General features: G+C 50.1%; 42 protein-coding genes, 2 pseudogenes and 1 riboswitch (1 of these 45 running past the window's edge). Of the genes and pseudogenes, 38 read left to right on the top strand and 6 right to left on the bottom strand.

Going from position 1 to position 57,671, the window contains the following annotated elements; all coding sequences use genetic code 11:
• From ACH6EH_RS11145 to ACH6EH_RS11060, 18 genes are all read left to right on the top strand, one after another.
• A protein-coding gene (locus ACH6EH_RS11145; protein WP_397332374.1) for a sugar ABC transporter substrate-binding protein crosses the window boundary here: on the top strand, nucleotides 1-959 show its 3' portion. 310 nt of this gene lie to the left of the window's left edge; the window shows 959 of its 1,269 coding nt (coding positions 311-1,269); its start codon lies beyond the left edge, outside the window; it ends in the stop codon at nucleotides 957-959.
• 72 nt (nucleotides 960-1,031) lie between these two features.
• Nucleotides 1,032-1,964 carry a carbohydrate ABC transporter permease gene (locus ACH6EH_RS11140; RefSeq protein WP_397332373.1) on the top strand — a complete coding sequence of 311 codons (933 nt, stop codon included), beginning with the start codon at nucleotides 1,032-1,034 and terminating at the stop codon, nucleotides 1,962-1,964.
• Nucleotides 1,965-1,980: 16 nt separating this feature from the next.
• Nucleotides 1,981-2,832: a carbohydrate ABC transporter permease gene (locus tag ACH6EH_RS11135; RefSeq protein ID WP_397332372.1), complete on the top strand. Its 852-nt coding sequence runs from the start codon at nucleotides 1,981-1,983 to the stop codon at nucleotides 2,830-2,832.
• Nucleotides 2,833-2,911: 79 nt separating this feature from the next.
• Nucleotides 2,912-5,323 (top strand): glycoside hydrolase family 2 protein, encoded by a 2,412-nt coding sequence (locus ACH6EH_RS11130; protein WP_397332371.1) that lies wholly within the window; start codon nucleotides 2,912-2,914, stop codon nucleotides 5,321-5,323.
• Nucleotides 5,324-5,356: 33 nt separating this feature from the next.
• Nucleotides 5,357-10,888, top strand: a complete 5,532-nt coding sequence (locus tag ACH6EH_RS11125) for a carbohydrate-binding protein (protein WP_397332370.1) — start codon at nucleotides 5,357-5,359, stop codon at nucleotides 10,886-10,888.
• 259 nt (nucleotides 10,889-11,147) lie between these two features.
• Nucleotides 11,148-12,611 carry a glycoside hydrolase family 30 protein gene (locus ACH6EH_RS11120; protein ID WP_397332368.1) on the top strand — a complete coding sequence of 488 codons (1,464 nt, stop codon included), beginning with the start codon at nucleotides 11,148-11,150 and terminating at the stop codon, nucleotides 12,609-12,611.
• A 349-nt stretch (nucleotides 12,612-12,960) separates the two neighbouring features.
• Nucleotides 12,961-13,470 carry a hypothetical protein gene (locus ACH6EH_RS11115; protein WP_138224709.1) on the top strand — a complete coding sequence of 170 codons (510 nt, stop codon included), beginning with the start codon at nucleotides 12,961-12,963 and terminating at the stop codon, nucleotides 13,468-13,470.
• Nucleotides 13,427-14,455, top strand: coding sequence for a CehA/McbA family metallohydrolase (locus ACH6EH_RS11110; RefSeq protein WP_208204113.1), 1,029 nt, complete (start codon nucleotides 13,427-13,429; stop codon nucleotides 14,453-14,455). The genes ACH6EH_RS11115 and ACH6EH_RS11110 overlap by 44 nt, the downstream gene beginning before the upstream one ends.
• A complete protein-coding gene (locus ACH6EH_RS11105; RefSeq protein WP_397332367.1) occupies nucleotides 14,455-15,180 on the top strand; it encodes a glycerophosphodiester phosphodiesterase in 726 nt (241 codons plus the stop codon). The genes ACH6EH_RS11110 and ACH6EH_RS11105 overlap by 1 nt, the downstream gene beginning before the upstream one ends.
• A gap of 43 nt (nucleotides 15,181-15,223) precedes the next feature.
• A complete protein-coding gene (locus ACH6EH_RS11100; RefSeq protein WP_397332366.1) occupies nucleotides 15,224-16,138 on the top strand; it encodes a carbohydrate ABC transporter permease in 915 nt (304 codons plus the stop codon).
• 15 nt (nucleotides 16,139-16,153) lie between these two features.
• Nucleotides 16,154-16,999 (top strand): carbohydrate ABC transporter permease, encoded by an 846-nt coding sequence (locus ACH6EH_RS11095; RefSeq protein WP_397332365.1) that lies wholly within the window; start codon nucleotides 16,154-16,156, stop codon nucleotides 16,997-16,999.
• Between the two features lie 113 nt (nucleotides 17,000-17,112).
• A complete protein-coding gene (locus ACH6EH_RS11090) occupies nucleotides 17,113-18,528 on the top strand; it encodes an extracellular solute-binding protein (RefSeq protein WP_397332364.1) in 1,416 nt (471 codons plus the stop codon).
• A 26-nt stretch (nucleotides 18,529-18,554) separates the two neighbouring features.
• The gene (locus ACH6EH_RS11085; protein WP_397332363.1) at nucleotides 18,555-19,463 is read left to right on the top strand and encodes a phosphatidylinositol-specific phospholipase C; all 909 of its coding nucleotides are present in this window, start codon (nucleotides 18,555-18,557) and stop codon (nucleotides 19,461-19,463) included.
• A gap of 151 nt (nucleotides 19,464-19,614) precedes the next feature.
• A complete protein-coding gene (locus ACH6EH_RS11080) occupies nucleotides 19,615-20,364 on the top strand; it encodes a GntR family transcriptional regulator (protein ID WP_397332361.1) in 750 nt (249 codons plus the stop codon).
• 45 nt (nucleotides 20,365-20,409) lie between these two features.
• Complete coding sequence (locus ACH6EH_RS11075; protein WP_397332359.1) at nucleotides 20,410-21,558, top strand: hypothetical protein; 1,149 nt, start codon at nucleotides 20,410-20,412, stop codon at nucleotides 21,556-21,558.
• 142 nt (nucleotides 21,559-21,700) lie between these two features.
• Nucleotides 21,701-26,905 (top strand): 5'-nucleotidase C-terminal domain-containing protein, encoded by a 5,205-nt coding sequence (locus ACH6EH_RS11070; RefSeq protein WP_397332358.1) that lies wholly within the window; start codon nucleotides 21,701-21,703, stop codon nucleotides 26,903-26,905.
• 32 nt (nucleotides 26,906-26,937) lie between these two features.
• Nucleotides 26,938-28,632: an S-layer homology domain-containing protein gene (locus ACH6EH_RS11065; protein WP_397332356.1), complete on the top strand. Its 1,695-nt coding sequence runs from the start codon at nucleotides 26,938-26,940 to the stop codon at nucleotides 28,630-28,632.
• A 116-nt stretch (nucleotides 28,633-28,748) separates the two neighbouring features.
• Nucleotides 28,749-29,315: a YdeI/OmpD-associated family protein gene (locus tag ACH6EH_RS11060; RefSeq protein WP_397332355.1), complete on the top strand. Its 567-nt coding sequence runs from the start codon at nucleotides 28,749-28,751 to the stop codon at nucleotides 29,313-29,315.
• A gap of 197 nt (nucleotides 29,316-29,512) precedes the next feature.
• On the opposite strand, the gene ACH6EH_RS11055 is transcribed toward ACH6EH_RS11060, so the two are convergent.
• Nucleotides 29,513-30,466 carry a GGDEF domain-containing protein gene (locus ACH6EH_RS11055; protein WP_397332354.1) on the bottom strand — a complete coding sequence of 318 codons (954 nt, stop codon included), beginning with the start codon at nucleotides 30,464-30,466 and terminating at the stop codon, nucleotides 29,513-29,515.
• Nucleotides 30,467-30,530: 64 nt separating this feature from the next.
• Complete coding sequence (locus ACH6EH_RS11050) at nucleotides 30,531-31,352, bottom strand: EAL domain-containing protein (protein ID WP_397332352.1); 822 nt, start codon at nucleotides 31,350-31,352, stop codon at nucleotides 30,531-30,533.
• Nucleotides 31,353-31,688: 336 nt separating this feature from the next.
• Between ACH6EH_RS11050 and ACH6EH_RS11045 the strand changes: the two genes are divergently transcribed.
• Nucleotides 31,689-32,714, top strand: coding sequence for a Gfo/Idh/MocA family protein (locus ACH6EH_RS11045; RefSeq protein ID WP_397332351.1), 1,026 nt, complete (start codon nucleotides 31,689-31,691; stop codon nucleotides 32,712-32,714).
• 121 nt (nucleotides 32,715-32,835) lie between these two features.
• On the opposite strand, the gene ACH6EH_RS11040 is transcribed toward ACH6EH_RS11045, so the two are convergent.
• A complete protein-coding gene (locus ACH6EH_RS11040; protein ID WP_397332349.1) occupies nucleotides 32,836-34,170 on the bottom strand; it encodes an APC family permease in 1,335 nt (444 codons plus the stop codon).
• Between the two features lie 266 nt (nucleotides 34,171-34,436).
• Nucleotides 34,437-34,544: riboswitch (guanidine-I (ykkC/yxkD leader) on the top strand.
• 65 nt (nucleotides 34,545-34,609) lie between these two features.
• On the opposite strand from ACH6EH_RS11040, the gene ACH6EH_RS11035 reads away from it, so the two are divergent.
• From ACH6EH_RS11035 to ACH6EH_RS11020, 4 genes are read left to right on the top strand one after another with little or no spacing between them, the layout of a single operon-like run.
• Nucleotides 34,610-35,332: an urea amidolyase associated protein UAAP1 gene (locus ACH6EH_RS11035; RefSeq protein WP_397332348.1), complete on the top strand. Its 723-nt coding sequence runs from the start codon at nucleotides 34,610-34,612 to the stop codon at nucleotides 35,330-35,332.
• A 1-nt stretch (nucleotide 35,333) separates the two neighbouring features.
• Complete coding sequence (locus ACH6EH_RS11030; protein WP_397332346.1) at nucleotides 35,334-36,017, top strand: urea amidolyase associated protein UAAP2; 684 nt, start codon at nucleotides 35,334-35,336, stop codon at nucleotides 36,015-36,017.
• Complete coding sequence (uca, locus tag ACH6EH_RS11025; RefSeq protein ID WP_397332345.1) at nucleotides 36,010-39,633, top strand: urea carboxylase; 3,624 nt, start codon at nucleotides 36,010-36,012, stop codon at nucleotides 39,631-39,633. Before ACH6EH_RS11030 ends, uca begins: the two co-directional genes overlap by 8 nt.
• The gene (locus ACH6EH_RS11020) at nucleotides 39,633-41,369 is read left to right on the top strand and encodes an allophanate hydrolase (RefSeq protein ID WP_397332344.1); all 1,737 of its coding nucleotides are present in this window, start codon (nucleotides 39,633-39,635) and stop codon (nucleotides 41,367-41,369) included. The genes uca and ACH6EH_RS11020 overlap by 1 nt, the downstream gene beginning before the upstream one ends.
• 347 nt (nucleotides 41,370-41,716) lie before the next feature.
• Here the strand turns inward: ACH6EH_RS11020 and ACH6EH_RS11015 are convergent, their stop codons facing one another.
• Nucleotides 41,717-41,914 (bottom strand): hypothetical protein, encoded by a 198-nt coding sequence (locus ACH6EH_RS11015; protein WP_397332343.1) that lies wholly within the window; start codon nucleotides 41,912-41,914, stop codon nucleotides 41,717-41,719.
• A gap of 216 nt (nucleotides 41,915-42,130) precedes the next feature.
• On the opposite strand from ACH6EH_RS11015, the gene ACH6EH_RS11010 reads away from it, so the two are divergent.
• Together ACH6EH_RS11010 and pepF are read left to right on the top strand one after the other, a co-directional pair.
• Nucleotides 42,131-43,843, top strand: a complete 1,713-nt coding sequence (locus ACH6EH_RS11010) for a methyl-accepting chemotaxis protein (protein ID WP_397332342.1) — start codon at nucleotides 42,131-42,133, stop codon at nucleotides 43,841-43,843.
• Nucleotides 43,844-43,981: 138 nt separating this feature from the next.
• Nucleotides 43,982-45,781 carry an oligoendopeptidase F gene (gene pepF, locus ACH6EH_RS11005; RefSeq protein WP_397332341.1) on the top strand — a complete coding sequence of 600 codons (1,800 nt, stop codon included), beginning with the start codon at nucleotides 43,982-43,984 and terminating at the stop codon, nucleotides 45,779-45,781.
• 139 nt (nucleotides 45,782-45,920) lie between these two features.
• On the opposite strand, the gene ACH6EH_RS11000 is transcribed toward pepF, so the two are convergent.
• Nucleotides 45,921-46,115 (bottom strand): hypothetical protein, encoded by a 195-nt coding sequence (locus ACH6EH_RS11000; RefSeq protein ID WP_138224730.1) that lies wholly within the window; start codon nucleotides 46,113-46,115, stop codon nucleotides 45,921-45,923.
• 232 nt (nucleotides 46,116-46,347) lie between these two features.
• Here ACH6EH_RS11000 and ACH6EH_RS10995 point away from each other — a divergent pair, with 232 nt between their 5' ends.
• From ACH6EH_RS10995 to ACH6EH_RS10935, 13 genes and pseudogenes are all read left to right on the top strand, one after another.
• Nucleotides 46,348-47,199 carry a hypothetical protein gene (locus tag ACH6EH_RS10995; RefSeq protein ID WP_397332340.1) on the top strand — a complete coding sequence of 284 codons (852 nt, stop codon included), beginning with the start codon at nucleotides 46,348-46,350 and terminating at the stop codon, nucleotides 47,197-47,199.
• Complete coding sequence (locus ACH6EH_RS10990) at nucleotides 47,180-47,452, top strand: WXG100 family type VII secretion target (protein WP_138224732.1); 273 nt, start codon at nucleotides 47,180-47,182, stop codon at nucleotides 47,450-47,452. Before ACH6EH_RS10995 ends, ACH6EH_RS10990 begins: the two co-directional genes overlap by 20 nt.
• Nucleotides 47,453-47,481: 29 nt before the next feature.
• Nucleotides 47,482-47,772, top strand: a complete 291-nt coding sequence (locus tag ACH6EH_RS10985; protein WP_138224733.1) for a WXG100 family type VII secretion target — start codon at nucleotides 47,482-47,484, stop codon at nucleotides 47,770-47,772.
• Entirely contained in the window at nucleotides 47,735-52,471 is a 4,737-nt protein-coding gene (locus ACH6EH_RS10980) for an HNH/ENDO VII family nuclease (RefSeq protein ID WP_397332339.1), read from the top strand. The genes ACH6EH_RS10985 and ACH6EH_RS10980 overlap by 38 nt, the downstream gene beginning before the upstream one ends.
• Before the next feature lie 18 nt (nucleotides 52,472-52,489).
• Nucleotides 52,490-52,960, top strand: a complete 471-nt coding sequence (locus ACH6EH_RS10975; protein WP_208204751.1) for an SMI1/KNR4 family protein — start codon at nucleotides 52,490-52,492, stop codon at nucleotides 52,958-52,960.
• Nucleotides 52,961-53,378: 418 nt separating this feature from the next.
• Nucleotides 53,379-53,489: pseudogene (locus tag ACH6EH_RS10970) on the top strand (recombinase family protein); the annotation flags it as partial.
• Between the two features lie 90 nt (nucleotides 53,490-53,579).
• Entirely contained in the window at nucleotides 53,580-54,014 is a 435-nt protein-coding gene (locus ACH6EH_RS10965) for an HNH/ENDO VII family nuclease (RefSeq protein ID WP_397332338.1), read from the top strand.
• A gap of 14 nt (nucleotides 54,015-54,028) precedes the next feature.
• Nucleotides 54,029-54,478, top strand: a complete 450-nt coding sequence (locus ACH6EH_RS10960) for an SMI1/KNR4 family protein (RefSeq protein WP_397332337.1) — start codon at nucleotides 54,029-54,031, stop codon at nucleotides 54,476-54,478.
• A 422-nt stretch (nucleotides 54,479-54,900) separates the two neighbouring features.
• A pseudogene (locus ACH6EH_RS10955) lies at nucleotides 54,901-55,148 on the top strand (recombinase family protein); the annotation flags it as partial.
• 110 nt (nucleotides 55,149-55,258) lie between these two features.
• The gene (locus tag ACH6EH_RS10950; RefSeq protein WP_397332336.1) at nucleotides 55,259-56,245 is read left to right on the top strand and encodes an RHS repeat domain-containing protein; all 987 of its coding nucleotides are present in this window, start codon (nucleotides 55,259-55,261) and stop codon (nucleotides 56,243-56,245) included.
• Nucleotides 56,242-56,439, top strand: coding sequence for a hypothetical protein (locus tag ACH6EH_RS10945; protein WP_397332335.1), 198 nt, complete (start codon nucleotides 56,242-56,244; stop codon nucleotides 56,437-56,439). The genes ACH6EH_RS10950 and ACH6EH_RS10945 overlap by 4 nt, the downstream gene beginning before the upstream one ends.
• Before the next feature lie 22 nt (nucleotides 56,440-56,461).
• Nucleotides 56,462-56,833, top strand: coding sequence for a hypothetical protein (locus tag ACH6EH_RS10940; RefSeq protein WP_397332334.1), 372 nt, complete (start codon nucleotides 56,462-56,464; stop codon nucleotides 56,831-56,833).
• 12 nt (nucleotides 56,834-56,845) lie between these two features.
• Complete coding sequence (locus tag ACH6EH_RS10935) at nucleotides 56,846-57,388, top strand: hypothetical protein (RefSeq protein ID WP_397332333.1); 543 nt, start codon at nucleotides 56,846-56,848, stop codon at nucleotides 57,386-57,388.
• 41 nt (nucleotides 57,389-57,429) lie between these two features.
• On the opposite strand, the gene ACH6EH_RS10930 is transcribed toward ACH6EH_RS10935, so the two are convergent.
• On the bottom strand, nucleotides 57,430-57,671 hold a 242-nt coding region (locus ACH6EH_RS10930), incomplete at its 5' end, for a hypothetical protein (protein ID WP_397332332.1).

The following is a 57,671-nucleotide window of genomic DNA, read 5'->3' as shown; positions in this document are numbered from 1 at the left end:
TTTCATACCTTGATCAGCCGTTAGTTCCTAAATTTGCAGAAGATGGGGTTCTCCTTGAAATCGAGGAATTTGCTAACGGAGCTAATGGAATTAATAAAGAGGAGTACTATCAAGGTGCATTGGAAACTGCTACGGTTGGTGGTAAATTATTCGGTTTACCAATGAATCAAACAACGGTAGCCTTGTTCTACAACAAAGATTTAATGCCAAATCCTCCAAAGACCTGGGAAGAATGGGTTCAAATGTCTAAAGATTTGTACAAAGCGAATGAAATTGCCGCATTTGAAGGACTCGGTACAGGTGGTTGGGGCGCATGGTTGCTGCCAGCTCTAGTGCATAGCGGCGGAGGGACGATGGTTTCTGAGGATGAGAAAACAGCGACGTTCGGTGATGATAAAGGGATCGCTGCGGTTCAGTTAGTAAATGAGTTACTCCAGTATTCTGATAAGTCTATTAGAGAAAGCAATAACGCATTTGGCAATGGCTTGATTGCAACTAAAATCAGTGGTCCTTGGGAAATGGGTGGCTTCAAAACAAATTTCCCTAACTTAAACTATGGCGTAGCATTAATCCCACACAAAGAGGGAGAACAATCATACTCCAATATTGGTGGAGATGATCTGGTTATTTATGAAAACACCGATTCACCTGAAGCTGCTTGGGACTTTGTCAAATTCCTAACAAACGATGAAAATTCCATCACAATGGCTGACGTAACAGGGAACTTTCCAGTTCGTTTGAAAGCTGCACAAGATCCGAAATTTTCTAATGATCCGGATTTGAGTGTATTCCTGAAACAGATGGAAACTGCAGTAGCAAGACCAACAATTACAGAATGGCTTAAGATCAATGATGAAATTATTGGTAAAGCGTTGGAAGAAGTGTTTATCGGCGGCAGCGAGCCTTCCGAGGTCATGAAGAAAGCCTCTGACGATGCCACTAAAGTAATTAATAACTGATAGTATGTTGTGAGTTGAAGAGCGGAGGGACGTCCTGGTTCCTCCGCTATCTAATAAAGATTGGGTGATTTCATGCTAAATGCACAAAAGCAGAAGAAAAAAAGTCTCTTGGCTTGGATCAAAAGTGAATCGGGGGCTGGCGTTATATTTATAGTGCCACTAATCGTTTATTTTTTGATTTTTCAACTTCTTCCGATCGTACTTTCTTTTGGTGTAAGTTTTACAGAATGGAATTTAAGATCGTCACCTGAATGGGTGGGTTTAGACAATTATAAAAATTTGTTGTTTGATGATGTTCAATACCCGGATTTTTGGCCGTCTCTTCTCGTCACTCTGAAATATATTATTTATAGTGTGCCGTTAGGAATATTTATCGCTCTAGTTTTATCTGCAATGCTAAATTCAAATGTAAAAGGCGAGGGCTTTTTTAAAGTTGCATATTACATACCTAACGTTACTGCAGCGGTAGCCGTAGCAGCAATGTGGGTATTTCTCTTAGATCCCAGAATCGGCCTGGTAAATCAATTGCTTTCGTTAATCCCTGGCTTGGATCAATATTCTACAACCTCATGGCTGAACAATGAAAATACCGCGCTTCCTGCGTTAGGTGTCATGGCTATATGGGGTGGATTAGGATATAACGTATTAATTATTCTTGCGAGTATGAAGGGCATTCCTGAAGATTTATATGAAGCGGCCCGGATTGATGGAGCGAACGCATCACATAGGTTTTTTCGTATTACTTTACCGATGATACAGCCTACTATATTTTTCTTGATTGTAACAGGATTGATTGCATCATTTCAGGCGTTTGATCAAATGTATTTAATGACAAAAGGCGGTCCTAACGGTTCTACAACAACGTATCTCTTCAGCCTGTATAATCATGCGTTTAAGTATTTCGAGATGGGTACAGCCGCTGCGATGTCCTACTTGCTGCTCCTAGTGATTCTTATTGTTACTTGGCTAAACTTTAAATTCATACCTCAGCGTTTAGATGAATAGGGAGGAATCAAAGAAAATGGTTGGAAAGAAAACAGAACGTATCCTCACCTACTTTGTTTTATGTTTATTTGTCATCATCCTAGTGTTCCCGTTTATTTGGCTTCTGTCATCATCCTTTAAGGATAGCAGAGGCATTTTTTCTCCCGAATTTTCCTTGATTCCGAGGGACTTCGAAACGGGAGAAATTTCATTCACTCTTGATAATTATAAATCTGCTATTGAATATATGAACTTTCCTGTGTTGTTTTTTAACACATTTTTAGTAGCAATTATAAATACGGTTACAAATACTTTTTTAAATTCATTGGCAGGATATAGCTTTGCCAGATTGCGCTTTAAGGGAAGGGAATTATTATTTAGATTAATTCTGACCTCTATGATGATTCCGGGAACTGTATTGCTAGTCCCTAATATGATTATTATTAACAAGCTAGGTCTGTATGATCATTTAGGGGCGCTGGTTGTTCCTTTTGTGATATCCGTATATAACATTTTTCTTATGAGACAGCATTTTCTAACTTTGCCTAGAGAGTTGGAGGAGTCAGGGATTGTTGATGGTGCAAGCTGGTACAAAGTATTTCTGAAAATCGCGCTCCCGCTGGCCCGCCCCATTCTTGTTACGCTCGGAATTTTCACGTTTATGTGGAATTATAATAACTTCCTTTGGCCGCTTGTAGTTATCAACAGTCCTGAAAATTATACAATCGCGTTAGGACTAGGAGCACTCTTGTCTACTCTAAAACAAGCAGAGAATTATCCAATAATGATTGCTACTTCTGTCATCGTGGCTGTTCCTCTCATTGTCATCTTCATGTTCCTTCAGAAGCACATTATGAAGGGAATCAGTGCTGGTGGAGTAAAGGGATGATAACCAGATGAGAAGGATATTAATAAAAAAAGGGTACTTTTGGGCGGGACTAACGCTACTAGTAGTTGGAGGGATCTATTTGACAGCACAGATATTTACTAATGACAATACAGAAGGTAGTAATTTTGTCAATAAAAATTCGTTAGAAAATAAGGTTCAAGGCGCTTACCTTCAGACCACGCTCTCATTAAAGAAGGTTAACAATATGAATGTTCCATTTCAAAATGGTATTCCCGTGCCTACTTTTGAGCCTCAAGAAAGAGAAACTCATCTGTTAAACGGTGAATGGGAAAAAATCCGCTTCGAGGCTGATCATGATCTAACCATGTCGCCTAGAGATCAAAAGTGGCTAGACAAAATCAAGAATCTAGAAGGTAAGTATCTTGAAGGAAATTCTGAGGGTTGGGAAGAACACCATATTCCACTACCAGAAAACCGACTAAGTGGTTTGGAACAAGCCCACTCAGCGGAAACGTATGAAAATGGTGTCTGGTATAAACGAACATTTGAGCTTGCCAAGAAAGAAAATAAAGTCTACACGCTGAAGGCTCTAGGCATCAGTTACGTGGCTGACATTTGGTTGAATGGAAATTGGGTAGGCTTTCACGAGGGTGGATTTACGCCATTTGCATTAGACCTTTCTCCTTTTCTAAATGAAGGGGACAACGAAATTCGGATAAGGGTGGATAATCCGCCTTGGGGCAGCAGAAATGAAGTCATCCCCGCCTTGGCATCGACTGACTTTTTTAACTACACGGGCATTATTCATGATTTGTATATCGAAGAGACAGATTCAGTACATATATCTCGTGCAGATATTGTACCTCTTGACACAAAGGGTACCATTCAAATCAAGATTGTCTTAGAAAATCGTATTAGTGAAGGCCGCCATATACGATTAAAAAAACAGCTTTATGAAGCTGACCAGCAGTCACCTGATTTCCTCAATTCACCTCATGCATCAGACATTATAGGTCATAAGATACAAATCACTCCGGCAATTTCAGAGGAGTTCCGCCTAGAACCATTAGAAGTGAAGGCTATAATGTATGAAGTAAAGGTTGAGAATCCTAAGCTGTGGTCGATCGGTAACCCTAACCTATATGTGTCGAAGCTCGAACTAGAGGAAGTGGAGAACGATAACATTATAGATACCTATTACACACAGTTTGGGATTCGAACCGTGGATACAGAGAAAAATCAAATTACGATGAATGATAATGCTGTGTTTCTAGCAGGAATTGCAAGACATGAGGAATGGCCGGCGTATGGAAGAACCGCACAATGGGACCGGATTCGAAAGGATCTGGAACAAATCAAGCAGCTGAATGCGAATATGGTAAGAACCGGTCATTATCCGAATCATGTGTACACATATTTGTTATTAGACAGATTGGGACTGGCTGCAATGAGTGAAATTCCGTTATGGCAATTTGAAACGGTTCATTTCAAAGCACAAGAAGAAAGAAAATTTGCCGATCAGATGTGGAGAGAGATGGTATTTTCACAATATAATCGACCATCTGTTATTATGTGGAGCACTCAGAATGAATCAAAAGATGTGAATTTAAGATTGGAATACAATACGCGTGTAGTCGAAGATCTACACAAACACTATGATGACGGCAGATTAGTTACACAGAGTGCAGCTGCGGATCAACCCGGGTTTAATGATCCATCTATGGAACCTTTGGATGTGGCAGGGTGGACTATGTATTTTGGTATTTTCCACGGAAGCACTTATTATGAGGGCACTCGATTGTTCCTTGAAAAAGCCCACCGCGCCTATCCTGATAAACCTATTCTGAACACGGAATATGGGCATTGGACAGGGGAAACGAATGCAGAATCTGATAAGCAATTAGCGACGTATCACGCAACTTTACAAGCGTTGATGGAGAAATCTACGGTATCTAGAAATGGTAATATCAACCGGGATGGTTATGTAGCAGGGATTGATTTTTGGATTATGTATAACTGGTACGTAAACCATAATGACTGGATTGATACCTTTGGGATCTATCATATGGATCGCTTCACGAAGAAAGAAATTGCAGATTTAATCCAAGCTGATTACAAATCATATACAGGCGCTAACCATGGGTTTGTAACGCAAATGGATTCGCTGCAAGATCTAGTGTTATATACACAAGACGAAGATCTTGTAACTACAGAATTGACGGCAGACTTATCTGAATCTGCAGACTTGACTCCATTTGATTTCATTCAAATCACTGCACATAGCGATCAATTAATTGGCGGCTTAAATATAGTTATTGAAGACCACTCAGGTAGAGCGTGGGAATACTCTTCATACGATATTTTGGCCAAAACGGACTACCCTGTATATATTCCATTGTATAAAGCTGAGAATATCGACCTGCAAAATATAAAGTCCATTCGTATTCATAGCCGCAATGATATTGGTCTTCATCTTAAAGAAATAAAGGCGACCGTTTCAGGGGCAGAAACTTGGTCACCTAAGGAATAGGGTTATTTTGCCAAACTAACGTTAAGAGGTGATATGATGAGAAAACAATTAAAATGGATTAGCACGGTTCTGACCATCTCGATGATAATAACCATATTCCCTAACTTTGCAGTGAATACTGTATCCGCTGCAGGAGAAGAAGTCCAGGTATGGTTAACGACTGGTGATAGAAGTAAATTACTCAGTTCAGAGTCTGGGTTAACATTTACCCCGGAATCAGCACCAGAGCAGTATACAATTAATGTCGATGAAAGTGTTACTTATCAAGAAATGGACGGATTCGGGGCTTCAATGACGGATTCATCAGCCTGGGTTTTATTTAAACAGTTAGATGAAGCTCACCGAGCAGAAGTTATGGAGAACTTATTTGATCCAGTTCAGGGGATCGGACTCAGCTATATTCGAGTACCATTAGGGGCAAGCGACTTTGCGCTCGGTCATTATACATATAATGATCTGCCTCAAGGAGAAAGTGATCCGAACTTAGAGCGGTTTTCTATAGACCACGATAAGGAATATATTATTCCTTTACTAAAACAGGCCTTACAAATAAATCCAGATCTTAAGTTTATGGGAACTCCTTGGAGTGCTCCTGCTTGGATGAAAGACAATCAATCTTTATTCAAAGGCAAGTTAAAAGAAGAAAATTATGAGGTCTATGCACAATATTTTGTGAAATCAATTCAAGCTTATGAAGCAGAAGGTATTGTATTTGATGCGATTACGCTTCAGAATGAGCCCCATTATGAACCAAGCAATTATGCAGGAATGAGAATGGAGCCAGAAGACCAAGCAGCTTTCGTAAAATATTTGGGACCTGCCTTTAAAGCGGCGGACATTGATACTAAGATCATTATCTGGGATCATAATTGGGATGAACCGGACTATCCTATTGAAGTGTTAAATGATCCAGAGGCAAAGCAATACATTGCAGGTTCCGCGTTCCATGGTTATGCGGGCTCTGTTGAGAACCAATCTCTAGTTCATGACCAACATCCAGACAAAGATATTTATTTTACCGAAAGCTCGGGGGGAGCATTTGCACCGGTTTTTGCGGAAAATTTAGTCTGGGATATTCAGAATTTGATTATTGGCGCCACAAGAAATTGGGCCAAAACATCATTGAAATGGAATCTTGCATTAGATCAGAATCATGGTCCTTTCATTGGTGGCTGTGAGGATTGCAGAGGCATTGTAACTGTCAATACGGCTACCTACGATGTTACGTACAATGAAGAATATTATGCTTTTGGACATGCCAGTAAATTTGTAGTTCCTGGTGCTCAACGTATCAAGTCTAATACGTATAGTGGAAGCGTCGAGAATGTAGCTTTCAGGAATCCAGATGGCTCTAAAGTTCTGATCGTATTAAATTCATCCAAGGCTTCTAAATCATTCAAGGTGCGTTGGGGAGGACAAAGTTTCAATTATGAACTTCCTGCAGGTGCGGTTGTTACATTTAAATGGAGTGGTACGCCGGCGGAGCCTGCAATGATTTCGCCATACAGCATAGTTGAGGCTGAAGACTTTAACGAAATGAGCGGGATTACTACCGAGATAAGCAATGATACAGCCGGAGGTAAATTTGTTGGCCAGACTGATGACGGTGACTATATCGCATTCGACAATGTTGAATTTATAGGTGGAACCGCAAGTCTTAAGGTCAGGGCTGCAACGGAGAAGAATGCTCGCATCGAATTTAGATTGGATCGCGCTGATGGCCCACTGGTCGGTCGCGTTGATGTAACCAATACAGGCGGTTGGCAGGAATGGAAGACTAAAACTGCTCCAACTGAAGGTGTAAGCGGGAGACATAAATTGTACCTGGTTTTCAAAGGAAACGTAAATCTGAATTGGTTCCAATTTAGTACTGAATCTTTCCTTGATAGTCTGAATTATTTGTCTTATAATGGCGGATTTGAAGAAGGAAACTTGAATTCCTGGAATAGTTGGAATCCAGACGGACAAGCTGAAGTCCATAAAGTAGATACTAGTGACCCGAGAAGCGGGTACTACAAGCTTACACATTGGTCAGCTGAGGCTTATGAACAATATACTTATAGAACCGTTAAGGTTCCTAATGGAACATATAACGCATCCGTATGGTTGCGCAAGGGAAGCGGTATTCAAACCCGTTTAGATGTAAAAAATTATGGCGGACCTGATAAGTCCGCTGAGGCGAGTTCTGAATTCATCGGTTCGTGGACACCATTAAAAGTTGAACATATTCAGGTGACCAACGGACAAGTAGAGATTGGTATGTATTCTAATTCACCAGCAGGTGAATGGGCATCATTTGATGATTTTGGGCTGTATCCCGTTACTACGAAGGCCCCAACTGCAAAGGCTTCACCAGAATCGCCTGCAAGCCCACAAAATGTGGAGGCCATCGCAGATGACAATAGTAATATTCAATTGACATGGGATCCTGTTGTAAATGCTAGTGGCTACAAAATATATCGTTCAGTAAAAGATATTACGGAATCTACAGTAACAAACTCCGTTTATACAGAATTTTCAGAGCTGAGCTTGACAGCAGCTGACACCACAAATTTTCTGGATTACGGACTGCACAACAATAAAACCTACTACTATGTAGTCACAGCCTATAATAGCAATGGAGAATCTGAGATCTCCGCCTCCGTACACGCAACAACCGGAGCAATAGTTGATTTAACAGCGCCGGCTGTGCCTGTGGGATTGCAAGCAGAGGCAGGGAATGAGCAGGTTAAGCTGTATTGGGAGCATAATTTAGAAAAAGATTTTCTCAGATATAATGTTTATGTAGATGGAACTATGATTGCATCTGTAGATCCTGTTACGGAAACACAATACGTTGTGAACAATCTGCTTCCAGGAAAAAACTATGAATTTGCGATTAGCGCCTTGGATATATCTGGAAATGAGTCGGACTTTAGTGATTCGATACTCTTGTCTCCTAATGCTTCTGGAATTAAATTATCATTCTCTAATCTGGATTTTGAGTTGAATTCATTCGAGGGCTGGTCAGAATGGCATCCGGAAGGTCAGGATATTGCGAACTTTATTGATAATGACAGTCCGAGAGGAGCTTATAAGCTTACGCATTGGGGATCGACTGATTATAGGCAGTCCACTTACCGGACTTTAGATGTACCCAATGGGACCTATAAAGTGCAGGTATGGGTACGTACGGGAGGAGGACAAAATGCTTTCAGATTGGAAGCGAAAAATTTCGGCGGCGATCAGCTTACAAAGGATTTGAGAAGCGCTGAAGGAGGAACGTGGACTCCTTTTGCCATTGATAATATTCAAGTACTCAATGGTAAATTAGAGATAGGCATATTCTCTGATGCTAAAGCGGGAAATTGGGCTGCAATTGATGACTTTGAAATTTATAGCTATGCTCCTTCTATACCTGTGGGATTAAAAGGAATCGGTAGCGATCAAAGTGCAATTTTGCAGTGGTCTGAGAACAATGAGCATGATCTTGCATCATATAACGTGTATCAGAACGGGAATTTGCTGCAGAATGTCACCAGCCGAACTCAGACAATAAGTGGTCTTAATAACGGAGAGCTTTATCGGTACTCTATTAGTGCATTAGATGTTGATGGTAATGAGTCAATGAAGAGTACAGAAATTGAAATTATTCCCAATCGTCCTGTGACAGGTACAAATTTAGGCTTTGAGTTGGGTGATACAACAGGCTGGAACGGATGGGATCTGAGCGGCAATGCACAGTATGTTGATCAAGATGGACCGAGAACAGGGCTATACAAGCTTACACATTGGTCCGACAGCGATTATATGCAGACAACATATCAAACGCTTGAGTTAGACAACGGATTATATCAGGTTTCTGCTTGGGTAAGGTCTGGTGGCGGGCAAAATGCGCTCCGTATGGAAATGAAAAAATTTGGCGGAACAGAACAGTCTATCAACCTAATAGATGCACCTGCTTCAGATTGGAGTCTGTTCGTAAGTGAACCGATTGACGTCAAGACGAACGAACTTGAGATTGGATTGTTCTCAGACGGTAAAGCCGGAAACTGGGCAGCATTTGATGATGTGCAGATTATGAAGCTGCCAAAGAACGCTGCCCCAGTATGGCTGTCGACAGACTCTAAATCAGCATTATTGGGTCAAGAGCTAATATTTACTTTGTTAGCTGAGGACGCCGATGGTGATTTATTGACGTATACAGCAGAGAATTTGCCACAGGATGCAAGCTTTAATTCAGACAAGAGAGAATTCAGGTGGACAGCTACGACATTGGGAGAGTATGTTGTTACATTTATTGCAACAGATCCTTATGGTTTGAGCTCCGAGCTAAAAGTTAACATTACTGTAGATGCAGCTCCGGTAGTAGGCGATGAAAACAGCAACGAAAATATCGGAGGATCTATAGGAAATCACTACGGTGACAACAAAAACGATACCCCCCAACCAGAAGCTAACAAGGTCGTAGTGGATGAGAGCTTACTGCTCAGTCTAAGAGGTCAAGACAAAATAGCTATAGCAATGGGTGGAAAGAAAGGAAAGAAAGAAATTGTACTGCCAGTGCGCGCAGCGGAAATTATTGGAGTCCGTTCAATAACGATTCAGTCCGATGATATTGCTGTTGAAATTCCTAGCAGCCTTCTAAGCAGCCTGCAGCAATTATTGACGAACAAGGAAGCAGAAGGAGCGACGATTGGATTCACATTTGAACCTGTTGAAAAGGAGGAGGTACAGCAACTTCTCGCTCGTGCGGAAAATCAATACGATGCAAAACTTATGGCATTAGGTGACATCTACGATTTCGAATTATACGTAATCACAGCAGGTGGAGAGAAACGTGTGCTAACAACGTTTGTAGATCCGATTACACTAACATTCAGCATTGTTAATGCTGATACCAAATCTAATCTTTTAGGCGTGTATCACGTAAGTAAATATGATGATATGGAGTATGTTGGCGGCAATCTCATACAGGGTAAGATGGTTGCCAAGATCAAACATTTCAGCAAGTATGCTATGCTGGAGTTCACTAAATCATTCAGAGATTTAAGTGATACTCATTGGGCTGCAAATGTAGTCGATACACTTGCTGCTAAGCATATCGTAACCGGTAAAACAAGCGATGTGTTTGATCCTTCCGGCCATGTGACACGGGCTGAGTTTGCGGCCATGATTATCAGAACGTTGGGCATCGATTACAAAGGCAAATCCATAAATACTTTCAGCGATGTGGAGTTAAATGCTTGGTACAACCCCTATGTTGCTTCAGTATATGAAGCAGGAATCGCAATGGGTTCCAGTGCTGTTCATTTTAATCCTGAGGACTTGATAACGCGGGAAGAAATGGCCGCGATGCTGGTGAGAGCCATGGAATTCCATACTGGAACCAAGCTGAATACTACAATAACTGCATCATTTAAAGATCAAGCGGCAATTAGCAATTGGGCTTTATCCGCGGTAAATGCTGCTGCTGACCAAAAGCTTATGCAAGGAGATCAGCTAGGTTTCCGTCCTCATGCTCATGCAACACGTGCGGAGAGTGCACAGGCTGTTTATAACTTGTTTAAGAAAATGAAGTACTAGTGTTGAAGGACCTCCCGTTTTGTGTGGGAGGTTCTTTTATCCCAAATAATTCGTGCTGACAGTATAGTTAAAATTTACTTGTAACCGATTACATTCGATGCTACAATTCAACTAAGAATTATAAAAGATCTTAACGCACAATATTTTGTAATCGATTACATATTATTTTGAAAAGGAGGTGATAGAGATGTGACGCGGAATAAATCAGGCTGCAAGCTGGTTAGATGTACATTATATATTAAGATGAAAGGATCGTGAAATGATGATCAAGAAAAAAATGGTTGCATGTATTACTGCGTTAACCATGTTGGTTCCGATTTGGAGCTCGTCTTTTTCCACACCAACTTATGCGGCAGGAGAAGCTGTTCAAGTGTGGCTCAGCAATCCTAATACGAATAGTTGGTTGACCAAGAAAACAGATCTTAATTTCTCAAGTACCAGTGCAAATGCAGATTATACGTTCACGGTGAATGGTAATACAACGTATCAAACCATGGACGGATTTGGGGCTTCTCTGACGGATGCATCTGCTTGGCTGCTTAAAAATAAACTGAGCACTACGAAACGCTCAGAGGTTATGAATAAATTGTTCGGACCATCCGGGATCAATATCAGTGCACTACGTCAACCGATGGGGGCCAGCGATTTTAACTGGGAGGCATGGACGTATAATGATACGACTAACAATGTAGATGATATGAGTTTATCAGGCTTCTCTTTGTGGAGGGAAGATGCTTACATTCGTCCAATGCTAGATCAGGCATATAATGTGAACAAAGGTAGGATTAAAATTTTTGCAACGCCTTGGAGCCCTCCTGCTTGGATGAAGACAGGCAAGACCTTGTACGGTGATACAGGGGGGACATTACGCACCGATGCTTATAATGCATATGCTGATTATTTCGTGAAATACTTGAAGCAGTACAGTGCAAAAGGCACTCCAGTGTATGCAATATCGGTGCAAAATGAGCCGAAGTTTGCCCCTCACTGGCCTGGGATGTTAATGTCTACAACGGAACAAATTAATTTTATTAACGTGCTTGGACCTAAGCTGGTACAGAACAATCTGAGCACCAAAATCTTAGCTTATGACCACAATTATGATGATATTAATTATCCGAGTACTATTTTAGGATCTAGTGCTTCAACCTATGTAAGTGGCAGTGCTTTTCATTATTACTCAGCACTCACTCACTCGAATCTAACCACACTTCATAATCAATATCCGAATAAAGACATTTGGTTTACAGAAGGAGGAAGCGGTACTTGGATTGGTGGGGGCACGGATAAAGGAATGTTTCAAGATTTAATGATGCATACGATCCGTTTCCCAAGAAACTGGGCGAAGTCGTATATTATGTGGAATATTGCTTTGGACCAGAATAGTGGTCCTGCCCTATCTGGAATAGACGGTGCAAACCGTGGCCTGATTACAATTCGTTCCGACGCTACGGATAATGTGACGTATAATCCCCAGTATTATGGTCTTGGACATAGCAGCAAGTTTGTTAATCCGGGCGCACAGCGCATCCAATCGAATACGTTCCAGGATCAGATGGAGAGTGTGGCATACCGCAATACGGATGGTTCTATGGTAATGATTGTATCCAATCGCCTGGCAAGCGCCAAAACGGTCAAAATTAAATGGGGTACTCAATCCTTCACTTATCAAATGCCAGCCGAAGGAGCAGTAACATTTAAATGGACATCGGGCACTAATTGAAAGACGGTTATTTTTATACAATAACTGTTAATAGAGACAAAGGTCCTTTTATTCGAAATAATCTGACTCAATCGGCTGTGTGAACAACAGCATATCTTAAGTTCATAAAGATGACTCCTGAAAGGCGGGGTCGTCTTTTTTTTGTTGCTTATTTACATAAACGCTACATTCTTTTCATATTGCGCTGACATAGGCTTGGTATTGTATAAACAACAGAGATGTCTATACCTCTTTGGGTTATTTTTTAGATTATATTATTTTTACCATTGGATTTATTGAAGAAATCTAGACAAATGAAGGGGAAATCATGAATGACGCCTGAGCAAGAGACAGAAAGAGAAGTGAAGCTATGAAGAAGCAGCTGCTGGCTGTAGAGGGGACCTTGACCCCGCTCAGCTCCAAAAGTCATATTACATATTCATGCCTGGTAGACGAAGACCCCGCCTCCCTGGACATGGAGTTCAGGTATACGCCCAAGGTGATGGAGGACCCGGAAGCCTCGCGGCTGCTCATTTGGGAAGCAATCGAGAAGTATGAAGCTGCTGAGCTTGTAGAGCTGCGGAAAGCGGAGTGGGAGAGGTACATGCCGCTGCAAAATCTGTTAACCTTGTCGGTCGATGATCCTCATGGCTTTCGGGGGTCCGCTCACCGTCATCCCTCAGAGCAGCGACATATGCTATGTGAGCAGGAAGCCTCTCCCGGATTCCTGGCAGGACCGCTGCCCTCGGGCATCTGGAAAATTACGATCAGCGTGCACTGTGTAGTGACACCGGAGTGCACATATCAGCTTATTGTTCACAAAGGAGGGCAAAGCCGTGATCTGGGTTCCGTTCGAGCTGCACACGCATACACCACATAGTGATGGAAGGCACTCACTGGCGGAGATGTGCAGGGAAGCCGGCAGACTGGGGCTGCAGGGTATTGCATTGACCGATCATAACACGGCGGCAGGGTTAGCGGAGGCCGAGCACATTCAGCAGACAACCGGTGTGGCTGTCATTCCGGGTATGGAGTGGACGACCTTTTACGGCCATATGCTGACGCTGGGGGCACCGTATACCGAGTGGCGGGATCTGGGACCGCGCGATATTCATAAAGGGATACGTCGCGTACATGAGGCTGGAGGCATTGTCGGGATCGCTCATCCGTACACCATGGGAAGTCCGATTTGTACAGGCTGCCACTGGGAGTACGACATTACAGACTGGTCTGACCTGGACTACATCGAGGTATGGCACGGCATGATGCCCGCACTGCGGCCTTATAATCGGCCCGCGCTGCAGCTGTGGGACCAGCTGTTAAATGAAGGCCATCGCATTACAGCCACGGCCGGGCGGGATTGGCATCATTCGGATCTCCTGGGAGGTGCCCCGGCGTTTACGTATATCGGTCTTGAGCATGAAGAGGACCGCTTCTCCCGGGAGAAGGTGGTACAGGCGATCTCTCACGGACGCTGCTACTTAAGCGTCGGGCCACGGCTGCATGTGGAAGCGAGACTCGGCGGGAGGGCCTACTTCCTTGGTGATTGTGTGGACAGCTCAAGTAATATCGGCGGGGAGATGAGCCTGCGGCTTCAGCTGGACTCATCCACGGCTTCCGGTAATTTGGGAGAGCGGGTGGTGGTTACGAAGCTGATTCTTGAATCCAATCTTGGCGAGATCACCGAGATTCCATGGCGCGAGGATCAGAGTGAAGCCGAGCACCTGGTCTCTATAGAAGGTCTGAGGTGGCTGAGAGTGAAAGCGGAGGGACTTATGGAGAGCAGCCCGATCCCTTTGGCGATGACGAACCCGATTTATGTATCGTCCCCTCCCGTGCCTGAACCAGAAAGGGCGGCAGTCTGATGAAGCCATGCCGAATTATTGCACATACCGGCTGTGAGGCTACTCCTTATAATTCAGCAGCTTCCTGTGAAAAAGGCTATAAGGCAGGAGCCGATGTCCTGGAAGTGGATGTCCGGGCGACGAAGGATGGCATTCCGGTGCTTTATCACGATGACGAGCCGGATCTCTCCCGTTATAGCTATGACGAACTGCCTGCAGCCGGTCTTGGTTCCGTTGAAACATTGGAGACGGTGCTGCGTCTCCTACGAGGAAAGAAGGCGGCATTCAATCTGGATCTGAAGACACTGCCGGCTTATGAAGCCGCGACTAGGGTCATTACGGAGCTGCAGGTCTGGGATCAGATTTATTTCACAGGACTGACGGATGCTCTCGCGGGCAGCGATGCCGCCCGGCATGTGATCTGGAATGCACCGGCTGCAGCGCCTCACCTGACGGATGCTGCCTATGAAGAGCAGACACTATCATGGTGTCAATACGCCAGACAGTCCGGCTTCGCCGGCATTAATGTTCAGTACGCCTCCTGTCGGACTTCGCTGGTACGCTGTGCCCGGCAGCATGGATTGGCGGTGTGGGTGTTCACGCTTCCGGCTGATCAAGCCGTGATTACGAAATATATGGACATGGGCGTTGATGCGGTGTCTGTTATGGATGTGACCTACTGCAGCCTGCTTCGGAGGGAATGGCTCCATGACCGTCTGGAGGGCAGGTTAAGCGAGAAAATATGAACCTAGTAAAGGAGGGAGGACGGCGGCTGCGCCGTCCGACAAGATGTCCTTAGTGAATGCAGAAAGACAACGAGCCCTGGTTCGTTCAGAGCGACAGCCGGCTTCCCGGCTGGAATCACGCGCTGTATGGTATGTATTCTTGATCCCGTCACTGCTCGGCATCCTGCTGTTCACGGTATACCCCTTGATCGAATCCTTGCGGCTCAGCTTTACCAAGGGCGTTGAGGAACGCTACGTGGGCGGTGCCAATTATGCAGAGGTGCTTGCCTCGGAAACGTTCTGGTATGCCGTCTACAACACGGTGTATATAACCACCTTTCAGCTGCTGATCGCGATCCCGATCGGCTTCCTGATTGCCTGCTTGATCAATGGTCTGCGGCGGGGATCGAATTTCTTCAAAGTGCTGTTCTACATTCCCAATGCCACCTCCATGATTGCGGCCGCGACGGTGTTTCTGGCTATTCTTCATCCGGATGGGCCGCTGAATTATATCGTGCAAATGCTCGGCTTTGAAAAAATTGTCTGGCTGTCCCAGCCGGTTTCGGCAAAATGGGGCGCTGTAGTGCTCTCGGTGTGGCACTGGTTGGGCTTCGTCATTATTATCAACCTGGCGAATCTGCAGGCGATCCCGATTGAGTACTATGAAGCCTCCTCCATGGACGGAGCCACCCGCCTGCAGCAGTGGTGGTGGATTACGGTGCCGAATATGCTCGGCAGCCTGACGCTGCTTCTGGTCCTGGGCTGGATCGGAGGACTGCAGCGATTTGCAGATGCCTTTATGCTTGGCGGATTACAGGGAAGTCCTGCCCGCTCCCTGCACACCGTAGTAGGCTTCATTTTCGAGCGCGGCTTTGGCGGCAATGAGTATGGTATCGCATCTGCGGCCTCGTACATCCTGTTCTTCTTCATCCTGCTGTTCACGTACCTAAATACCAAGCTGCTGAAGATGAAAATTTAAAAGAGGTGAACCATCATGCATGACAGGCAGCACAAATGGAAGACCATAGATGCCGTAACGACCATCCTGCTTGCTGCGGTGGGCTTGATTATGATTTATCCGTTCATCTGGATGATCAGCGTCAGTCTGGAGCAAACCGCGAATCTGGCCCTGCCGTTTCCGCCGCGCCTGATCCCGGAGCAATTCGCGTGGTTTAATTACAAGCTCGTGTTTGAGAACAACGCTTTATTTCTGGCCTATTGGAACTCTGCCGTGGTCGCCTTTTTCAGTGTCATGCTGGGTGTAGCATCGGCGCTGCTGGGGGGATACGCCTTTTCCCGCGGAAGCTTTAAGGGCAAGAGGCTGCTGTATTTCATCGTGCTGGCGACGATGATGATTCCATTCGAAACCCGGCTGATTCCCATGTTTACGATGTTTAATGATCTTGGAATGATCAATACCAAATATCCGCTCATTCTTCCTTCGTTAATCAATGCTCTGGGCCTGGTGCTGGCGAAGCAATTTTTTGACCAGCTGCCGGAAGGCTTGAGGGAGTCCGCCAAGATTGACGGGGCGGGGGAGTTCAAAACGTTCTTTTACATTTTTGTACCGCTGACAGGTCCTATCACAGCTACTGTGGCGATTCTGGCCTTCCAGGACAGCTGGAATTCCTTCATCTGGCCGCTGGTGGTGATCAATGATCAGGATTTGCGGACCGTTCCGCTGTTCTTATCTAATTTCTCGGCCGAGAACGGAGGCCGCCTGGCAGGGATTACGATGGCGCTGGCCGCTATGAGCATTCTGCCGATCCTGCTCGTGTTTCTATTTTTCCAAAAATATATTATTCGCAGCGTTGCTTTAAGCGGCCTGAAGGGAGAGTGATGGACAAGGCGGTTAACGCAGCCGCAGGTGTCACCGCATCCGAGAGCTGTAGCGCAAAGTTACAAATCATGCAGGTCTAAAGAGAAAAAGATTACATTTGTGGAGGGAAACCAATGTTTATGTTTAAAGGAAAATTTCAAGCTTTACGAAGTCCGCTGATGCTGCTTCTGCTGTTTAGTCTTCTGCTGAGCGCGTGTACCGGCAAGGAGAGCAGCGTTTCATCCTCCGACTCGAATGGAGAAGCGGAGACGGCTGCCAGCGGCACCGCAGCAGGTGCTGCTGGTGAGGGCCCGTCGGGGAAGCTGAAGGTGCAGATGATTGGTGATTTTGCGATTGAGGAAAAAACCGATGCGATCACTGGGATCACCTCCAAGGGCGTAAACGTGCTGAAGGAAGAGTTCGAAAGAATGTACCCTGGCGCGGAGGTCGAATTTGTATTAATGGGCTGGGACAATTATAACGAAAAGACACAAACCATGCTTCAGTCCGGCGCAGCCGATGTGTATCAGGTGCCGGGGCTGGCTACCTTTGTCGAGCAGGGCCTGCTGGAGCCGCTCCAGACTTATATTGATAAAGACAGCTTTGATACGAGCATTTACTTGAACGGTCAGGTGGACGGCTGGAGAGCGATGGGTCCAGAGGATCAGCAGCCGGAAATTTACAGTCTGCCGTACATCGGTGACGCCCGGCTCATCGTGTATGACAAGCAGCTTTTTGATGACTGGGGTGTAGAGTATTTGTCAGAGAAGCCTTCCATCGAGGAAGTGCTGGAAAAGGCCGCCAAGATGACAGGCAAGAATCCAAAAACCGGCGAGCAAAATTACGGGCTTACCTATAATGGAACCGATGCGGCCGACACCGTGATGAATATCAGTGAGTCGAAGGGCGGCCAATGGGGCACTGGATTTCTGTGGAAGGACATGTCGCTGGAATTCAATAGTGACACTATGATTGAAGCGGCGGAGCTGCTGAAGGAAGCGAATCAATATGCGCCGGAAGGTGTTCTTGTCAATCAGGGCTCGGAGAATTTCCTGACGGATAAAAATAACATTGCCATTCATTTGCGCGCCGCTCCAGGCTTCATCAACATCATTGAAACCTTTGGTACACAGGACCGCTACCAGGCTGCGCTGCTCTTCACCAACCCAGAGCTGGGCATGGGCGGCATGTTCGCCGGAAGTCCGTTTGCGATTGGGCAGAACAGCAAGAACAAGGATCTGGCGTGGGAGTGGCTGAAGTTTAGCAGCAGTGAGTTTTTCCAGAAATATATGTGGGAAGAGCAGCGTTCGCAGAGCATGCCGGTCATCAAGGCCGCTGCGGATTGGGACAGTGTGAAGGCATTGCCGCAAATGGATATTATTTTGAAGCAGATGAGTCAGCTGTGGGCGCCGCGTTACCCGTACCGTTCCGGTCAGCCGCGCTATATTTTGTCGGAGAATGTACAGCGTATTCTGCTGGGCGAGCTGACGGCGGAAGAAGCACTCCAGAAGGCACAGTCCGAGTCGGAGAGCTGGCTGAAGAGTCAATAACACTCTAAGAAAAGGTGGTATGCTCCATGCTGAAGAAAACCTGGTTATGCCTGATGCTGTTGACGATGCTGGTAGTGCCATTAGCGGGCGCGGCGTCTGCTTACACGAGTAACAATTGGATGGGGGAAGTGAACGGCTCGCTCTCGCTGTCCTCCCTCACGATCCCGGGAACGCATGATTCCGGTGCTTTGTACGAGCCGGTCTACGGCACAGCCAAGAATCAGGATCTGACCATTGCGCAGCAGCTGTCCATCGGGGTCAGGTATCTCGATATTCGTACAAGACATTTTAAAAATGCGTTTGAAATCCATCACGGTGCCGTGTATCAGCAGCAAAATTTCGACGCAGTCTTAAACACCGTCATTTCCTTTCTGAACAGCAACCCGACAGAAACGGTCATCATGAGTGTAAAGGAGGAGCACACGGCGGCAGAGAATACGCGTTCTTTTGAAGCCACGTTTAATGCCTATACGAGCAAAAACCCGGGAAAATGGCTGCTGACTGACCGCGTTCCGACACTGGATCAAGCTCGCGGGAAAATCGTGCTGCTGCGAAGATTCTCTGCGACTCAGCTGCCTAAAGGTCTGGATGCAACGGCTTGGAAGGAGAACACCACCTTCACTATCTCAAACACAGCTGCCAATATGAAAATCCAGGACTATTACAAGGTATCTGACAAGGTGAAGAAGTGGAATGATATTCAAAGCATGTACAATGAGGCCAAGAATAGCAACCCTTCATGGTTGTATATCAACTATACCAGCGGGTACAAGCCAGGCATTTTCGGTATTCCGGACATCCGGGATACGAAGGATTACGTCAATCCCAAGGTGCTGGACTTTTTTACGGCAAATACGCGCGGGCGGTTCGGGATCTCGGCGATGGACTTCATCACCAGCGAGCATGCCTCCAAAATGATTGCCACCAATTTCTAGAAAAGAATATTCTCACAGGAACGTTCCGGTACGCCGTGAGGTGCCGGAGCGTTTGTGCTCCTGCCCGGGCCGAGCCGACCCGGCTTGGCTCGGCCCGGGTGGGGGAATGTTGACAAGGCAGAGAGAACATATGACAATAAGCTCACAGAAGATGATGTCTAGAGGTGTTAATACAAATCACATGAATGCCAACTCGAAGTCGATGCAGGTCAAGCAGCAGCTGATGGAGCTTATTGATCAGGGCGTTTACCGCGTAGGAGAGCAGCTCCCTTCTGAAATTCAGATGTCCAAGCAGTTTCAGGTGAGCCGCGAAACCTTCCGGGGCGCACTGAAAATGCTGGAGGAGGAAGGGCGAATCCTGGTCAAGCATGGTGTCGGTACCTTTGTTATTCGTCCCTTGCCGCCGATCAAGAGCACTTTGGAGCGGCTGTACAGCTCTGGAGAAATGATCCGATCCGCGAACTTAACCGAGAGTGAAAGTATGATTTCCTTGACGAAATCACCTTGTCCTGAAGAGGCCGCCGAGCGTCTCGGCATTGCAGTGGGCGATGCGGTATACATCCTGAAGCGGATTCGTAAAGCGAATGATGAGCCGGTGATGCTGTCCGTCAATTACTTGCCGGCGGCGCGTTTCGGGGAGGGATTTGAGCAGCATACCTTTTCCGGCTCCCTGCTGAAGTTCGTCGAGGATACCTTAGGAGTCACCATTAATCGCGCCGATACCGAAATTGCGGTGCCGCTGCACATTGACCGAAATTGTCAGCAGCTGCTGCAGCATCCGCACACGACGGTACTGCTGCTGAAGCAGCTGCACTATGATGAAGGAAACCAGCCTGTGTTTTATTCCCAGGATTATATGCGCAACGATGTATTTACGTTTCATCTAAGACGTACGCGGTAAATAAGATCACCCTTGGCCTGAGATGCGGGCTGAGGGTGATTTTTTGTGTTGGGCTGGGGATGCGGGATCGCGCCCAATGAACGCGAAAAACCGAACTCGATGCGCGCGCAGCCCACCCTCGCGCCCAATGAACACCAAAAACCGAACACGATGCGCCCGCAGTCCGCTCTCGCGCCCAACGAACGCGAAAAACCGAACTCGATGATCCACAGCGGCGGGTTTGGAGTAAATGAACGCGAAAAACCGAACTCGATGCGCCCGCAGCCCGCCCCCGCGCCGAACGAACGCGAAAAACCGAACCCGTTGCGCCCGCGGTCCGCCCTCGCGCCCAATGAACGCGAAAAACCGAACTCGGTGCGCCCGCAGCCCGCCCTCGCGCCCAACGAACGCGAAAAACCGAACTCGATACGCTCGCAGCCCGCCCTCGCGCCCAATGAACATCAAAAACCGAACTCGATGTGCGTGCAGTCCGCCCTCGCGCCCAACGAACACCAAAAACCGAACTCGATACTCGCGCAGTCCGGTTTAGCGCCCAACGAACATCAAAAACCGAATACGATGATCCACGGCGGTAGGTTTGGAGTAACTGAACACCAAAAACCGAACTCGATGCGCGCGCAGCCCGCTTTCGGGTCGAACGAGTGCGAAAAACCGAACTCGATGATCCACAGCGGCGGGTTTGGAGTAAATGAACGCGAAAAACCGAACCCGATGCGCCCGCAGCCCGCCCTCGCTTCCAACGAACGCGAAAAACCGAACCCGATGCGCCCACAGCCCACCCCCGCGCCCAATGAACACCAAAAACCGAACTCGATGCGCCCGCAGCCCGCCCTCGCGCCCAATGAACACCAAAAACCGAACACGATAAGCTCGCAGTCCGCCCTCGCGCCGAACGAACACCAAAAACCGAACTCGATGATCCACAGCGGCGGGTTTGGAGTAAATGAACGCGAAAAACCGAACCCGATGCGCCCGCAGCCCGCCCTCGCGCCCAATGAACACCAAAAACCGAACTCGATGCGCTCGCAGTCCGGTTTAGCGCCCAACGAACGCGAAAAACCGAACTCGATGCGCCCGCAGTCCGCCCTCGCGCCCAACGAGTGCGAAAAACCGAACCCGATGCGCCCACAGCCCACCCCCGCGCCCAACGAACACCAAAAACCGAACCCGATGATCCACAGCGGCGAGTTTTGAGTAAATGCGACCATTCTTGTAAATCTGACAAATAATTAACAAATAAAGGAACATATTTTACATAGAGTGAAATCTTTGTAAATTATACGAATCTATAATCGGGTAGATGTCATTAAAGCATAGGAAGGATGAAAGTAGAATCATGAAGCTTTTTCACAGAAAGTGGCTGGCTTTGTTGTTAAGTGGTGTCCTCATGCTCTCGAATCTATGGATTGTGGCACCGCAGCAGGTGGAGGCGGCACCGGGCAGCGCGCTGACGGTTGCGCAGGCGATCGCTGGGAACAGTGGCACTGCGACGGTAGAGGGGTACATTGTCGGACATGCCACGGGCTCCAAGACGTCTAACTTTACAGCTCCATTCGGCAATGATTTCAATGTTCATCTGGCAGATGCGGCAGGAGAAAGGGATCCCGGCAAGCTGTTGAATGTACAGGTTTCGTCAGGGTACCGCAGCGAATTTGGTCTTCAGAGCAACCAGGGGCTGATCGGTAAGAAAATCAAGGTGACTGGACAGCTTGCGTTATACAACAATTTTCCAGGCTTGAAGAGCCCGACGGAGATGGTGTTCGCGGAAGCACCCGGCGATCCTGGCGATCCCGGCAATCCCGGCACAATGTCGTCCATTGCAGCAGCACGGGCACTGCATGACGGCGAAGCCGCCATCATTACAGGGGTTGCTATAACAAAGTCGGGCGCTTTTGGCTCCAAAGGCTTCTATGTGCAGGATGATACCGCAGGCATCTACGTTCAGCAACAAAGCGTAGAGGCGGAGGCCGGCAGCAAGGTGACGGTCAGCGGCATCAAGTCGGTGGACAGCGCCAGCGGCGAGGTGCAGCTTCAAGCGACAACGGTACAGATTACAGGGACAAGCCCGATACCGGCCCCGGTGGGAGTAACGCCGGCGACGGTCAGTGCAGATACCTACGGACAGCTGGTAAAGCTGACGGGAGTCACTGCCCAGCAGGTCAGTGATGAGGGCACATCCGGCTCGTTTTCTTTCTATGCAGCAGCAGATGGGGAGCAGGTTCGGGTGTTTGTAGACTTCCATACCGGCCTTGCCAAAAACACAGTGCAAAACGGACAGGAGGTCCATGTTACCGGAGTCGTGACTCCTTTTGAAGGCGGACTGCAGATCAAGCCATCGAAGGCTGGTGATATCCGTCCGGCTCTGACGAACGTTTCCGGCAAAAAAATCCTTTTTGACAATACCCATGGACAGACTGCCGGCGCGGCAGATTGGGTTATTGACGGAGCCTTTTCGGATTTTGCGGATGGGCTGAAGGATCTCGGCTTCACCGTTGACCAGCTGGAGCGCACGGCTCCATTTAACTTCAGTGAGCAGGCCATTACGCTGGAGAAGCTTCAGGAATATGATGTGTTTATTATCGGGGAAGCGAACATTCCCTTTAAAGCGTCGGAGCAAGATGCATTGCTGCAATATGCTCAAAGCGGAGGCAGCATCTTCTTCATCGGCGATCATTATAATGCAGACCGAAATTATAACCGCTGGGATTCCACCGAGGTGTTTAACGGTTATCGGCGCGGGGCTTTCGGTAATCCGACCAAAGGCATGACAGCAGAGGAAGCAGCTTCTAGCGCCATGGCAGGCGTAACGAGCACAGACTGGCTGGGCACGAACTTCGGCATCCGGTTCCGGTTTAATGCCTTGGGAACGATCGAAAGTGGTCAGACGGTGGTACCTCCGAGCGATGCTTTTGGCATCACAGAGGGAGTAAGCGTCGTTGAATCCCACGCCGGCGGTACGCTGGCCATTTTGAATCCGAAGATTGCCAAGGGTCTGATCTATATGCCTAAAAATGCACCGAAGTGGGGACCTGCGGTAGACCAGGGGGTCTACAACGGAGGCGGCATCGACGAAGGTCCGTATGCGGCCATTGCCAAGGTGGGGGCCGGCAAAGCCGCATTCATTGGCGACTCCTCTCCGGTAGAGGATATCACGCCAAAATACCGCCGGGAGGACAGCGGCGCTGTCAAGACCACCTATAACGGCTTCCTGGAAGAAGGCGATAACAGCGAATTTCTGCTTCAAACAGTAGAGTGGCTGGCTGTACAGGAGGACTACACGACCTTTGAAGGACGGGTGGAGCTGAGTCCGGTGACACCGCTGCTCAGCTTTGAGACTCCGGCTGCATCGACAGAGCCGCAACAGGAGCCGTGGAGCAATCCGACGGGGGGCTACAAATGGTATAATCCCGCTACCTTTGCCCCGGGCTCGTATGGATCAGGTCAAGCGCCGCCCGAGAAGGTGGAGGTGCCCGGCATTACCTCGATCGCTGAGGCGAGAAAGTATCCGGTAAGCACGACGCTTACGGTCGAAGGGGTCATTACGACGACTCCGGGCTCTTGGGGTGCCAAAGGTTTTTATATCCAGGACGCTACCGGCGGCATTTACATGTATCAAAATGCGGGCAGCTACGCTCTGGGTCAGAAAGTGCAGGTGACCGGAGATGTCAATGTGTTTAGCAGCGAGCTCCAGCTATCCAATATATCCCAAATAACCGTAACCGGTAACGGCACCCTTCCCCAGCCGAAGGTGGTTTCAACTGTAGATGAGAGCCATCAGGGACAGGTAGTGAAGCTGAACGGCGTCAGTATCCAAAATATCGTAAAAGCAGACAATTACGGCACTCTTCAATTCAATGCTGTAAAAGGAAGCAGCAGCACGCTGGTGCGAATCGATAACCGCACTGGAGTCAACTACAATACCTTTACCGCCCAGTACAAAGAAGGGGATGTGCTGGATCTGACGGGAATTGCAAGTGTTTTTAACGGGACCTATCAGCTCAAGCCGCGCTCGGCAGAGGATGTTGTGTATACAGATAACGCATCGGAGGAGCCGGTTGCGGTAGAGCTGATCGGCCTGAACGATCTTCACGGCAAAATCGATCAGCATTACGAGCTGGATATTAATGGAGATGACATTATGGACGGAACCTACGGCGGGGCTGAGTATATGGCAGCGTATATCCGTCAGCGTCAGCAAGCACAACCTAACACCTTGTTTGTCGGAGTCGGTGATCTGATTGGCGGCAGTTCACCAGTATCGGCTCTGTTTCAGGACGAGCCGACCGTAGAAATTCTGGATGCTCTGGATCTGGCCGTAAATACCGCCGGCAATCATGAATTCGACGAGGGGACTACGGAGCTCTTACGGATGGTAAACGGCGGAGATTACCCGCATGATGACGTGAACCGGGCGTACGGCGGTATGGAGCATGCACTGCTGGCGGCGAATGTGGTCTGGAGATCCGGAGAGTCGGCAGGCGAAAGTATTCTCCCGGCTTATCACATTGAAGAGGTAGAGGGTCAGCGGATCGGATTTATCGGGGTTGTCACGGAAGGCGCAGCAGAGATGGTGATGCCCTCAGGCATCCAGGATATCGAGTTTACGAATCCGGTCAACGCCATCAATAAAGCGGCAGCCGAGCTGAAGGAGCAAGGCGTCCGTGCCATCATCGTGCTGGCTCACAGCGCTGCCTCGCAGGATGCTGCAGGTCGCATTACCGGCGAGGCTGCAGATTATGTGAATGGGATTGATGCGGAGGTTGATGTTATTTTTGCCGCGCATAATCATGCGGTCGTGAATGGCCTTCTCGGCAGCACCTTAATCGTGCAGGCATCGGAATATGGCAAGGCTCTGAGCCGGGTGAAGCTGAGCCTGGATCCGGTGACCGGAGATATTGCAGAGAAGAGTGCGGATATTCTGTGGGTGGATCATGCCGGTGTTGAGCCGGACCCGGAAGTAAGTGCCATTCTGGACAAATATGAGCAGCAGGTTGCTCCCCTCTTGAATGAGGTCGTTGGCACAGCGGCGATCGATATGGAGGGCGGCTATGCCGTTAAAGGCGAGGTTGGGGACAATGCGCTCGGCAACCTGATCGCAGACAGTATGGCTTGGGCGATGGATAGTGATTTCGCCATGATGAACGGCGGCGGCATCCGCGACCAGCTGAATGCAGGAGAGATTACGTTTGGCGAGTTGTTTAATATTTTGCCGTTTAATAACGTGCTCGTGAAGCTGGAGATTCAGGGAAGCGATCTGGTGAAGATGGTGAATGCCCAGATGACCAGCCTGTACGGGCCGGATTTCAGCATCAGCGGATTCAAATATACCTGGGATGGCAGCACGGCTAAAGTAGTGGACATCACGCTGCCGGACGGAAGTGCTATTGATGCAGATCGGGTGTACACCCTCACGGTGAACAACTACATGTCCACATCCACAGGCGCTAAATACAAGCTGTTCGGTGAGCTGGGCAACAATCCAGTCATGGGACCGGAGGATCTGGAGGCGCTTGTAAGCTTCATCGAGAGCTTTAAGGAGCCGATCCGTTATGAAGCGGAGGGACGAATCTCTGAAGTAGGCAGCGGAGGCAGTGAGTTCGGACCTGTCGTGACCATTGGAGAAGCCAAGCTGCTGGAGGACGGAGCTGAAGTGACGGTGGAAGGCGTCGTCAGCAGCAAGCCGGGAGCTTTCGGTTCGAACCACAGCTTTTACCTTCAGGATGACAGCGGCGGCATTCAGGTATACACCTACGAGAACCCGGGTGTGAGCGTCGGAGACCGGCTGAAGCTGAAGTCGCAAAAAAGCACATACCGCGGGGCTTATCAGCTGAACGGCATTGCGGAATTGCAAGTGCTGGGACAGGTGCAGCTGCAGCCGCAGGCGGTAAGCACCCTGACCGGAGCGCAGGAGTATGAGCTGGTAACGCTTCAGGAGGTCAAGGTCGAGCAGCTATCCGCCAAGGACGGATACGGCAATTTCAGCTTTAAGGCGGTACGCGACGGCCGCAGCGAGAGCATTTATGTAGACAGCCGCACTGGCATCACTTATGAAGCCTTTAAGGCCGAGGTGACGGCAGGGGATGTGCTGCATATCACGGGGATCGTTGTCCCTTACAATGGCAGCTTTCAGCTGAAGCCCCGGAGCATGGAGGATTTTGCAGATGCTGACGCTACGGCTCCAGATGCATTCCTGGTGGGTTCACCGGTCTTTACCGACCTTTCAGGCAAGCCGGTAACGGCGCTGCAGCGGGATCAATTTATTCAAGTCGGGAGTGTGATGACGAACCAGAGTGGTGCAGAGCAGCAGGCCGCTTTGATTATTGCGCTTTACGACAGTAAGAACCGGCTGAAGAATGTGTCGTACGTGGAGAAAAAAGTGGCCGCCGGCCAAACGGAATCCTTGAAAGCCGGCTTTAGCCTGCCAAACAATGTTAAAGGCTACGTGATCAAGGTGATGGTATGGGACAGCTTCAATGGCATGAAGCCGTTGTCGGAGGCGGTTCAGTTCCCGAATGAAGAGCAGGATACGGTGAAGCAGTAACGGGATACGAGGCACAGAACAGGGAGGATTTTATGAACAGACCCATAACACGGCTTCAAGCCCGCATATGTATGGCGATGATGGTGGTGCCTGTAGCGCTGTCAGGCGGAGGGAGTGCAGCGGCTGAGGGTGCTGCAGCAGGTTCAACGTCTCAGGGAGTCATGATGAATACAGGATACAGCAGCGCCCGGTCTGGTGTTTTTGCGGCGGCAGATCTGTCCCCGAACGCCTTGTCCGCAGTCGCCCAGGTGGATGCTGCATCCGGCACAGTGAGAATTACGGGGACGGTCTCCAAAGGGGCAGGTCAGCCGGTTACGGTCATGGTCATCCGGCCGTCCGGCGGTATAGATTATGTGGATCAGACCTCTAGCAGCAGTGACGGACAATATGAGTTTCAATATGTGCTGGAGGAAATGAGTCCGAGGGGGACCTATCTAGTCAAAGTGGGAGGCAGCGGAGGAGACACATTGGTAACGACGGAGTTTACGTATTCAGCGATCTCCCAGCCCACTCCGCCGCCAGTGAGTGTACCGGAAGCGCCTGGCGCGCAGCCCACTCAGCCGTCACAGCCGCCTGCTGTTCAGCCGGGCCCAGTCCCGTTATATGTCGTTGATGCTTCCAGCCTCAGCGCAGTCAATACTGCGGGGCCGGGGCCGGTCACCATAAAGGTGCCAGCAGGGAATGAGGGAGTTAAGCTGCCGTACAATGCAGGGGAGCTCTTGGGCAGCCGCAGCCTGATTATCCACAGCGGCGCGGTCAGCGTCGAGATCCAGCCGAAGGTGCTCTCTGATCTGGTCAAGCTCAAGGCGGGTGAGAGTCTGGAGGGGGCAGCCATATCGTTTATCGTTCAGGAGTTGAATGTATCAGAGGCGGAGAAGCAGCTGCCGCAGCGCACGGCCGGAACCTGGATGACAACAGCCGGACAGGTGCTGGATCTGGATCTGGCGCTGCACACGCAGTCCGGCACCGCGGTCAGGCTGTCATCCTTCTCCGAACCTATTGAGGTGTCTTTCGGCTTGGATGAGAATCGTGAGAAGCGTCTGATGGGTGTCTACTACTGGAATGAACAGCAAGGAGCATGGGAGTATATGGGCGGAGCTCTGGACACAACAGAGACGCGCCTGATCGCGAAGCTTCCCCACTTCAGCACCTTTGCAGTTCTGGAATACCATAAAGCGTTTGCGGATGTACCAGCCGGGCACTGGGCTCAGGAGACGATTACTACGCTCGCGGCCCGGCACATCGTCTCCGGGGTATCGGACACCATGTTCGCTCCAAGCCGGCAGGTGTCCCGGGCTGAGTTTGCAGCGCTGCTCGTTCGCACGCTTTCACTTCAGACTTCAGGTAGAGTCACCCATTCCTTTCAGGATGTGCCGACTTCATCATGGTTTGCTTCTGAAGTAGCAGCGGCCTATGATGCCGGACTCATCCAGGGCAAGTCGGCCAAGGCGTTTGAGCCGCATGCCGGGATGACCCGTGAGGAGATGGCGGTCATGCTGGTTCGGGCATACGAGCTTTCCCGTGGCGCGTCTGCAATGTCTTCCTCCACCACCAGGTACGAGGATCAGAACGAGATTGCATCGTGGGCCCAAGCACATATTAGCCGTGGAACCGCAGCCGGGCTGCTGAACGGAGCCGGTGGAAGCCGCTTTCTGCCGAAAGCCTCCGCCAGCCGCGCAGAGGCCACGCAGGCTGTTGCGAACATGCTGATGGCTCTAGAAGGTTAAGAACGAAGCAATGAGGAGAGGATTTAGAAAGGAGCCGCGGGGTTGAAGCGGCTCCTTTGTTTAGGTTAGTGTATAGTTGATTTAGAGAACGAAGATTTAAGGCAGGAGAGATGGATATGGCCAAAACAATTATAGAAAAGCTGAACCTGCATAAATACGAGCACACCGCCGTGCTGTTTACCCCGGAGGGGGAGGACAGCCTGGCGTCCTTGACAGCCGCGGACCGGGCATTGAAGCCTCAGGTGTATGATATGATTTTTGCGTTCTGTCTGGATCTGAGAGCCTTGCAGGAGCTTGTCGCAACGGTTATTGACCGGGACTGTATCCGAAAGGGAGGGTATTTATACGCCGCTTATCCCAAGAAAGGCAATCGCGTATACGACTCTTATATTCACCGGGACACGCTGTTTGAGGGACTGGGAGCAGATCCGGAAGGGTATATCGGGTCAAGCACTATGAAATTTAGCCGGATGGTGGGCATGAATGACGTCTTTACCGTGGTCGGCTTCAAAAATGAAGGCACGAAGAAGGCCCGATCCTCCTCAAAGCCCAGCCAGTCCGTCGCCGATTACATTGCGATGATACCGAATATAGAGCAGGATTTGATCGGGGAGCCGGAGGCGCTGGCCTTCTATCGATCGCTGACTCCCGGCTACCAGCGAGACTGGGCGCGTTATGTCTAAAGTGCCGTGCAGGAGGGAACAAGAGCCAAGCGGCGGGAAGAGATGAAGTCGGTATTAATCCAAGGCTTCAAGAGCATAGAGCTCTATCGGCAAAATAGCAGATGATCCTGCTGCTGCCAAAGGCAACAAGCATGTCTTATTTAGGGCATACGCAAAGCCCGGCAGCAGCACTTGGTCTTTGCAGACCTGCGCGTGGATTACCGGCAGCATTCGTTCGCAATACTGGTGCTGCCGGAGCGGGATTTACATAATTTTTTGATTCGTGTCGCTTCTTCAATGATGTCATCCACGCTGTGGAAGCTTTCGCTTTGATTGGTGACGACGGCAATGGATATGGACACCAGCGGGATCTGGCCGTAGACGCCAGAGCGCCCATCACCCATCACGTAATTGTTCTGGAGGTCTTCTTGCTTGTACAGGCTGCTCTTGAGTGCTTCAAACTGTTCGATGACCTGACTGCAGGAGTTGGCGTAGCTGTGATGGTTCAAAATGACGATGAAATCATCCCCGCCGATATGTCCCAGGTAAGAGTGGGGTCCTTGAAACGCCTCCCGCAGCAGATTGGCCGTCGCCTGGATCAGAACGTCGCCCATCTTGAAGCCGTAGCTGTCATTGTACGATTTGAAGTAGTCGAGATCAATGTACAGCACACTGAACTGTTCCAGCAATACGGTCTTCTGAAGCTGCTCATCAATCATATGATTGCCCGGCAGTCCGGTCAGTGAATTGAGATAGGCTGCTTTCTCCGCCCGGATGTCGGCGACCTCCAGGAGCAGCCTGCGAATGCTTACAGCACCTAACAGCTGGTCTTCCCGAAGGACCAGTACGACATCATACAGTTCCTCCTCTGCCCGGTTCATCGCCTGAAGGCTGACATCAATGATGGATTCGCTCGCATCCACGACAAGTGGACTGCGATTCATAATCAGTTTGACCGGGCGCTGAATGTAGATGTTATAGCCATATTGGGTTCCCACATGCTGATAAAACCGGTTGCGTGTCAGCAGAGCAGGCTTGCCGGTCTCCCCGACAACAGCGATGCCTTCCAGCCTATGGCTCTGCTTGAACCATTCGTCTGCAACCCGGCAATTGGTGTCCGGGGAGACGACGGGAATGGTTTCGGCAATGTCGCCGATTTGTGCCAGCGTCAAGTCGACTCTCCTCCTCGTCAAGCCTTTCATTACGAACGGGCATCCGGGCACGGCTCTGCTCTGCTCACATTGATGTCTTCTCACAGACAGGCAGCGAAGCGGTCTGCAGCTCGGTAGCCGGTCGTCCAATGGCATAGCCCTGCCCGTATTCAATCCCTTCCTTTTGTAAAAAAACAAATTCCTCCCGCGCCTCAATGCCTTCCGCAATGATATGCGTCCCGGATTCCGCAGCAAACTCCTGCAGCAGCTTGACGATCCGCTGTTGATTTGGGCACAGGTGGACGTTTCGGATCAGCGATTTATCCAGCTTGATGAATTCAGGCTTCAGGCTCACAATCGCCTTCAGGCTGTTATAGCCAGAGCCTGCATCGTCAATAGCCACGCGAAAGCCTTGGGCGCGGTAATGGTACAGGATGCGTTCGAATTCTACGTAATCATGGACCGCCTGCTTCTCGGTCAGCTCGAAGACAACCTGCTTCGGTGACAGCCCGTATCTGGACAGCAGCTGCAATGTTTCACCACTGCGATAGTTGGTGTCCAGCAGCACTTGAGGATGGATATTAATGAAAATCACAGTATCTCGAGGCTTGTCCGAGCGCGTTAACGCAGCGCAGAAGCGATTAAAGGACAAATCCCGGCTGGCACGCTCAAAGGCAAATACCTGATCGGTATGTCCAATGAAATCATAAAAAGCTTCTGTATTCGGAAACAGAGAAGAAGCCGGCGGACGGTTCAGCACCTCATAGCCGAGAGGGCTGCCCTCCTGCAGGCTGATGACCGGCTGGAAATACGTCGTCAGCGATTGGTCCCGGATCATCCCCCGCAGAGCATGATAACGTTTCAGAGAGACCATGTACTGCCGGATGACGTCAAACAGGTAAGTCATAGGTTTATTAACACCTGGAGAATTCTGTGAAGAAAAGAGATGTGTTTTCATAATCCATCCGTCCTTTTATGCCTGAAGAAGCGAGGCGAGGTTCATGTTGTTTTGCCGCTATAGCCTTATACTATCACTATGCTTCTCACACCGTGTTAACAGAATGTTAAATTCAAAAAAAGCGTAATGAATAAAAATATAGCTCCATTCGCAGCAACGCGAACGGCGTTCGGACTGCAAAATGGAGGACTCTTTTGAAAGACGGGACTCTTGCTCTATAATAGAAAAGCTGGCTCCATAAAGCTGCACAGGAACAAGCAACAACAGAACAGGAGAACGTTCAACATGAATACCATTCGAAAAATGGCCGTGATTGGCCTCGGACACATGGGCAAGCATATGATTCACCGGCTATTGCCTCAATTTAAAGGCCAAATCGAGCTGAGCGCCATTTGCGACAGCCATGAGGAAAGCCTGCGTAGAGAAGCCGCCGAGATCGCAGACAGCCCGCGCCTATACACAGATTACCGCCAGCTGCTGGATGAAACAGAGCTGGATATGGTATACATTGCGGTTCCGCCCTCCCTGCATGAGAACGTGGCGAAGATCGCGTTCGAGAAGGGGCTCCACGTATTCTGTGAGAAGCCGCTTGCGAACAGTCTGGAAGAAGCGAGAGTCATGACCGCCCTCGCGGAGCGAAGCGGAAAGATTCATGCCGTTCATTTCTCACTTCCGCTGGACCCGGCCGTGCTGAAGATGAAAGCGCTGCTGAAGGAGAGAGCCATCGGCGCGATTGCGGGCATGAATTTGTTCCTGGAATTCCCGCAGTGGCCCAGAGCCTGGCAGCATAATGCGTGGATTACATCCAGGCAGCAGGGTGGGTATTTGCTGGAGGTAGGAATTCACTGGATTCAAATGATTCAGCAGGTGTTCGGACCCATCACTCATGTCCAGAGTCAAGTGACGTTTCCCGAAGATGCCTCCCAGTGCGAAAGCCTTGTGCGCGCTGTGCTGCGCCTGGAGGACGGCACGGACATTCAGTTGTCAGGAACCGACCGCCGGGAAGGTGATGAGCGAGTCTCGCTCGTCATCCATGGCGAAGAGGGGAGAATCGCCTTGGAGAACTGGCGGGACCTGCAGCTTGGCGGCCCGGCCGAAGCGGAGATGCAGCCGGTGCCATTGGATGATGTCTCTAGCCCGCTGCCAATGCTCAAGCAGTTTCTGCAGTGCATCCAGGGTGAACCCGGTGTCATCTTTAACTTCCACGACGGCTATAACGCTCAGGTGATCCTGGAGGCTCTGCGTCATCCCGGTGAGGGCTGGGTGGATGTACGGGATCAGCTGCTGGGTTATTCCTCTGCCGAGATGTAAACGGATCATCAGCAGGCATTCCGCCTTCTTGGCCTATGCCCACAATACTTTATCCAAAAAAGCTGACGTCATGGCTCGACGTCAGCTTCTTGGCGTTCTTCGGACCAAGACCATGCCCCGGTTACGATACTCCCTCGGCATCGGCAATGGAGACGGCAAGCACTCTGCGCTTGATCCGTACGGCGCCGTAGTACAGCGAGCCAAGCAGCAGCCAGCTGAAGCCAAGCAGGAGCGAATCAAGGTCCAGCAGGGTAATCAGATACAGAATAAATCCGGCGCCCAGAAGCGGACAGAAGAACCGAAGAAGCAGGTTTCTCGCGCCCCGCTGCTTCTCCCGGAGGATATAGTGGGAAATGACCGAAAGGTTGACGAATAAGAACGCAGTCAGAGCACCGAAGCTCACGAATTTGATCGCGGTGTCCAAACTCATAAACAACGCAGATAGCGAGATGATGCTGACCAGCACGATGTTGAATACGGGCGTGCGGAATTTGGGGTGAATGGAGCCGAACGTCTTGGCAGGCAGAATGGCGCTCCGGCCCATCACGAACAGCAGGCGGGAGACAGTGGTCATGGAGGACATGCCCTGAGACAACACAGCGAAGATGACGACAAAGGTATAGATGGAGGCCAGGCCGCTTCCGCCGATCGCCTGCATGAGTTCGAAGCCCGCCGACTCCGCATTAGCGAAGGTGAAGGACGGGTACATTTGCTGAATCAAATACGCCGTTACAAAATAAATCGCGCCCGCGATCAGAACGATGGCCATAATGGCGCGGGGGATCGTTTTCTTGGGGTCCTTGGTTTCTTCCGCCATCGTGGTGACCGAGTCGAAACCGAGGAACGAGAAGCAGACGAGGGAAGCACCGGCAAGAATGGTGGAGAAGGATACGCCGTCCGTCGAAGGCAGCGGATTCCAGCCTGCACTCAGGCCATATTCCGTTGCATTGTATACAATCAGTCCGCAGAAGCCGGCAATGAACAGAATCTGCATCGTCACGAACACCTTGTTCAGGTTGGCGGAGGATTTAATTCCGATGATATTCACGACCATAATGACAAGCGTTAACGCCAGAATCCAGACAAAGGAAGGCACTGTGGTGAACTGGGCATTCAGGTTAATGCCGAACATAAGCACAGCCACGATACAGGAGAACAGATAATCCAGCAGAATGACCCAGCCGACCAGAAAGCCGGTAAAGGAGTTCATGGATTTCGTGACATAGGTATAGGCGGAGCCCGATACCGGGAACGCCTTTGCCATCTGCGCATAGCTGGCCGCTGTAAAGATAATTGCGATAAAAGCCAGTACATAGGCGGCCAGCATCATCCCTCCGGAGCCTTCAGAGAGTACCCCGAAGCTGGTAAAAAAAATCATGGGAGACATCCAGGCCAGCCCCATCGTCACCACATGTGTCATGGAAAGATTGCGTTTTAAAGTGATCTCTTTTGGCATCTTTCATTCCTCCTTGTTATTGTCGTTCGTCGGCGGCAATGATTTTCTCGTGTTATATAATTTAACATTGTTGCAGGTAACGGTTCAAAAGACAACAACATTTTTTTCATAAAAATTAAAATACAGCCTTCGAATTTCAGAAAACTCATGCAAACCACCCCTTTTTTCGCCTGAAAAAACATTTTTATCACGATATTTACTCTTTTTGATTGTTGGTTGCCTGCAATATATGTTAGGATAGTTAACACAAGGACAAAAAATGAATATAAAAGGTTTTCTAGGGTTCCGGGCTGCCAGGTGCAGCCGTCTGGTCCGAGAGAGAACGCATCGGGTGCCAGTGCCGGTGTACACGGCGGGACAAAAGCCCGGGAGAATGCATCAAAAGTTATCTTTTGACGTTCTTCCGGGCTTTTATATTTGAATAAGGGAGGCCATTTTCATGACAGCAGTGTTCAAGATGATGATTCCAGCGGGCGGTAAATGGTCCGCACAGGTAGGTCGGGGCAAGCAGATCCGAATCACGGCACAAGGAGAGCGGGCTAATCTGGCCTGCATGCTGTACAACGCCAAATCTCCTGCCGAACGCTACAATATGCCGGATACCCTGAAGGCACAGCATACTGCGATGCTGACTGCCGGTCATGTGCTGATGAGTGATCAGGGAAAGGTACTGGCATCGATGATCCAGGACGAGGTGGGCTGGCATGATTCTCTTTCGGGCTACACGACGAGACGGGGTACGGATGAGAAGTACGGGTGGACTCGTTACCAGACGGAAGGGAATAAGTGGTACCGCAGCGGAGAAGAGAATTTCAAGGTGGAGCTCTTCCGCCACGGCCTGACAGGCAGGGACATGGTAGCGCCGGTTAATTTTTTTACAAAAATCGTATGTCAAAAGGATGGGGCCATGCGCTATGTAGAGCAGGCGGTGGCTCAGCAGACCGTGATCCTTCGAACAGAGATGGAGGTGCTGGTTGTATTCTCGAATACGCCAAGCCCGCTGGATCCCTCCGAGCACTATCTTAACGCTCCCGTTGAGATCGAGATTTTGGACGCAGAGCCTGTGAAGGAAGATGATATTTGCGTGAATCGATGCGGGGAGAACCGCCGGGCATTTGAAAATACATGGCATGACAATGCGCTGTTGAAGGGGGCTTATTGAGATGGAGAACCTAAGAGCGATGGAGTACAGACGGAGCGTGGAGGCTGCCGTGTATGATCAGACGATTTTGGCAGGAGACGGGTGGATGCATGATCTGCTGCCGGGTCAGGTGCTTCGGATCGTCGATGTGGAAGGCAATCAGGCCGTAGATACGCTGTTCTATTCAACAGAAGATCCTGCGGATCACTATAGTGCAGTGGGGACGATCACAAGACAAGGCAGTCTGTATCTTACGACCGGCTCGGTGCTGGTTGCTGAATCCGGGCGGGAGCTGCTGAAGATTACGGCCGATACCTGCGGACGCCACGATACAATCGGGGGCGCTTGCTCAGCGCAGAGCAATACGGTCCGGTATGCCCATGACACACTGCCGATGCACAATTGCCGGGACACCTTCATGCTCATGCTGTCAGAGCGGAGTGCGTTTAGCAAGCGGGATTTGGCACCTAACGTGAATTTTTTTATGAATGTACCTGTGACGCCGGAGGGAGGCCTGACCTTTGAGGATGGCATTTCGGGACCGGGCCGGTATGTCGAGCTCACCGCTTTGGCTCCGGTAACCGTGCTGATCAGTAACTGCCCGCAGCTGAATAACCCGTGTAACGGCTACAACCCGACCCCTGCAAGAGTGCTGATCTGGGATGGAAATGGAGAAACAGGCGAAGGAGGCGAGGTCCATGTTTAAGAAGGTTCTGATTGCTAACCGGGGCGCAATTGCGGTTCGGATCGAGCGTACCCTGCGTCAAATGGGAATTCCATCGGTGGCCGTGTACACCAAGGCGGACCAGGACAGCCTGCACGTCTATCAGGGGGATGAGGCGGTGCAGATCGGGGAAGGCCCGGCCAAAGAAAGCTATGTCAATGCTGAGCTGATTCTGCGTACCGCACTGGAGGTAGGTGCTGATGCGATTCACCCGGGTTATGGATTTTTGAGTGAGAATGCTGAATTCGCCAGGTCTTGTGCCAGAAACGGCATTACATTTATCGGTCCGTCTCCGGAGCATCTTGAGATGTTCGGACTGAAGCATACGGCGCGCTCCATGGCGCAGGCGGCAGGTGTGCCTCTGCTCCCCGGCACTGCATTGATTACAGATGTGGAAGCAGCGGTTCGTGCTGCGGAAGAGATTACTTATCCTGTGATCCTAAAAAGCACAGCCGGCGGCGGCGGCATCGGGATGCGAATTTGTGATCATGCCGAGGCTCTGCGCGAGGCGTTCGATGCGGTAACCCGGCTCGCGATGACGAACTTTAACGATGGCGGTGTGTTTTTGGAAAAATATGTGGAGCGCGCGCGGCACGTGGAGGTGCAGATCTTTGGTAACGAGTATGGGGAGGCGGTGGCTCTCGGTGAGCGTGACTGCTCTGTGCAGCGAAGAAATCAGAAGATTATTGAGGAAACCCCGGCCCCCTGCTTCCCGGATCGGCTGCGCCATCGCATGCATGAGGATGCGCGCCAGCTGGCGCTTACGGCAGGCTACCGCAGCGCGGGAACGGTGGAGTTCCTGTATGACCCTGAAGAGGAAAAATATTATTTCCTCGAGGTAAACACCCGACTGCAGGTGGAGCATGGCGTGACCGAGGAGGTGCTCGGCATTGATCTGGTGGAATGGATGATCCGGGAAGCCGCCGGGGATCTGCAGCAATTAAGTGCGAAAGCAGGGAGGCCGCAGGGTCACAGCCTTCAGGTCCGGCTCTATGCCGAGGACGCGGTGAACAGCTTCCGTCCCAGCGATGGCATGATTGATCAGATTGTATGGCCGCGCAATACGCGTGTGGAAACCTGGATTCAGAACGGCGTGCAGGTTACGACGCTGTATGATCCTATGCTTGCGAAGCTCATTGTGCATGCTCCTGCCCGGGATGAAGCTATTCAGGCGATGATGACCGCCCTTGGAGAGCTGCGGGTGTACGGGGTGACAACCAATAAGGCTTATATTGAAGGATTTTTGCAAACCCCGGCTTTTCAGGAGGGGAAAGTATATACACATATTCTGGATGGCTTCATGCCCACCGAGCTTGCGATTGAGGTGCTGGACGGCGGTGTTCAGACCACGGTGCAGGATGATCCCGGCCGGGTCGGATACTGGGATATCGGGGTTCCACCGTCTGGTCCAATGGACCGCCTGGCCTTCCGGACCGGGAACCGGCTGCTTGGCAATGACGATCAGGCTGCAGGCCTTGAAATGACGCTGCGCGGCGGGGCGTACCGATTCCGTGCAGATTTCAGAATCTGTCTCACCGGTGCTGACATGCAGGCGACCATAGACGGGGGCAAAATCCCGATGTATACGCCGATACCTGTGAAGGCGGGGTCCACGCTCACTCTTGGCGAGGCGCAATACGGTATGCGAGCCTATCTGCTCGTGGGCGGGGGCCTGGATATGCCGTTGACCCTTGGCAGTGCGGCTACCTTTACACTTGGCGGCTTCGGGGGACATTCCGGCAGTGCATTGCGAGCGGGTGCGGTGCTTGGCGTCCATCCCGGCCCGCCTGAAGATAGCGCGCCGCTCCTTGCCGGGCTGCCACCAGCCTCGGTACCTCAGCTCGGCCGGGAGTGGAATATTGGCGTCATTCCGGGCCCGCATTGTACCGCGGAGTATGTGCTCCCGGAGTACTTGGAGCAGCTGACGACAACTTCGTGGGAGGTTCACTTCAACAGCTCACGCACCGGCGTCCGGCTCGTAGGTCCCGCACCGCTGTGGGCCCGGGAGGACGGCGGGGATGCCGGACTGCACCCCTCCAACATTCATGACAATGCCTATGCGATAGGTGCTCTGGATTTGACCGGCGACCTGCCGATTCTGCTCGGTCCGGACGGACCGAGTCTCGGCGGCTTTGTCTGTCCGGTGACCACAGCCACAGCCGAGCTATGGAAGCTCGGACAGCTGCATCCTGGCGATCGTGTTTCCTTCAAGCTCATCACCGTGGAAGAAGCAGAGCAGCTGCGCCGTGAGCAGGAAAGCTATCTCAGCACGCTTGCGAATCATCCGGCCTTGCCAGCGCTTCCGGCACAATCCAGCGGAAACTACATGCCGCTCCTTGCTTACGAAGAAGAGGGTCGCCGCTTTCCGATGGCCATCCGCTGCTCCGGAGATGAGAATTTGCTGATTGAGTATGGGGAGCGCGAGCTGGATCTGCTATACCGTTTTCAAGTGTATGTGCTGATGCAGGCTATTGAAGACAGCGGCCAGATTCCATATATCGAGATGACCCCGGGCATCCGTTCCTTGCAGATTCATCTGGATGCATCCAAGATGACGGTCAAGGAAGCGGCAGTCATGATTCTGGGACTGGATCAAGCTCTGCCTCCGCTGGATTCGATTGAAGTACCATCCCGGATCGTTAAGCTGCCCTTGTCGTGGGATGATCCAGCAACCCAGCTTGCGATTGAGCGTTATCAGCAGAACGTGCGCCCGGATGCGCCTTGGTGTCCGAGCAATCTGGAGTTTATCCGCCGGATGAACGGTCTCGGCTCGCATGATGAAGTTGCAGAGGTCGTGTTTAATGCCTCCTATCTTGTGATGGGGCTTGGAGATGTGTATCTGGGTGCGCCGGTAGCTGTCCCGCTGGATCCCCGGCATCGCCTCGTAACAACAAAGTATAACCCAGCGAGAACCTGGACGCCGGAAAATGCCGTTGGCATCGGCGGAGCCTATCTGTGCATCTACGGGATGGAAGGACCGGGAGGCTATCAGTTTGTTGGCCGGACGGTACAGATGTGGAACAAGCATCGCGAAACCGTTAATTTTGAAAAAGGGAAGCCTTGGCTGCTGCGGTTTTTTGACCAGATTCAGTTCTATCCGGTGACTCAGGAGGAGCTGCTGCAATACCGGGAGGATTTCCCGCGCGGGCGCTTTGAGGTTGAAGTGGAGGAGACGACGTTCCGTCTAGGCGATTATCTGAAATGGCTGACGGACATTCAGGAGGAATCCTCGGTCTTTCGGAATCGGCAGCAGGCGTCATTCCAGCAGGAGCGGGAGCGGTGGAGAGAGCTGGGAATTGCGGAATATGTGTCGGAGGCTGAATCGGCTGGATCCGAGGAGCAGGAGCAGCTGCCTGAAGGCAGTGTCGGCATTAACAGCTCCATGTCCGGCAGTGTTTGGAAGGTGCTCGTCAGTCCGGGGGATGAGGTGCGAAAGGGAGACACTCTTTTAATAGAAGAAAGTATGAAAATGGAGTTCCATCAGGTGGCCCCGTTTGACGGAATTGTGGCTGCCGTATACGCCAATGCCGGGGCCGAGGTTAAAGCTGGCGACTGCATTGTCGCATTATTTCCGGTCGAGAAGGAGGCGATGGTCTAATGTCTGTGCAAGCTGTGCCTCATGAATTGACGATTGACTCTCTGCAGCAGGGATATCGAGCCCGTGCCTTTACACCGCAGGAGGTCATGGAAGCTGTAATCCTGCGGGCAGAGCGGGACCGCGAGATGAACATCTGGATCACACCGCCTTCTCTGGAGAACCTTGCACCTTATCTGGAAAGGCTGCAGGAGCTGGAGCCGGCGGAGCATCCCTTGTGGGGGATTCCTTTTGCCGTGAAGGATAATATCGCGGTAGCCGGGTGGCCGGTTACCGCAGCCTGTCCGGCATATGCCTTTACGCCGCAAGAGCATGCCGGGGTAGTAGCGCGGCTGGTGTCTGCCGGAGCTATACCTGTAGGCAAAACCAACCTGGACCAGTTCGCGACTGGTCTCGTGGGCACGCGCAGCCCATACGGCGATACGCATAACGCCTTGCTGCCCGAGCTGATCAGCGGCGGATCAAGCTCCGGCTCGGCCGTTGCCGTTGCCCGGGGTCAAGCCGCTTTTGCTCTTGGAACCGATACCGCCGGATCGGGACGTGTACCGGCAGCGCTTAATCGGCTTGTGGGCTACAAGCCAGCCGTCGGGGCCTGGCCGCTGAGCGGTGTAGTGCCGGCATGCCGCAGCATCGACTGTGTGAATGTGTTCGCACACCATATACAGGATGCCGCGGTGGCAGACAGCATATTGCGCGGACGGGACCCGGACGATCCTTTCTCCGTGGACCGGCCGCTGGGACGCGCTGCTTCTCCCCAGGTATGGCTGCTGCCAAAGGGTCCGCTGTCATTCTATGGTCCCTTCGCCCACGAGTATGAACAGGCATGGGAACGCACTCGGGACCTTCTGCAGCTTCATTTCGCTGTGGAGGAAATGGATATCAGCTTGCTGCAGGAGGCAGCAGCGCTGTTGTATGAAGGACCGCTTGTGGCAGAGCGCTGGTCTGATCTCGGTGATTTTGTTGAGGGACAAAGCGGGGAGGTGTTCCCGGTAACCGAGAAGATTCTGCGCACCGGGGCCAAAGCAGAGTTCAGTGCAGCAGACCTTTTTCAAGCGCAGCATCGTTTGGCGGAAATCAAGCATATTATTGCGAAAGCGCTGAGTGGAGCTGTTCTGCTGCTGCCTACCTGCGGCGGTACGTGGAGCCGGGCACAAGTGCAGCAGGATCCGATAGGCACCAACAATCAGATGGGGCTGTACACGAATCACTGTAACCTGCTGGATTTAAGTGCCGTTGCCGTGCCGTCTGTCGATGCCGGTCCGCAGCTGCCGTTTGGAGTCACTTTATTTAGTGTACCGGAGGAGGAAGGGCAATTGACAGCCGCGGCGGCTCAGTTCCGCAGCCTGGTCGAGGTCGTAACCGTGGCTGTCTGTGGACTGCATATGAGAGGCTTTGCGCTGGAGCCGCAAATGACCGGACTGGGTGCAGTGTTCCTGGAGGAAAGCAGAACTTCCCCGACGTATGAGCTGTATAGGCTGCCTACTGTTCCTCCGAAGCCGGGGCTGGTTCGGGTCGCAGAAGGGGGTGCCTCAATAGCGGTTGAGCTGTGGAGTATGCCGCAATCCTCTCTAGGAGCGTTCACCGCCGGCATCCCCGGTCCGCTGGGGATCGGAAAGATTGAGCTTGACGATGGCCGCGTTGTATCAGGATTTATTTGCGAAGCTTATGGGACGGAAGGAGCCGTGAACCTCACCGAATACGGTGGATGGCGAAAGGCGATGGACATGGCGAAAGCCTGATCAGATGTGAAGCGCCCGTGGTGCAGCTGTGCTGCATGACGGGCGCTTTTTATAGGGGGATGACTGTATGATGTGCCAACTTGTCTGCTCCACACTGTGCGGGGGACGCGCTCTGGCTTGGAGCGCGCGCTGTAGACTGTGCGGCGAGCACGCCCTAGCTCATGCTCTAACGGTTGCCACAGCGCTTATTGATGGCTATTCGGGAGCTAACTAATTCTAACGGTTGTGAGCGTGCTTATATGGTGGAATAAGCCGCTGAAAGGCATCAAATTACCCAAATAACTCGTCTAGCAACCGTTAGATTTACAGTAACCGTGGATTGGACCAATTAACGCTCGTGGCAACCGTTAGAAGCCTTGTACCACCCGCACCACGGTCCCGCCTCGCCTGAATCGCATGCTGCTCCACACTGTGCGGCGGCCCCACACTGTGCCGCGGTCCCGCCTCGCCTGAACCGCACGCTCTCCACGCTGTGCCGCAGCCGGCCTGGCCTGAATCGCACGCTCTCCACGCTGTGCGGCAGCCCCGCCTCGCTTGAACCGCACGCTGCCCCATCCCTTTCCAGCCAGCTCAGAGCTAAACAGGGTAAAAAAAGAAACCTTACATTCTCTTCAAATCTACAATTTTAATATCAACAATTAATCCTTGTCATCCGATATACATAGTTGTCCTTTCTCATCTCAGGAACTGGATTCACTTGCTTTAAGTGGGAAGAGAGAGGCACTGGATTGGATATCTATAGACAAAAAGGGGAAAGAGCCATGAAGCTACTGCGAAACTTATCCATCACCAAAAAACTGATGATCCTGATCCTGATCAGCGCCTTATCGTTAATCTCTGTTGGCATGACGGGATTGGCGTATATTACAAAAATGGCGGGGGACTCGGAAGCGATGTACAAAGACAGCCTCCTTCCGCTGAGTACGATCATGCAAATCCAAATTCAGGCCAAATCCAGTGACGCGGTGCTGCTTGAAATGCTAATGTCCAGCAGTACCAGAAAACATAAGGAGCTGCAGGAGGATCTGTCGGGATTACAGCAGGACGTCAGAGCAAAGCTGGCCGAGCTGCAGCAGAACAACCTGCGCAAAGAAGAGGCCGGGCTGATGCGGGAGCTGATGAATTACATCCAGGCCCTGGAGGAGAGTAGGGAGCAGGTTATGGCCTTGATAGCGGATGACAAGAAAAGCGACGCCTATCTGCAGTACCAGGCTCTTGTCGAGTATCGGGGAGACCGGGTCAATGCTGCGCTTGAAGAGCTGCAGCGCCTGAAGGTGGATTATTCCAGCGCGATCAATGATCGCAATCAGGACAATGTGAACCAGGCGATAACGAGAGTAATCTTGGCAAATATCATTACGCTGACGCTGCTCATCGTCATTGGATACACGATAGCACGGATGATCGTTAGACCGCTGAAGGAGGTTAGGCGGATGCTGACCATTGCCGAAACCGGAGATTTCACGGTAAAAGGACAATATCAATCCCGAGATGAGCTGGGGGAGCTCACTGCCTCCTTCAATCAGATGAGTGCCAAGCTTCAATCGGTGTTCGCTGCCGTTCAGGATTCCTCGATGCTGGTCGCTTCCTCTTCGGAGCAGCTTAGTGCAAGCGCAGAGCAAAGCTCTCAGGCTAGTGAGCAGGTCACCCTTACGATCCAGGAGTTGGCGGCGGGCACAGACCGGCAGGTGGAGATGATCGAAGATGCGTCCCATGAAATGAACACCATGACAGCGTACACCCGGTCCATTGCGGATCAGACGCAGCATGTGAAGAACGACGCATTGCACGCTTCTCAAATGTCTCACGAAGGAACTGCGGCCATTCAGGATGTCAGCGTCCAGATGGGGTCCATCTCGAGCAATGTGAACGGATTGTTTGAGGCAGTCCAAAGCTTGAGTACGCGGTCACTGGAAATCGGACAGCTGGTAGATATCATTTCTGATATTTCTTCCCAGACGAATCTGCTCGCCTTGAATGCATCCATTGAAGCCGCTCGCGCCGGAGAGCAGGGTAAAGGCTTTGCTGTCGTTGCCAGTGAGGTAGGCAAGCTGGCCGAACAGTCGGGCAAGTCGACAAAGCAGATTACAGACATGATCCGCCAGATCCAGCGAGATACGGAGCATACGATCGACACGATGAGAGTTACGTCCGGAGAGGTTCAGCAGGGCCTGCATGTTGTACACCAGGCGGGACGGACCTTCCATAATATAGAAAACGCCGTCGGCAATGTCGTTGGCCGTATTGAGGAGATCGCGAGCACCCTTTTGAAGGTTGCCGAAGGAATCCAACAGGTAAATACCCAGTTCACGGATGTAAGAGCCGTGTCCCTGAATTCGGCAGATCACAGTCAGGGAATCTCTGCCGCCGCCGAAGAGCAGCTGGCCTCCATGGAAGAGATTACCTCCTCATCCCAGGCGCTGGCCGCCTTGGCCGAGAATCTGCAGAAGCTTATTCAGCAGTTTAAGATTTAAGGCTGCAGCTGTCTTTGTCATCCTGTGGTCACCATGGCCCGAGCTCAAGCTTTCACTACAGTTCCAAAAAAGTGGTACAATCATGCTAGTGATGAAAACATCATACACCTTGAAAAACGTATGAAAGGGAGATGCTGCATGGCTGGCCAATTAGCACGAGCTCAAGTGGATGAAAAGACGACTTGGAATCTGCAAGATATTTATGAAACGAAGGAAGCCTGGACCCTTGAATTGAACGCTGTTCAACAAGAGGTATCGCGAGTAACCCAATACGAAGGGAAGCTGCATACAGGGGCAGCGGTGCTCTTGGCATGTCTGATTGAGCAGGAGCAGCTGCTGGCCCGAGTAAGCCGCCTCAACGCATACTCGGATCTGCATCTGGCGGGCGATAGTACGTGTACTGAGTATCAGATGGATGCCGCAAGGGCACGGGAAGTCGTCGCCAGCATACAGTCGGCGCTTTCCTTTGTAAACTCGGAAATTCTTGCGATGGATGAGGGCGTGCTGGACCGGTTCATCGAGGATGAGCCCGGTCTGCAGGAATTTGAGCGCAGCCTGAGGCTGCTGCTGCACAACAAGGCCTACCGGTTATCGCCGGACACCGAGAAGGCGTTATCGTCATTTCGGGAGGTGCTGACAGCCCCATACCAGATCTATGAGCGCGGCAAGCTGGCAGATATGAGGTTTTCTGATATAGAGAATGGACAAGGCGAGCAGGTACCGCTGTCGTTTGCCCTGTATGAGAATAAATATGCAGAGTCACCGGATACGGCGCTGAGGCGACATGCTTTTCGCAGCTTTAGCCAGACCTTGTATCAGTACCGGAATACCTTCGCCGAGACCTATGCAACCGAAGTGAAGCGACAAGTCATTGAAGCCCGGCTTCGGGGGTATCCATCAGTGACCGAGATGCTGTTAATGCCGCAGCAGGTAACCAAAGATATGTATAATCAGGTACTGGATGTTTTGCAGCAGGAGCTGGCCCCTCATATGCGGAGGTACGCGGCATTGAAGCAGCGGGTGCTGGGACTTCATGAAATGACGTTTGCAGATCTCAAGGCGCCCCTGGATCCGGATTTCAGCCCGGGTATGACGTATGAGGAAGCGGGTGAGCTGATTAAGGAGGCTTTGTTCATTCTAGGACCGGAATACGGCGAGATTGTGGAGGCTGCGTTTCGGGATCGCTGGGTCGATTATGCCGTCAACACGGGAAAAAGAACAGGGGCGTTCTGCCGCTCCATTCCAGGCATGCATTCTTACATTCTCATCAGTTGGACCGGCAGCATGAGGGGGGTATTTACGCTCGCCCATGAGGTTGGTCACGCCGGACATCTCATGCTGGGGGCGCGGTATCAGCGGATGACCAATGCCCGGCCTTCGCTTTTTTTCATTGAAGCTCCTTCGACAATGAACGAGCTGTTGCTGGCAGATCATTTGCTAGAGCGATCCGAGGATCCCCGCATGCGCCGCTGGGTCATATCGCAGCTGCTCGGAACGTATTTTCATAACTTTGTGACCCATCTGCTGGAAGGGGAGCTGCAGCGCCAGGTTTATGATCTGGCATCCCGGCAGGTTCCGATTACAGCTAACCTCTTGGGGGATGTGAAAGGGGGCATTCTGTCCGCCTTCTGGGGGGATGCTGTCAAGATTGATAATGACGCCAAGCTGACCTGGATGCGTCAGCCTCATTATTACATGAGCTTGTACCCGTATACCTACGCTGCTGGCTTGACCGCTTCTACAGCGGCAGCGAAGCAGATCCGGGAAGAAGGCCAGCCGGCCGTAGAGCGCTGGCTTGACGTGCTGAAGGCGGGCGGCTCCCGCAGCCCCTTGGAGCTCATGAAGATGGCAGGCGTTGACATGTCCCAGCCCGAGCCCATCAAGCACGCCGCTGCTTATGTAGGCTCACTCATTGATGAGCTGGAGCAGCTCTATTAAAGGATCTCTACTATAATACAGCCAAAATCCCCCCGCATCGAGGCTATGCGGGGGGATTTTGACGTATATCCAGAACCGTACTGCTGGATCTTCATCTTCAAGTATAAAAATATGTTGTTCGTTGCAGAATGATACGTTGTTATGAACTGCTGCTTGCAGATACAAATTGAAACATGCCGACCAAGAACAACAGCAAGAACACGCTGATCACGACAAGTATGACGACAAGTATGATGTTGCGGAGAAGCTTTGACCCGTCCGACTGATGTTCGAGCTGCTCTTCGATTTCAGCTAATCGTTCTCTCAGCTCCCGGATCTCATCCTCTTGTTTCATAAACAGCCTCCTTTGGCATTGGAACATGCTAACTTTTCCGCTATATAGTTTATTTTAACATTAAAGGTTGGGAGTGGCTATTAGCAGGAGGGGCTTATCCCGTTTAAGGAGAGAAGATGTACTATCTCAAGAAAGTTCTCAATGCATCATGGTTACTTTTGACAAAGCTTGGAACAGCATGGCAAAATGTTTATATATAATATGGAGAATTGTGGAAAACAGGGGGTGCCGTATGTCAGTGGCAGCAGAGAGCGATCAGGAATGGGTGCGTGAGATCGGACAGCGGGAGCTGTTTTTTCTAATAAATATGGTGGAGCATGGTGGGATAGCCGGATTTAGAGATCCGTATCCCGGTTACTTGCTTGATGAGCTTGAGGAAGAATGGGACAAGACCCGGCAGCAGCTGCAAGAGCGCGGGCTCCTTTCGGCCGATAGGTCAGATCTGGTGATTGAACCTGTGTTAGAGGCTTGCTTGGCGGTGCTGGACAGTCCTTATGCGGTACGTCTGGAGTTGAAAAAAAGCGGGGAGTCCATCTACGAAGCTTACCTTCATTTTTTGCCGCAGATGGTGGTCGAACGAGTGCAGACCGTAAATGGCGATGAGGAAGGGAACTCTATGGTTCGGCTGAGCGCTATTGCGAACCTGGAGCTGTCCTTGCCGCTGATTGAGCAAGTGTTTCCGGTTGAAGCCGCGGCACAAGGAGTGATCAAGCAGCCGTTTACGCTTCCGGTTGAGGTTTATGACATTTTGCTGAGCGGCAGTGATCAGGAGAAGGCGAGAACCTTGTCCACGAGGCTGAGTCCGGAGCAGGAGAGCCTGAAGGCTCTCATGAAGCAGGCTGAATTTCACGGGAGAATGTCCTTGATGCAGCGCAGCGGACCGGTGTGGCGCCAGCAGGTTATTACCTGCGGTATAGGAGTGGACGGCGGCTGGATCGCTAGGCGTGACGAGGAGCAGGGCGTGCGGGTGGAGAATTATCGGCGCAAAAAACTAGGTTTAGCGGTGAAAACTCTGGTTCAGGATATGCTTGCATTACCCAAAACGAACTACGGAGGTGAGGCGCATGACGAAGATCAAGATTAATCCGGAGCAGCTGGATGAGGCGGCTGCCCGCTTCTTAGCGTGCAGTCAGAGCAATCTCGATATGGCTGTGGAGCTCAAAGCAATAATCGATGGGATGTCCGGCGAATGGGAGGGCGTCACGCGAGAACGATTTTATCAATCCTACACGGGCTCGCATGAACAGCTGCAAAGTGTGTCCGAGACGCTGAAGATGATCGGAGAAGAGCTGAAGGCGATTTCGGGAAGGTTCAGGAGTGCGGATGAGAGCTCCTAGCAGACAGAGTTGGAAAGGGGAGGACCTATTTGTCGAGAATCATAGCGGACATTGCGGCACTGGAACGGGCGGCGTCCCATTTTGCGGCAGCGGGTCAGCAGCTTGGGCAGATTGCCGGGGAGCCGCAGAAACGAAAAGCCTCCATAGAATGGTCGGGCCGGGCTGAACAGAAATATTCAGTCGCATGGAATGAGAGTGAACGTACCTTACATCGCTTGACAGCACTAGCTTCGCAGATGGCGTCACAGTGCCAAGGTGTAGCCGAAGCGCTGCGCCGGGCCGATGAAGAGGAACGGAGAAGAGAACGCGAAGGGCGGTAAGCTGCACTTGGCGAGAAGTGAGGGAGGAGAGGGACGCTTGCGTATCATTGTGGATCCGGGAGAACTGGCAGACCTGCGGAACAAGATGAAAAATGCATCCCAGGATATCGAGCGCCTGGGCCGTGCGCTGGAGAGCACCTGGCGCAGTGTAGATTATGAAGGCTCGCAGCGGGGATCATTGGATGCGGCCTGGGCGGAAATGGCGGGGCTGTTCGGTAAGCTGGCTCAGCAGTATGAGGAGATGGCGGCATTTTTAAATAAGAAAAGCGAGGGATTTGCCGAGGCTGACGGGCAGGAAACCGGCTTCTCGGCCGGAAAGCTGCTGAAGTGGGCAGCCGTGGTCCTGGGAACGACGCTGGATTTTGTCCCCGTCGTCGGCAATGTCAAAGGCATTGTGGATGCGGCGGTGGGATATGATGTCTTTACCAAAGAAAAGCTGACGAACGTAGAGCGTGTCCTCAGCATGCTGGGACCGGCAGGCAAGACGGTGAAGAAGGGCTCTCAGCTGATTGGGATGATTGATGATGCAGCGAGCGTCTCCAAACAAGGAGAACGCGCGTCTGATGCTGCGCGCGCCGTCGACCGTGCCGGTGACTCAGCCAAGGCGGCGGACAACGCGGGTAATGCGGCCAAGACAGCAGATCAGGCCGGGGATGCGGCGAAGGCGGCCGATCAAGCAGGGGATGGAGGTACAGCAGTCGATCGTGCAGGCGATGCCGCCAATAGCGGCAAAGATGCTGCTGCGTCAGGACCGACCGTGAATGCTGCGCCGGGAGCTGCGAGGCATGGGGATGAGGCTGCAGCGGCAGCGGAGAACACTGCAAGACAAGTGGACGAAGCTGCCACAGGTACAGCGGGCTTGGCAGCCGCGGGAGGTGCCGGCGCAGCAGCAGGCATTGGAATGGCACGAACCCCGTATTCCGGCGTGTCTGCTGGCAGCCGGATCCAGAAGAAGGACGGCGTTAATCCGCGATCCACAGCAGGGGACCCTGTCGATACCTCTACTGGAGCCCAGATTATTGAGCATCCGCTACTGCATCTCAAGGGCGCCGAGGACCTGACATTCTCAATTTCCTATCATTCTCTGCTTAACGGCAGCGGAGCTTTGGGCCTGGATTGGAGCCATAACTACGAAATTCGTCTGGAACAGCCTGCTGAAGGCACATTAGAGGTTTGGTGGAGCAGCTTCCGCAGCAACACCTATCAGCGGGGAGAAGACGGCATATTCCGAAGCAGGGATGTGGATGTGCTTCATGACCGGATTATCCGGGCGGATGGAGGCTATCGTCTTGTCAGGAAGGATCAAAAAGTCCTGTTATTTAGTGCTGAGGGCCAGCTGAAGGAGATCCGGAATCCGGCAGGCCAGACACAGCGATTGTCTTTTGATACACAGGGCCGTTTGCTTGAAATCAAGGATGCCTTGAGCGGCAGATCATTTCAATTATCTTATAGTGAAACAGGATTACTTCAATCTGTTGTCGATCCGCTGGGTTATACCGCGTCCTTTCTCTACACAGCAGGACGGCTTACAGATATCACGCCCCCGGATCACAGCCTGATCAGCTGTGCATACACACCCGAAGGCCGTTTATCCTCGATGCGAAGCGGAGAGGGCATCGTTTATTTTGTGAACGAATATGACAATGAAGGACGTGTGGCCCGCCAGAAGGATGCGCTGGGACAATGGTGTTCTTTTGACTATGACGAGGAGAGGCATCCGGGTTGGATCATCACGACCTTTACGAACCGGGAAGGCGCAACCCGGGTGTTTACCCACGACGACCGGTACCGCCTGATTGCACTGCAGGATGAGCTGGGACATGTCACTCGGTATGAATATAATGAGCAGGGGCTCTGCACTTTGGAGGTGGAGCCGGACGGCAAAGAGAGCATCTATGTGTACGATGAAAAGGGACAGCTTACGGAACGACGCATGAATGGACAGCTTCGCGACCTTTACCGGTATAATGAATTCGGTTCCTTGATTTCTTACATTGACGGTGAAGGAAACGCCATTGATTTTGAGTATGATGAGCATCACCGCCCAGTCCTGCGGAAAGACTCCGAAGACGGCCTCATTCGGATCAGCTATAATGAGCAGGGGCTTATGCAGACGATGGAGGATCAATCCGGGGCAGTGACCCGGTACTCCTATGACGCATTCGGAAACCTGGTGACCGTTACGGATCCGCTTGGATGTATGACACGCTATGAGTACGATGCTGGAGGACGCATCACCCAGGTGACCGATCCTGCCGGCGGCGTGATCCGTCAAGCCTACAATGTCAGCCATCAGGTGGTTTCGGTAACCGATCCGCTGGGTGCCGTCACTACATACGACTATGATAAGGAGGGCGCGCTGCGAAGACAGATCGATCCGCTCGGCCATGCCCGGTTATACAAGTATAATGCGGCAGGCAACCTGATCGAAGAACAAGATGAGCTTGGCCGTACGGTTCGTTATCGGTACGATAATGAAGAGCGCGTCATTCAGGTTGTTCATACGAACGGCGCTTCCACTTGTTATGCGTATGATGGGGCGGGGCGTCTTTTGCAAAGCACCGATCCATCCGGTGTAGTCACCCGTTATCAATATGATGCGGCCGGCCGTGTAACGAAGGTTACGGATGGCGAGGGATATGCCCTGCGCTCTGTGCGATATGACAAGGACGGCAATCCGGCAGCTGTGGTGAACGCGCTGGGGCATGCGGTGAACTACCGTTTTAATCGGCTGGGACAGATTCTAGAGAAAGAGAACGCGAAGGGCGATATTACAGCTTATGCGTATGACGGCCTATCACGCCTGGTGCGGGTGAATCAATGCGGCCAAGAGAGCAGCCGGGCTTTTACCGCAGCAGGACAGCTGGCAGGCTACCGCGATGCGGCCGGAAATGAGACCAAGTTCCGCTACGATATGGCCGGCAGGCCGGCAGAGGAGATCACACCGGCAGGCACGCAGCTAACCTATGACTATGATCCACGAGGATTTCTCATCCGCCGCCGCAGTGCGCGCGGTATCGTTATCACCTATACGCCGGATGCGGCCGGAAGGCTGCATAAGCAGGAAGACGGGGCCGGTACGCTGGAACATCAATATGATGCGGCCGGGCGCCTGATCACCATCAGCGAAAGCACAGGAGACGGCACAGCAGCCACGATAGAGAAGCGCACCTACGATTCACTGGGCCGGGTAACTTCTTATACCAATGAACGCGGCCAGACCATCCGTTACGAATATGACGGGCTCGGAAATGTGTCCGTGCTCCACTACCCGGACGGCAAAAAAGTCACGTACCGCTACGATGCAGCGGGGCGGATGACCGAAGTGCGTGACTGGAAGAAGCGGGTGACCGCCTACAGCTATGATGAAAGGGGCCAGCTGGTCCGTACGGACCGGCCGAACGGTACCGCAGAGCTGCGGGCCTACGACAAAGAGGGCCAGTTGATCTCCCTGCTCGACACGGGCGTAAAGGGACGGCTGCTGCAGCAGTACCGCTATTGTTATGACGCCGCAGGGCTTCTGATCAAGGAGAACGAAACCCGGTATGAGTACAATAGTTGGGGAGCACTCACTGCGGCAAACGCCAGCCGGTACACCTACGATGCCTCCGGAAATATGACCTGTATGGAAGAAGGCGATTCCCAGATACGGATGTCCTATGCAGCAGACAACCGCCTGAGAAGTGTGAACGGCGAGGACGTTGCCATGGACGAAGACGGCAACCTTCTCCGAGGGCGGCTGCGCGGACGAAGCCAGGATTTTGTCTACGATGCCCGGGACCGCCTGGTCCAGGCCGGCAGTATTACGTATGGTTATAATGCAGAGAACGAGCGGACCTGGATGAACGTGAAGGGCCAGACCACTCTTTATGTGGTGAATCCGCATGCAGAGTACAGCGAGCTGCTGCTGGAGACCGATGAGGCGGGCAGAGTGAGCGCCGCCTATGTCTACGGGCTCGGCCTGATTGGCCGCGAGAGCGCAGACGGGCGCTACCAAAGCTACCATTACGATCTGCGCGGCAGTACGACAAGGCTCACAGATGAAGAAGGCGACGTCACCGACCGCTATACCTATGGGGCCTTCGGCGAACTCGTGAAGCACGAGGGCACGACCCGCCAGCCGTTCGCCTACAACGGCCGCGATGGTGTACAGACTGACATCAACGGCCTCTACTACATGCGCGCGCGATACTATAACCCGGACATTAAGCGGTTTATGAACCGCGATGTGCTGCGAGGAGAAGTGAGCCTGGGGCTCAGCATGAACCGCTTCGCGTATGTAAACGGCAATCCGGTGACGTTTGTGGACCCGCTGGGGCTGGATGCGATTCAGGCAGGGAAGAGTAAGGGTATAGGAAATGGTTATCAATACTGGAATAAAACCACCCAATTTAAAAACGTGAAAGTTTACCAAAGAGATGATATTATAAATCAAAATATGAAAGACGCACGAGGTAGAACTAACCTTGAAAGGATGCAGAAGGGATTAGCCCCACTTGGTCCAGATGGAAAGTCTATAAACCTTCATCACATGACACAAAGAAATGAAAGTTCGATAGCAGAGGTTACACAGACGTTTCATAAAGATAACAGTTCTGTAATTCACATCAATCCTAATACTATACCTTCAGGTATAAATAGGTCTGAGTTTAATAAATGGCGAACTGATTACTGGAAAAATAGAGCCAATGACTTTTAATGTTAAAGGGGAATGGAAATGAGTGTAGAAAATTATCAAAAAGCAAAAGAAATTATTTTGAGTGAAGAAGAGATTGCAGACTTTGTGGGTGGTCATACAGATGAATTAATTAGTTTGGCTGAAGAAAAATTAGGGTTAAAGTTTACTGGTTTATATCTTGATTATTTAAAGGCATTTGGAGCAGGTAATTTCGGAGCACAAGAAATATACGGAATTATTAATGCTGATTTTGAAAATTCATCAGTTCCAGACGCTATATGGTACACTTTAACAGAACGAAGAGAAATTAATCTACCTAATAATCTACTAGTTATATATGATACAGGGAGTGACGAAATATTTTGTTTAGACTTTAATCAACTTGATGATAATGGTGAACCAAAAGTAGTATCTTTTGTACCTGGAGTTGACTTAGAGAGTCAAACATATGAAATAATTGCTAATGACTTTGGTGATTTTTTATTAGACTTAGTTAAGCTAGAAGTATAGATTTGAAAACCTTGATTGGCTATATGCCTTTCAAGGTTTCTTTTTTATTGGGGGGCTATCCAGTGACGAATAGTTCACTTTTTATTCAGAGAATATGAGTAACTCTTGTAAGCTCTATATTATGTTCTTACAAATTATAAAGTACGTACAACACCTATAAAACCGGTTTAACCCCTTTAATTCGGACCACGCACCTCTTATTCGACCAATTGCATTGAATTGCTTAAGGTTGTTCGGTTTTCGTCATTTTCCTTCCGGCGGTTACACTTTGATGACCTTCGGCTCCACCACTCCTTGTTGAATTGCATCTCGGTATTCGTACGGCGACAGATCGTATATAACTAGAGACGGTCGTATAATACTCGCTATTCGTTTAAAAAGCGTTACGAAAATTAAAATGTAACGGGAGTGTGAATAGTTGAACGTTGTTGGGTATCTACGAGTCTCCACTCAAGGACAAGCAAGAGAGGGAGATGGCTTAAAATCTCAAGAAGATGAATTCAAAGCATACTGTGAAGAACAGGGTTTTATTGAGTATGTGGTAGTTGGACAGACAAAGTTATAAAGTAATTGCTAGTGATTTTGGTGATGGTATGTAAACGGCAATCCGGTGACGTTTGTGGACCCGCTGGGGCTGGATGCGATTCAGGCGGGGAAGAGTAAGGGTGGGGGTGAAACTGCTAAGTCAGTTAACAAGTATTGGGATAACGTTATAGAATTTAATGGTAATAAGGTGTATCCTAGAAATGACTTGTTTGACCCTAATACGATAAGTTCTTGGAAGTCAAAGGGAAAAACGGTTACTGGCACAAATGCTGAAAGAATGGCATCTGGGAGAGCTCCAATAGGATATGATGGTAAATCAATAAATCTATATCATTTAACCCAGACCCAGTCGGGATCTATTGCAGAAGTTAGTCAGTCTTTTCATCAAAAATATTACTCTATACTTCATATTAATACTGGGGAATTACCATCTGGGATAAATAGGGCGGATTTTGACGCTTGGAAAAAAGGATATTGGAATAATAGATCCAATGATTTTATGCAATAAGAAAGAGGGATAAAATGAATAAGTATGATGAGATACAAAAGCTAATTGCTGAAGCGAGGGATTCGGTTGAATTCGCAGATTATGGAGAGGGGATTTCTGAAGAATGGATAATAAAAGCTGAAGAGCGACTAGGTTTCAGCCTTCCTGATTCTTACAAATGGTGGTTAAGAAACTATGGTGGTGGAGAAATCTATGGTGAAGAGATATTTAGTATTTATGAACAAGATTTTGATACCGTTGTCGGTGGAGATGTAGTGTATAATTATGAATTAAACATGAAAAATAAAAATTACAGTAAAGAGAAAGTTGTAATTTGTGAAGCAAATGATGATGTTTTCTATTTTGATCTATCTAAAAGAAAAGATGAAAATGAATTAGCAATCTATTCTTTGAATGATAATAAAAAATATGCGAATGATTTCATTGATTTTTTAAAGAAAAGAATGGCAGAAAAATATTTATAAAACTATTCTTAAAACCTTGATTGGCTATTTGCCTTTCAAGGTTTCTTACTTTAATGCCTATATTAAATCAGCTGATATTTGAGTGAGACAATGAGAAAATGCTTTGTTTGAGAATCGAGAGTTCATGATGGTTGTGCCATCATGGAGTATCGTTTCAATACATGGAGGAACTAACAAGAATGAGAAAATGGGCGAGATGACATTTTACATGGCAGGGGTAGTTATGACATGGAAAGGCTAATAAACTAACGAGAATGACAAAGCTCGTGGCGATAAACAATGGCTAACGTAATAAGGCGTTCTTACTCAGCGTTGGCTTATAAATTTTAGGTTGTATTTTTACAAGAGATGGTCTTACAATATTCGCTATTCGTTTAAAAGCGTTACATAAACTGTTATTTCCGTAACGGAAGGGTGAAAAGTTGAATGTCGTTGGGTATAGACGAGTTTCCACTCAAGGACAAGCAAGAGAGGGATATAGCTTAAAATCTCAAGAAGATGAAATCAACGCATACTGTGAAGAACAGGATGTTAACTTGATACATATTTTTAGAGAGAAGACGAAGGGATTAGTGGCGCATAACTAAAGGAAGAAGCACTAGAAATAGACAGGGTGGGCTTACAAGAAATGTTGGCTCACCTTTCGTCTGTCCAGGTTAATTATGTGGTAGCTGGATAGTTGGACAGGCAAAGTTATAAAGTAATTGCTAATGATTTTGGTGATGTATTGTTCGATTTTATTATGCAAAAAGTGCAAGAAGTATAAACCGCCTGAGAAGTGTGAATGGCGAGGACGTTGCCATGGACGAAGACGGCAACCTTCTCCGAGGGCGGCTGCGCGGACGAAGCCAGGATTTTGTCTACGATGCCCGGGACCGCCTGGTCCAGGCCGGCAGTAGTACGTACGGTTATAATGCAGAGAACGAGCGGACCTGGATGAACGTGAAGGGCCAGACCACTCTTTATGTAGTGAATCCGCATGCAGAGTACAGCCAGCTGCTGCTGGAGACCGATGAGGCGGGCAGAGTGAGCGCCGCCTATGTCTACGGTCTCGGCCTGATTGGCCGCGAGAACGCAGACGGGCGCTACCAAAGCTACCATTACGATCTGCGCGGCAGTACGACACGGCTCACAGATGAAGAAGGCGACGTCACCGACCGCTACACCTATGGCGCCTTCGGCGAACTTGTGAAGCACGAGGGCACGACCCGCCAGCCGTTCGCCTACAACGGCCGCGATGGTGTACAGACTGACATCAACGGCCTCTACACCATGCGCGCACGATACTATAACCCGGACATCAAGCGGTTTATGAACCGCGATGTGCTGCGAAGAGAAGTGAGCCTGGGGCTCAGCATGAACCGCTTCGCGTATGTAAACGGCAATCCGGTGACGTGTGTGGACCCGCTGGGGCTGGATGCGATTCAGGCGGGGATGAGTAAGGGGACAGGTAAATATCAAGTTGGAGCATATAAAGATATTAGAGGAGTAGAAGGACTTGATGCCCATCATGCAGGACAGAAGGCAGCAATGAAGAAGCTAGTAGATAATTATGATTTTAATACGGCACCTGCAATTAATGTGCCAAAGGTGGGGCACACCATTAAAGGACCTAATGGAATAGTTTTTAGAAGTACAAAAGGAATAGATAATCTTAGACAGTTATTGGCAAGAGATATTAGAGAACTTAGAAGAGTCTATGATGACATACCGAATTCTGCTTTAAATAAACAAAAAAATGTATCCAGAAATGAGGAAGTAAAATGAATGATATTTTTGTTAAATCACTTTATGAGACTATCGTTGAAGAGAACCTACAACTATACAAGAACGTGTATGAAACGACGAATGTTACTTCTAAAACAGATGATTATTGGAAAAAAACTATTGGTTTTTACGATAGTTTAACTGACGAAAATAAAGATACTTTAATGAGAATAATTGAAGAGTCTGTAAAATAGATTGTGTAATCCGGTGACGTTTGTGGACCCGCTGGGGCTGGATGCGATTCAGGCGGGGAAGCGTAAGGGTACGGATAAGGCTAAGACAGGACCTAAACCATTTGGAACAGGACCACATAACGAGAAGATTGCTGAAGTTGCTGGTCAAGTAAGTGATGGTAGAATTATTGCAGGAGGACAATTGCTACCTGAAAAGGCTATACCAACACCGAATGGATTAAAAGCAAGTAGGCGTCCAGATATTTTAGTAGAGAAACCTGATGGTTCAATTTATGGAATAAATGTAGGGAAAACAACTAAGTCAGGAGCTCCAATTAAAAGAGAAATGGAAGCAATCTATGACTTGGAAGATGTGGGAATACCAATGCATTTTATTCCATATTTCAAAAAATAGAAGGAGAGAAAAATGAGAAATATTAATATAGGATTTCATGCAACAATTGCTGAAATTTCACAAAAGATAAAAAGCGTAATGTTCCAATATAATCTAACAGCGGTAGTTGTTAGACTGTGGCCAGAATTTGAATTTGAGATAATAGATAACGTGACTTCTGAAATTAATGATGAGTATCTTAATTCTGCTAGATTCATCTTTTTATGCAAAGAGGTTCCTAGCCAGCTATCAAAAAACTATAATGAATTTTTGTCCCAGAATGTTGAAAATCTTGTATTACAAATTGGAGAAAGGACTGAAGCGAGTATTAAAGAATCTACAATAGGTACAAGAGCTGCTGATTCAGAAAATATAAGATTATGGAAAAAAGTTATTGGTATATTTAAAAAGGAAATGTACCAAGGGGTTTGGATTATTGACCCAAGGTCAGGCGCAAAGAAGTATTATAAAAATCATTACTTTACAATTGGTGCGAAAAATGCATATGAAAAAGGTGTAAAGATGAAGGCTTTTGCTGGTTTAAGCGAATATCAATTATTATCAGAGGCCAAATAAGTATTATTTAAAGAGGCTCAATCTAAAAATTAGCGGTTGAATTATTCAACTTGATAACCGCGTTCGATTACATTCGATTTAAATACCAGCTTTGTAGCACTCCATATTACGAGTAAAATAGTGCCTGGAGTGCTACGATAAAAATGCAGTCGAAACACACCCTCGTATGAAATAAAATGAAAGTTGACGAGGGGATGAGAAGCAATGAACCGGTACGACAAAGCATTCAAAGAAGAAGCGGTAAGATGAAGTGATGAAATTGGACCAAAGAAAGCCGCTGAGC

This window comes from Paenibacillus sp. JSM ZJ436 (assembly GCF_044383795.1).
GTDB classification, from domain to species: domain Bacteria; phylum Bacillota; class Bacilli; order Paenibacillales; family Paenibacillaceae; genus Paenibacillus_AQ; species Paenibacillus_AQ algicola.
This window is presented reverse-complemented; position numbering and strand designations above follow the sequence as displayed.

What these genes read in the sequence shown, in the direction of transcription:
- ACH6EH_RS11060 (WP_397332355.1), top strand. Translation starts at nt 28,749, where the DNA reads ATGGCCAAAACAATTATAGAAAAGCTGAACCTGCATAAATACGAGCAC.
- ACH6EH_RS10945 (WP_397332335.1), top strand. Translation starts at nt 56,242, where the DNA reads ATGAATGATATTTTTGTTAAATCACTTTATGAGACTATCGTTGAAGAG.
- ACH6EH_RS10990 (WP_138224732.1), top strand. Translation starts at nt 47,180, where the DNA reads ATGACGAAGATCAAGATTAATCCGGAGCAGCTGGATGAGGCGGCTGCC.
- ACH6EH_RS11045 (WP_397332351.1), top strand. Translation starts at nt 31,689, where the DNA reads ATGAATACCATTCGAAAAATGGCCGTGATTGGCCTCGGACACATGGGC.
- ACH6EH_RS11095 (WP_397332365.1), top strand. Translation starts at nt 16,154, where the DNA reads ATGCATGACAGGCAGCACAAATGGAAGACCATAGATGCCGTAACGACC.
- ACH6EH_RS11070 (WP_397332358.1), top strand. Translation starts at nt 21,701, where the DNA reads ATGAAGCTTTTTCACAGAAAGTGGCTGGCTTTGTTGTTAAGTGGTGTC.
- ACH6EH_RS11080 (WP_397332361.1), top strand. Translation starts at nt 19,615, where the DNA reads ATGATGTCTAGAGGTGTTAATACAAATCACATGAATGCCAACTCGAAG.
- ACH6EH_RS11050 (WP_397332352.1), bottom strand. Translation starts at nt 31,352, where the DNA reads ATGACTTACCTGTTTGACGTCATCCGGCAGTACATGGTCTCTCTGAAA.
- ACH6EH_RS10995 (WP_397332340.1), top strand. Translation starts at nt 46,348, where the DNA reads ATGTCAGTGGCAGCAGAGAGCGATCAGGAATGGGTGCGTGAGATCGGA.
- pepF (WP_397332341.1), top strand. Translation starts at nt 43,982, where the DNA reads ATGGCTGGCCAATTAGCACGAGCTCAAGTGGATGAAAAGACGACTTGG.
- ACH6EH_RS11100 (WP_397332366.1), top strand. Translation starts at nt 15,224, where the DNA reads ATGTCCTTAGTGAATGCAGAAAGACAACGAGCCCTGGTTCGTTCAGAG.
- ACH6EH_RS11115 (WP_138224709.1), top strand. Translation starts at nt 12,961, where the DNA reads ATGAAGAAGCAGCTGCTGGCTGTAGAGGGGACCTTGACCCCGCTCAGC.
- ACH6EH_RS11035 (WP_397332348.1), top strand. Translation starts at nt 34,610, where the DNA reads ATGACAGCAGTGTTCAAGATGATGATTCCAGCGGGCGGTAAATGGTCC.
- ACH6EH_RS11140 (WP_397332373.1), top strand. Translation starts at nt 1,032, where the DNA reads ATGCTAAATGCACAAAAGCAGAAGAAAAAAAGTCTCTTGGCTTGGATC.
- ACH6EH_RS11135 (WP_397332372.1), top strand. Translation starts at nt 1,981, where the DNA reads ATGGTTGGAAAGAAAACAGAACGTATCCTCACCTACTTTGTTTTATGT.
- ACH6EH_RS10960 (WP_397332337.1), top strand. Translation starts at nt 54,029, where the DNA reads ATGAATAAGTATGATGAGATACAAAAGCTAATTGCTGAAGCGAGGGAT.
- ACH6EH_RS11125 (WP_397332370.1), top strand. Translation starts at nt 5,357, where the DNA reads ATGATGAGAAAACAATTAAAATGGATTAGCACGGTTCTGACCATCTCG.
- ACH6EH_RS11010 (WP_397332342.1), top strand. Translation starts at nt 42,131, where the DNA reads ATGAAGCTACTGCGAAACTTATCCATCACCAAAAAACTGATGATCCTG.
- ACH6EH_RS11090 (WP_397332364.1), top strand. Translation starts at nt 17,113, where the DNA reads ATGTTTATGTTTAAAGGAAAATTTCAAGCTTTACGAAGTCCGCTGATG.
- ACH6EH_RS10975 (WP_208204751.1), top strand. Translation starts at nt 52,490, where the DNA reads ATGAGTGTAGAAAATTATCAAAAAGCAAAAGAAATTATTTTGAGTGAA.
- ACH6EH_RS10980 (WP_397332339.1), top strand. Translation starts at nt 47,735, where the DNA reads ATGAAGAGGAACGGAGAAGAGAACGCGAAGGGCGGTAAGCTGCACTTG.
- ACH6EH_RS11030 (WP_397332346.1), top strand. Translation starts at nt 35,334, where the DNA reads ATGGAGAACCTAAGAGCGATGGAGTACAGACGGAGCGTGGAGGCTGCC.
- ACH6EH_RS11105 (WP_397332367.1), top strand. Translation starts at nt 14,455, where the DNA reads ATGAAGCCATGCCGAATTATTGCACATACCGGCTGTGAGGCTACTCCT.
- ACH6EH_RS11000 (WP_138224730.1), bottom strand. Translation starts at nt 46,115, where the DNA reads ATGAAACAAGAGGATGAGATCCGGGAGCTGAGAGAACGATTAGCTGAA.
- uca (WP_397332345.1), top strand. Translation starts at nt 36,010, where the DNA reads ATGTTTAAGAAGGTTCTGATTGCTAACCGGGGCGCAATTGCGGTTCGG.
- ACH6EH_RS11020 (WP_397332344.1), top strand. Translation starts at nt 39,633, where the DNA reads ATGTCTGTGCAAGCTGTGCCTCATGAATTGACGATTGACTCTCTGCAG.
- ACH6EH_RS11065 (WP_397332356.1), top strand. Translation starts at nt 26,938, where the DNA reads ATGAACAGACCCATAACACGGCTTCAAGCCCGCATATGTATGGCGATG.
- ACH6EH_RS11120 (WP_397332368.1), top strand. Translation starts at nt 11,148, where the DNA reads ATGATGATCAAGAAAAAAATGGTTGCATGTATTACTGCGTTAACCATG.
- ACH6EH_RS10935 (WP_397332333.1), top strand. Translation starts at nt 56,846, where the DNA reads ATGAGAAATATTAATATAGGATTTCATGCAACAATTGCTGAAATTTCA.
- ACH6EH_RS11040 (WP_397332349.1), bottom strand. Translation starts at nt 34,170, where the DNA reads ATGCCAAAAGAGATCACTTTAAAACGCAATCTTTCCATGACACATGTG.
- ACH6EH_RS11085 (WP_397332363.1), top strand. Translation starts at nt 18,555, where the DNA reads ATGCTGAAGAAAACCTGGTTATGCCTGATGCTGTTGACGATGCTGGTA.